Raw genomic sequence first — 57,671 nt, 5'->3', positions numbered from 1 at the left:
ACGTGGCCGTTCTTCACCGCGTCCAGGCTCTGGAACAGCTGGTCGCCCGCGAGCTCCTCACGGGTGGGCCCGAAGACGACGATCGCGTCCTTGTCGATCTCGGAGATCCGCTCCGGGCTCAGCGGCGTCGAGTCGCCCTTGCCGCCCACGTCGAGACCGAGGCCGGTGAACACCTGCGTCCGCAGGTCGTCGGTGCCGAGCTTGTAGATCTGGCCGTCGACCACGAAGTCGATGCCGAGGGTCTTGCCGGCGAACTGCGGGTTCTCGGCGCGGGCCGCGGCGAACCTGGCCTCGACGTCGGCGATCGCCTGCTCGGCCTGTGCGCTGCGGCCCAGGACCTTGCCGGTCAGCCGGGTCTGGTCCTGCCAGCCCATGGCCGCGTTGTCGGCGGTGGGCTGGGCGACGACCGGGGCGATCCGCGACAGCGTGTCGTAGTCGCTCTGGGTCATGAACGAGTAGATGCCGAGGATGAGGTCCGGCTGCAGCGCGGCGACGCGTTCGATGTCGATCTCGTTGCCGCCGACCTGCGGCGGGGTGGCGCCGTTCAGCGCGGCCTGGGCCCAAGGGCGCTTCGACTCGTCGTACTCGCCGATGTTGTCGCGGACCCCGACGGGTACGACCCCGAGCGCGAGGGCGAAGTCGACGTCGTTGAACCCGACGGTGACGACGCGTTCCGGCTCGGCCGGGATCGTCGTCTCGCCGAAGGCGTGCTGCACGGTGACGGGGAACGTGGCGGCGCCGGGCGGTGCGGAGCCGGGTGGTGCGGTGCTGGGCTGTTCGCTGCTGGAGCATGCGGCGAGCGCGACGGCCAGGACGGCGGTGAGCGCGGCCGCCAGCAGGCGGGCGGGGGAGCGGGTCATGGGGCCTCCCATCGACGGTGAGCGGTGGTGATTCGTCCCTTCCTGCCGCTGAAGTTAGCCTGCCCTTATGGTCGGGGCAGCGTCGAGGTCGCCCGAACCGTCCCGGCCTCGGCGCACAGCCGTTCCCACAGGGCCTCGACGTGGGTCGCCTCCGTCGCGACGCCGCCGACCGCGACCCTGATCACGTACCGTCCGTCGAGGACCGTGTGGGTGACGAACGCGGCACCGGAGGAGTTGACGCGCTCCAGGACGGCCCGGGTCACGGCGTCGTCGGGGCCCCCGTCCGCTCCCACGTACCGCAGGCACACGAGCCCGAGCGTCGGCGGCGCGGCCAGGACGACACCCGGCTCGGCGCGCACCCGGCCCGCGAGCGCGACCGCGGCGGCGACGTGCCCACGCAGGTGCGCCCGCAACCCCTCCAGACCCAGGGCGTGCACGACCGCCCACAGCTTGAGCGCCCGGAACCGGCGGCCCAGCGGCACCTGCCAGTCCCGGTAGTCGACGACCGCGCCCGACTCCGACGCGGCGTTGCGCAGGTACTCCGGCGTCACCGACAGCGCCGCGGGCAGCGCCGCCGCGTCCCGCACCCACAGCAGGGACGCGTCGAACGCCGTGAACAGCCACTTGTGGGCGTCGGTGCAGAACGAGTCGGCGAGCCCGACACCGTCGATCACGTGCCGCAGCTCGGGACACAGCCCGGCCACCCCCGCCCACGCGGCGTCGACGTGCAGCCACGCCCCGTGGGCCGCCGCGACCGGCGCGATGTCGCGGACGGGGTCGACCGCACCCGTGCCCGTCGTCCCGACGGTCGCGCACACCAGCACCGGCGCCAGCCCGGCAGCGACGTCGGCGGCCATGGCCCCGGCGAGCGCCGCGGCCGACATGGCCTGCGTACCCGGGACGGGGTCGACGACGCGCAACGCCCGCGCGCCGAGCCCGGCGACCCGCACCGCCTTGGCCAGCGACGAGTGCGTCTCGGCGGTGACGTAGACGCGTTCGCGGCCGTCGACGCCCGTCTCGCGCCAGCCGGGGCGCACCCGGTGCAGCGCGGCGAGCAACGCCACCAGCGCCGCCGACGACGCCGAGTCCTGGATGACGCCGCCGCCCCCGCCGGAGAACGTGAACGCCTCGCCGAGCCCGAGCGCGCGGGCGAACCCGTCGAGCAGCACCTGCTCGGCCTCGGTGGCCGCCGGGGAGGTGGACCAGAGCATCCCCTGGGCACCGAGCGCGCCCGAGAGCAGGTCACCGAGCAGCGAGGTCAGGGACGAGTTGGCGGGGAAGTAGCCGAAGAACGCGGGATGCTGCCAGAGCGTGCTGCCCGGGACGACGACGCGGTCGACGGCGTCGAGCAGCGTGTCCAGGGGTTGCGGCGCCTCGGGGAGCCGGCCGTCCGGGAACGCCGCGCCGGGCTGCGACAGCGCCGTCGCGACCTCCCCCGGACCGACCGGCGGGACCACGGGCAGGCCCGGTAGGCCGGCGCGGTGGTCGGCGACCCAGTCGACGTACGCGTGCCCGAGTCGGCGGAACTCCTCGGTCGTCAGGTCCGGCTCGGGCACGGCGATCCCTCCGGGGCTCGATGATTAGGGTTGCCAAGTGTCCGACACGTCCGGAGGGTCCGTCGATCCGGACGTCCCCGACGGTGCAGCACGGCTGCGCCTGCTCCAGCTCTCCGCGCTCACCAGCACCGTCGACCGGTTCGCCATCGCGCCCCTGCTCGTCGAGATCGCCCGCGGGTTCGACGCCTCGCTCGTCGCCGTCGCGGCCGTCGCCAGCGGATACTTCCTCGCCTACGGGCTGATGCAGCTCGTGTGGGGCCTGCTCAGCGACCGGCTGGGCCGCGTCCGCGTCATGCGCATCGCGCTGGCCGGGCTCGCCGTCGCCGCGCTCGCGTCCGTCCTCGCGCCGAACCTGGCGATCCTCGCCGTGGCCCGGGTCGTCGCGGGCGCGACCGCGGCCGCCCTGATCCCCACGACGCTCGTCTACATCGGCGACACCTGGCCGATCGCGGTCCGGCAACGGGCCCTGTCGGACCTGCTCGCCGCCTCGGCCGTCGGCACCGCGGTGGCGACGATCGGGGCCGGCCTCGTCGCCGAGCTCGTCGGCTGGCGGGCGGTCTTCGGGCTGACCGGCGCCGCGGCCGTCGTCCTGTGGTGGGCGCTGCGCAGGCTGCCCGAGCCCGGCCGCGACGAGCCGGGCCCGCTGCTGCGCCCGCTGCGGCTGGTGGTGCGCCGCGGCTGGGCCTGGGTCGTGCTGACGCTCGCGCTCGTCGAGGGTGCCGTCGCCCTCGGCGCCCTCACCTACCTGGCGCCGTCGCTGCAGGCCCAGGGCTGGTCGTCGGGTGTCGCCGGGCTGGTCGCCGCCGGCTACGGCATCGGCGCGCTGCTGACCTCACGGGTCGTGCGGCGCCTCGTCGGCCGGGTGCCCCCGGCCGGACTCGCCGCCGTCGGTGGCGCCGTCCTGGCCGTCACGTGGATCCCCACGACGGTCTCGGTGACCGTCGTGACCGTGCTCGCGTCCGGCCTGCTGCTGGGCATCGCCTGGGCGTTCCTGCACACCACGCTGCAGACTTGGGCGACCGAGGTCGTGCCCCAGGCCCGTGCGGCGGCCGTCGCCCTCTTCGCGACGGTGCTGTTCCTCGGCAGCTCCGTCGGCACCGCACTCGTCGCCCCGCTGGCCGACGCGGGCGCGTTCGACACGGTCTTCGCGATCGCGCTGGCGGTGTCGGTGCCCCTCGCGGTCGTGGCGGTCGCGGCGCGGGCCCGCTACGCGCGGGTGACCTGACGCTCGGGTGGGGCTTTTCACGGTCCGGCGGGGCCACCGCTCCGGCAGAGTGACCCCATGATCGCAACAGACCGCGAGCGCAGGGTCGCGCTCGTCACCGGCGGCTCCCGCGGGATCGGCCTCGACATCGCCCTGCGCCTGGCCGGGGAGGGATTCGCCGTCACCGTCGCCGCCCGCAAGGAGGCCGGCGTCGCCGCGGCCGTCGCGCGCATCGAGGAGCAGACCGGCGCCCCGGCGTTCGGTGTCGCCGCCGACATGGCCGACGAAACCGCCCTCGGCACGCTCGCCACGGCGCACGCGGACCGGTTCGGCCGCCTCGACGTCCTCGTCCTCGCCGCGGGCCTCGGTGCCGAGGAGCCCGTCGGCGCGATCCGCACGACGGCCTACGACCTCCAGATGAACGTGAACCTGCGCGCCCCCGTGCTCCTCGTGCGCGAACTGCTGCCGCTGCTGCGCACCACCGCCACCGCGCACCCGGAGCACGGCAGCCGCGTCGTGGCCCTCTCGTCGATCACGGGTGTCGCCGCCGAAGCGGGACTCTCCGTCTACGGCGCCACGAAGGCCGCGTTGCTGTCGTTCTGCGAGACGTTGTCGCTCGAGGAATCCGGGAACGGTGTGAACGCGACTGCCGTCGCCCCCGGATACGTCGACACGGACATGACGGCACATCTGCACGGACGGCTCGAACGCGAGTCGATGCTCGGTGTCACCGACGTCACCGAAATGGTGCTCGGACTGACGCGCCTCTCGGCCCGTGCGGTGGTGCCGAGCATCGTGATCAGTAGAGCCGGTTCACAGCTCTGGCGCGCCTGAGAACGTACCCGGGGTGACACTCGGGAGCCGCGGATCGGTATTTGCTCGATGAATGAGGTGCCCAGTGTGCACCGATGTGCGCCGGGCCGGTTCAGTGGTTCTTGCGGTAGGCCTCGAGAACATTGGTGGGGATGCGGCCGCGCTCGGAGATCTTCATGCCCTGCCCGACGGCCCATTCCCGGACGGCCTGGTTCTGCTCGCGGTCGGAGGCGGCCCGGACCGGACCCGACCCCGTACGGCGCGAAGGTGCCCGACGTGCCGCATTGATGAACGGGTCGAGGGCGGAGCGCAGACGCTTCACATTCGCGGACGACAGGTCGATCTCGTACGACTTCCCGTCGAGCGCGAACTCGACCTGTTCGTCGGCCTCGGAGCCGTCGAGGTCGTCCACCAGCGTCACCGTCGTCTGCTTCGCCACGGGTAACCCTTCACGATGTAACCGGCATGCGGACAACTCCGAACGGAACGGGGGTTTCCAGCGGAGTGCTGTGCATGCACATGATTTCTTCCTCCGGTAATCGTAATGGAGTCCGCCGCCGAATGTCGAATGGGGGTCGGCACGAGTAGCCGAGTCCAGCAGTTCACCCGGTGCGCGGCACAGAACACCCCACGTACGGGAGGTGCGCGGCGTCACGCGCACGCGGCGCATCCGGGTAATCCGGGCGAATGGCGGCGCGCACCCGAGGAAAGGGACAGCCGATGACCGACCACGGGCACGAGTAACGCCGTTCATGTGGATGAGTGGGTCGCGCGATCAGCGTGCGGACGCAACGGCTGTGGCCCGCCGCGGTCAGCGCCCCGCGACGGTCACCGCGATCTCGCCGCCGAGCCGGAACCCGCCGGTCAGCGGGAGGCGGTCGCCCGACCAGAACCGGCCCGGGTCGTACCAGTTCGGACGGTGCACGGTGTCGAGCAGACCCATCTCCTCGTAGGTCACCGCGACGACCTCCGCGCAGTACGCCGTCTCGAGGCCGGGCTCGGCGAGGGCCACCCCGGGCGCGGCGTCGGAGCCGGTCCCGGCATCCGTGCGGCGCAGCACGTCGAGCACCCGGCCCTCCAGGAGGTCGCGCAGCGTGGCCGTCGCCCCGTCGCGCGCCCGCACCGCCGCCCGCACCGCGCCGGGCATCCGTCCCCGCGCCCAGCGCGACGCGAGCCGCGCCGTCGATGGGAACGGGGTGCCGTCGAGGCGCGCGACCGTGCGCAGGGCCGCGTCCTCGTGCTCGCGGCCGACCGTCGGCTCCAGCTGGCGCAGCCACGCCCGCTGGCCGTACCGCTCGTGCCAGGTGACGACGGCGTCGCTCAGGTCGTGCAGCTGCACGCCCCGCTGGTGGCGGCCCGTCCACACGTCGGGAAGGGACCTGCCCAGCTCGGCGTGCCACATCAACGGCGGCAGGTCGTCCACGACGATCGCCATCCCGACGTGGTTGACCGGCGAGTTCGTGAGGTTCTGGATCGCGCGGTCGGCACCGCTGCGGCCCCGGAACAGCCACACGTCCCCGGTGCGGGTCAGGTCGACGGCGCGGTCGAGGGAGATCGTGGTGCCGGTCACGGCCGCATACCCTAGGCGGGTGCGCTGGTGGAAATGGGCAGGACTGGCCGGGCTCGCCGGGGTCGCCGCGACGGGTGTCGTCGCCGCCCGTGACGAGCGGCGCCGCCGCGCTTACACCCCCGACGAGATCCGGGAGCGGCTGCAGGCCCGGGTCGCCGAGGCAGTGGAGCGGGATCCGTCGGGGGCACCGCCGGAGCGGTGAGGCTCACATCGGGCAACGGCCCCCGGTTCTGGCAGTGTCCGGAGGATGCAGCCCGACCTCTCGTTCGAGCCGTTGACACCGGTGTCCTACCTCGACCGGGCCGCCGCCGCGCACGGTGACCGCGTCGCCGTCGTCGACGGGGACCTGCGGCTGACCTACCGCCAACTGCACGACCGCTGCCGCCGCCTCGCGGGCGGGCTCGCCCCGCTGGCGGGTGGGCGGCCCGTCGCGTTCCTCGCCCCGAACACGCACGTGCTGCTGGAGTCGAACTTCGGGGTGCCGTGGGCGGGGTCGCCGCTGGTCGCGATCAACACCCGGCTCTCGGCCGGGGAGGTCGCCTACATCCTGGAGCACTCCCGCGCGGCGGTACTGGTGCACGACCCGGTCTTCGACGCGCTCGTCGACGACGCGTTCTCGCGCGTGTCCGGGGAGCCGCCGGTGCGGATCCGGGCGGGGCAGGAGTACGAGGCCCTGCTCGCGGGGGCCGAGCCGCTCGCGGTCACCCCCGACGACGAACGCTCGCTGCTGTCGGTCAACTACACCTCCGGCACCACCGGCAAGCCCAAGGGCGTCATGTACCACCACCGCGGCGCCTACCTGCAGGCACTGGCCATGGTCGGACACACCGGGCTGTCGCCGTCGGCGGTGCACCTGTGGACGTTGCCGATGTTCCACTGCAACGGCTGGTGCTTCCCGTGGGCGGTCACCGCCGCCGCGGGCACCCACGTGTGCCTGGACAAGGTCGACCCGGCGCGGGTGTGGCAGCTCATCCGCGAGGAGGGCGTCACCCATCTCAACGGCGCCCCCACCGTGCTGTCGATGCTCGCCTACGCCGACGAGGCCGGCGACGGCGTACCCGGTGACCGGGTCGTGAAGGTCGCCACCGGCGGGGCGCCGCCGTCCCCGGCGATCCTGCGGCGGATGGCCGAGCTCGGTTTCGACGTCACCCACCTCTACGGCCTCACCGAGACCTTCGGGCCCGCCATGATCTGCGACTGGCGGCCCGAGTGGAACGGCCTCGACGGCGGCGAACAGGCCCGGCTCAAGGCCCGCCAGGGCGTCGGCAACATGATCGCGTGCGCGATCCGCGTCGTCGACGAGAACGGCGCCGACCTCCCCGCGGACGGGGCGTCGGTGGGGCAGATCGCGTTGCGCGGCAACAACGTCATGCTCGGCTACCTCGACGACCCCGAGGCCACCGCCGCCGCGGCCCCCGACGGCTGGTTCCGCACCGGCGACCTGGGCGTCATGCATCCCGACGGCTACGTCGAGCTGCGCGACCGCTCCAAGGACGTGATCATCTCCGGTGGCGAGAACATCGCCAGCGTGGAGGTGGAGCAGGCCATCGCCGACCATCCCGCGGTGCTGGAGGTCGCGGTCATCGCGGTGCCCGACGAGCGCTGGGGCGAGGTCCCCGCCGCCTACGTCACCCTCCACTCCGGGGCGTCGGTCACGCAGGAGGAGATCGTCGAGCACGTTCGCGGGCGGCTGGCCCGGTTCAAGGCCCCCAAGACCGTCGTGTTCGGGGAGCTGCCCAAGACCTCCACCGGCAAGATCCAGAAGTTCGTGCTCCGCGACAAGGCCTGGGCGGGCGTGGAGCGCCGCATCCAGTAGCCGCTGTGAGCGGCAATAGTCGCTGTAGCGACTATTGCCGCTCACGAGGGTCGAGCGCTCGACCCCGGCGCATCGCGGCCCGCGCCGTTGCGCTGATCGGAACGGGTGTTCCGCGGATCCGGGCCCGCGGTGAGAAGGTGGGGCGCATGACCCTGCAGGACAGTGGGCAGCGGGAGACCGGGCCGCGGGAGTCCGTGGACTTCTCCCTGACCGACCGCTACCGCCCCGGCACCGGCCCCGTGCTGCTCACCGGCGTGCAGGCCATCGCGCGCCTGCTCGTCGAACAGCACGCCGCCGACGCCCGCGCCGGGCTGCGCACCGCGTCGTTCGTCTCCGGCTACCAGGGCTCGCCGCTGGGCGGACTCGACAAGACCCTCGCCGCCGCGCCCGAGCTCGTCGAGACCGCCGGGCTCACCTTCGTGCCAGGGGTCAACGAGGAGCTCGCCGCCACCGCGATCTGGGGCAGCCAGGTCGAGGTGCCCGGCCACGGCCGGACCGTCGACGGCGCCGTCGGCGTCTGGTACGGCAAGGCCCCCGGCGTCGACCGGGCGGGCGACCCCCTGCGGCACGGCAACATGTGTGGCGCCCACCCGTCCGGCGGCGTCCTCGTGCTCGCGGGCGACGACCCGAGCTGCAAGTCGTCGACCATCCCCTGCATCTCCGAACGGACCCTCCACGGCTACGGACTGCCCGTGCTCTACCCGTCGAGCGCCGCGGACATCGTCCGGCTCGGCCGCTACGGGGTGGCGTTGTCGCGGGCGTCGGGAATGTGGGTCGGCATGAAGATCACCGCCGACGTCGCCGACGGCGTGTGGACCCTCGACGCCGACTGCGGCGACGTCGACATCACCGTGCCCGACCTGGAATGGGAGGGGCGACCCTGGGAGTACCGGCAGGTCCCGACGCTCGTCCCGCCCGGCTCGCTCGACGCCGAGGCGCAGCTCTACGGGCCGCGGCGCGCCATGGTCGAGGCGTTCCTCGAGGCCAACCCGGTCAACGCCGTCGAGCTCGACACCCCCGGCGCGTGGCTGGGGATCGTCGCCGCGGGCAAGGCGTTCACCGACACCCGCCAGGCGCTGCGCGACCTGGGACTCGACGACGACGGCTGCCGCCGCGCCGGAATCCGGCTGCTGCGCATGGGCATGGTCTCGCCGGTGCAGCGCAGCGTCCTGCGTGAGTTCGCCGAAGGCCTCGACACCGTGCTCGTCGTCGAGGAGAAGACACCGTTCCTCGAGACGGGGGTGCGGGACGCGCTGTACGGGCTCGCGTCGGCGCCGGTCGTCGTCGGGTCTGCCTCCGGTGACGGGCGCCCGCTGGTGCCGGTCGCGGGGGAGCTGACCGCGGGGGTGCTGACGGGGCCGTTGCGGCGGGTGCTCGCGGGCCGGGTGTCCCTGCCTGCCGAGGCGCGGCCGCTTCCGTCTCTGGAGCTGCTACCGGTCGCTCGGACTCCCTACTTCTGCTCCGGGTGCCCGCACAACCGGTCGACGGTCGTCCCCGACGGCGCGGTCGCCGGCGGCGGCATCGGCTGCCACGCGATGGTCGCGCTCACCCACCGGCCGGTCAGCGAGGTCTCGTCGATCACGCAGATGGGCGGCGAGGGCGCGCAGTGGATCGGGCAGTCGCCCTTCACCGACGCCCGGCACATGTACCAGAACATGGGCGACGGCACCTTCGCCCACTCCGGGCAGCTCGCCGTGCAGGCCTGCGTCGCCGCCGGGGTGTCGATCACCTACAAGCTCCTCTACAACCGGGCCGTCGCCATGACCGGCGGGCAGGACGCCGAGGGCGGGCTCGAGGTCCCGGCGCTCGCGGCGAAGCTGCTGGCCGAAGGCGTCACCCGGGTGCTCGTGTGTGCCGACGAACCCTCCCGCTACCGATCCCTGCCGCCGCTGCCCCGCGGCGTCGACCTCTGGCACCGCGACCGTTTCGACGAGGCCCAACGCGTGCTGGGGGAGACCTCCGGCGTCACCGTCCTGATCTACGACCAGCGTTGCGCCGCCGAGTCGCGACGGCTGCGCAAGCGCGGCGAGCTCGCCGTCCGGCCGATGCGCGTCGTCATCAACGAGGAGGTGTGCGAGGGCTGCGGCGACTGCGGGGTGAAGAGCAACTGCCTGTCCGTGCAACCGGTCGAGACCCCGCTCGGGCGCAAGACCCGCATCGACCAGTCCTCCTGCAACACCGACTACTCGTGTCTCGACGGGGACTGCCCGTCGTTCGTGACCGTTCTTTCGTCCGAGACCCGGGCCACTGCCGGCGAACGCCCCGCACCGCCCTCGGTACCGGCTGCCGTCGTCGCCCCGGCCGGGGACGTCTTGCTCGCCGGGATCGGTGGAACCGGGATCGTGACCGTCAACCAGGTGCTCGCCTCGGCCGCGGTCCACCAGGGGCTGGCCGTGCACGGCGTCGACCAGACCGGGCTCTCGCAGAAGGCCGGGCCCGTCGTCTCGCACCTGCGGATCGCCGCGTCGGAGGCCGCGCTCGGGCCCGCCAACCGGGTCGGGCCCGCCCAGGCGCGCTGCTACCTGGCCTTCGACGCGCTCGTCGGCGCCGACGCGCGCAACCTCGGCTACGCCTCGCCCGACGACACGACGGCCGTGGTGTCGGTCTCGCCGATGCCGACGGGGGCCATGGTCCGCGACGCGTCGGTCACCGCACCTTCTCCTGAGGCGCTCGTCGCGCGGATCGCCGGACGGTGTGCCGACGTCGTGGCGCTCGACGCCTCGGGGGCCGCGGTCGCCCTCTTCGGCGACGCGATGCCCGCCAACATGCTGCTGCTCGGCGCCGCCTGCCAGGCCGGTGCACTGCCCATCAGCGCAGAGGCGATCGAGTGGGCGATCGGGCTCAACGGCGTCGCCGTCGCCGTCAACACCTCCGCGTTCGGCTGGGGCCGGGTGGCCGTGGCGGACCCCGCCGCGTTCGCCGCCGCCGTCGGCGCACCCACCGCCGCGCCCGCTCCTCGCGTGCCGCCCGCAGGCCTGGGCCTCGACGTGCTTCCCGACGCCGTGCGTGAGGTCGCCGAGGACCGGGCCGCGCGGCTCGTCGGGTTCCAGTCGGCGCGGACCGCCCGCGAGTACGCCGCGGTCGTCCGCGAGGCCTGGTCGGCCGAGTCCGCGGCCGGGGGGCAGGGCGAGTTCACCGACGCCGTCGCGCGCGGTCTCTACAGGCTCACCGCCTACAAGGACGAGTACGAGGTCGCCCGGCTGCTCACCGACCCGGTCTTCGAGGCTGCGCTCGCCGCCGAGGTCCCGGGCGGTGCCGGTATGCGCTACCGCCTGCACCCGCCCGTCCTGCGGGCCGCCGGCCGTTCGACGAAGATCGCGCTCGGGCCCTGGATGCGGCCTGTGCTGCGCACGCTCGCCCGCGGCAAAGCGCTGCGCGCGACGCCGCTGGACCCCTTCGGCCGGACCGCTGTGCGCAGGCTCGAACGCGCCCTGCGCGACGAGTACCGCGCGACGGTCCGGGGCCTCGCCGCCACGCTCGACCCGGACTCGCTGCCGACGGCCGTGGAGGTCGCCCGCACGGCCGATCTCGTCCGCGGGTACGAGGACGTCAAGCTCGCCGCCGTCGAGCGCTACCGGGTGCGACGGGCCGAGCTCGGCCACCCCGTCTCCCCACTTGACGGGACAGACCCCGCTCGTTCCTGATCTCCCGCAGGTCACGCGTCCGACCGGTCCCCGGACGACGACCGGTCGGGCGGTGTGGCGCCCGTCCCGTCCGCGCTGCAGAGGGCGACTGGTCGTCACCGTACGTGTCTGTGAATCGGCGCCATGCACGTCTCGGAACGGTGAACGGCCGGTGAATGCGACGGCGTTTCTGTGCGACGCGCCGGGTCGGCCGCTCACCGCGTCACTCGATCCGGTTGCCTCAGCAACGTCCCGGATCTGCAACCCGCCCCGTCTGCCCGGGCTAGCGTCCCTCTCGGATCGCATCACGGCGCGGTCACGGAACGGACACGGATCGAACCCCCGATCGATCCACCCGCCCCCACGGGACGTCCGGCCGCGGCGCAGGATCCGGAAGGAAAGTCGTGTCACGGCATCGCTCCCCCAGTGGCCGTCGCGCGCACCCGAAGTCCTCGTGGCCCGTCCTCGCGACGGGCCCGGGGACGGGCGGTGCGCACCGCGCCACACCCCTGTCAGGCGCGCTCCCCGCGCGCATCATCGCGACCGTCCTCGCCGGCGGCGCCGTCGCCGTCACGGCCCAGGCCGTGTACAGCGGCGCCCTGTCGCCGCCCGACGTCACCGCCCTGCTGAGCACCGGCACCTCCGTCGGCGGCCCGTCGGGCGCGCCGGGCGCCGACGTCACCGGTCCCGTCACGGGCGCCGACGTCGCGGCGCTCGCGTCGGACGACGCCCCCGCGATCTCGCCCGACGTCCTGCAGGTCGTCTCCGACCGCGGTGCCGACCTCGTCGCCTCCACGCAACAGCAGGTCGACGCCGCCCTCGCCCGGCAGGCCGCCGCACAGCAGGCCGCCGCCGCGAAGGCCGCCGAGGAGGCCCAGGCCAAGGCGGAGGAGGCCAAGCGCGCCGTCCAGATCGTCACCGGCCGCGTCAGCTCCGGCTTCGGCATGCGCGGCGGCGTGATGCACGCCGGACTCGACATCGCGGCGCCCATCGGCACCCCCATCCGCGTCCCGATCGACGGTGTCGTCATCAGCTCCGGGCCCGCCAGCGGCTTCGGGCTGTGGGTCCGCGTGCAGCACGCCGACGGCACGATCACCGTGTACGGCCACATCAACCGGTCGATGGTGCAGGTCGGGCAGAAGGTGACCGCCGGGCAGCAGATCGCCGAGGTCGGCAACCGCGGCCAGTCCACCGGCCCGCACCTGCACATCGAGGTCCAGACCCCCGGCGGGCAGAAGATCGACCCCCGCGGCTGGCTCAACTCGCACGGCTTCCGCTACCAGTGATGCGGTAGCCGTTCCGGCGCCGGGTTCGCGGCCGGCCATCGCGAGCCGGGCGCACGTCCCCCTCGCAGCCAAGCAGGGCGCCCCGACAGGACTGGTGCGAACGGCCGCGGGTGTTCCGGTTCATCCACATCGTGCGTCCCGCAAGGGGTCCGCGGCGGGGTTGTCCACAGGGGTCGGGCGGGCGCGCCCGGGCGTCGGCCCGGGCCCGCACGATGGCGCCCATGACCTCCGCAGGACCCTCCCGCTCGGCCCGCCACCCCGCCGGCCGCCGCACGCCCACCTCGGTACGCGGGCCGGGCGAGCTCGTCGCCGCCGTCCCCGTCCTGCTCGGGTTCCATCCCGAACGCTCGCTGGTCGTGGTGTCCACCCACGGCCCGGGCCTGCGCACCGTCGGAGTGACGCTGCGTGCCGACCTACCGGGCCCGGACAACCCCGACGACGTCGACGAGCTGTGCGACATGGTGGCGCGCTGCCTCGTCGATGCCGCCGGCCCGGGGCCGCTCGGCGCGGCCGTCGTCGTCGTGGACGGCCCGGTCGACGGCGGACCCGCCCCGGGGGTACCGGACCTCGTCGACGCCGCGGCCGCGGCCCTGCTCGCCGCGGGCGTGAGCGTGGTCGGTACCCGGGTGTGGACAGCGGCGACGACGGCCGGCGCCGCCTGGGCGTGCACGGACCCCTGCGGGTGCTCCGGGACGGTCGCCGACGCGCACGCGCTGCCGCTCACCGCCGCGGCCGTCGTCGCGGGGGCGGTCGTGCGGGCGTCCCGGACCGAGATCGTCGCGTCGCTGCAGGCTCCCGACGTCGAGCGGCTGCGTCGCCGCGCCGCGCTGTTCGACCGCGAGCTGGACCTGCACGCCGCGTCCCTCGACATGACCTCGGCGCAGGCCGCACTGGAATCCGCCCTCGGCGCCACCGCGGCCGCCACCCTCGTCCTCGACGACGCGCGCGTCCTCGACCTGGCCGTCGCGCTGCAGACACCGGAGGTGCGCGACGCGGCCCTGCGCGAGTGCATCGGCCCCCGCGCGGCGACGGCCGAGCAGCTGTGGGCCGCGCTCGTCCGCGAGACTCCCGAACCGGAGTCGGCCGAAGCGGCGGCGCTGCTCGCCGTCGCCGCGCTCGCCCGCGGCGACGGGGCGCTGGCCAACATCGCGGTCGACCGGGCCCGGCAGGCCTGGCCCGGACACCGGCTCGCCGAGGCGCTGGCCGAGGCCCTCGCGAACGGGTTCGGCCCGGCCCAGGTACGGGCGTGGCTGGCCGACGGCCAGTGGTGACCGCCCTGGTCGGGCGTCTCGCCGCCGGGAGCCGCGCGAGGTCAGCTCTGCTGTCGCTGCTGCGTGAAGCGCCACGCGTCGCCGACCATGTCGGCCAGCGTGGTCCGGGTGGGCGCCCAGCCCAGCTCCGTGCGCGCCCGCTCGCTGGAGGCGACGAGGACAGCCGGGTCGCCCGCCCGGCGCGGGGCCACCTCGGCCGGGATCGGGTGACCGGTGACCTCCCGGCACGCCTCCACGACCTCGCGGACCGAGAAACCGTGACCGTTGCCCAGGTTGTAGATCGCGTGCACCCCCGGCGTCGCCCGGTCCAGGGCGCGCAGGTGGGCGTCGGCCAGGTCGTCGACGTGGATGTAGTCGCGCACGCACGTGCCGTCCGGGGTGTCCCAGTCGTCGCCGAACATCTGCACCGACTCACGGGTGCCCGCGGCGACCTGCAGCACGATCGGGATCAGGTGGGTCTCGACGGTGTGCCGCTCGCCGAAGCGGTCGTGGGCGCCGGCGACGTTGAAGTACCGCAGGCTCGTCGCGGCCAGGCCGTGCGCGGCCGCGTACGAGGTGATCATGTGGTCGATCGCGAGCTTGCTCGCGCCGTACGGGTTGGTCGGGCGGGTGGGGGAGTCCTCCCGGATCGGCACGCTCTCGGGCTCGCCGTAGGTCGCCGCGGTCGAGGAGAACACCAGCCTCGGGGTGGCGTGGGTGCGGATCGCCTCCAGCAGCCGCAGCGTCGTCACGACGTTGGCCTGCCAGTAGATCTCCGGCTTCTGCACCGACTCGCCGACCAGCGACCGCGCCGCGAAGTGGAGCACGCCGTCGAAGCCCTCGCCGAGCAGGTCGCCCGCGGCCTCGGCCAGATCGGCCTCCACGAAGCGGGCCCCGCCCGGGACGGCGTCGCGGTGCCCGGTCGACAGGTCGTCGAGGACGACGACGTCGTGGCCGGCCTCCAGCAGATGGGCGGCACACACGCTGCCCACGTAGCCCGCCCCACCCGTGACCAGCAGCTTCACGCGATCCTCCTCGCACGGCGACACCCGGGCGCCGCAGCCCGCGGACGCGGGACACCGACGGCGCACGCAGACGCTCTCACGTCACCGGGACGGCGTGGTGGTGGGGGACGGCCGTGGGCCGCCCCGGCGACGGTGAGCGACGATGTGGGGGTACGCGGAACGCGGCAGGGGTCAGCGGGCGCGGACGAGGACCGCGTGCGCGATCAGCGGCGCGACCGGCGACTCCTCGTCGTCGGCGACCACGGGCACCGAGTCGCCGAAGCGGGAGATCGAGCGCACCTGGACCTCGCGGCCGGGCACGATACCCGCCAGCTTCAGCTCGCCCATCAGGTCGGCGTCGACCTGGACGTGCTCGGCGATCCGGCGCACCTCGACCTTGCCGCCGCCGCGGCGGGCGAACTCGTCGAGCCGCTGCAGGCCCACCTCCAACGGAGGCGGCGCCGCCGCGTTCGACGGACCCGTCAGGTCCTGCGGCTCCGACAGCTTCCCCAGCCCGGGGATCGGGTTGCCGTACGGCGAGATGGTCGGGTTGTCGAGCAGTGCGATGAGCTTGCGCTCCACGGCGTCGCTCATCACGTGCTCCCAGCGGCACGCCTCGGCGTGCACGAGCTCCCACTCCAGACCGATGACGTCGGTGAGCAGGCGCTCCGCCAGGCGGTGCTTGCGCATCACGGAGATCGCGCGCGACCGTCCGGACTCGGTCAGCTCGAGGTGGCGGTCGCCCGCCACGACGACGAGACCGTCGCGCTCCATCCGCGCCACGGTCTGGCTGACGGTCGGACCGCTCTGCCCGAGGCGCTCGGCGATCCGCGCGCGCAGCGGGACGACACCTTCCTCCTCGAGCTCGTAGATCGTTCGCAGGTACATCTCGGTGGTATCGATAAGATCGTTCACGGGCCGGCCCCTTCGTGTCCGGTGGCCATACTATCCGTGCAACGTCATCTGCAGCGTCAGTGCATCCCGGCCGGTCAGCCGGGACTTCCGGCGCGTGGGCCCAGCCGCGACCGCCCCGCTGGCATACGGTCGGCAACCATGAGCGCCAGCAGCGCGGCAGTCGTGTGGACCCCGGGGTTCCTCGACTACCAACTCTCCGAGGACCATCCGCTCAATCCCGTCCGTCTCGACCTCACGATGCGCCTCGCGCGCGGCCTCGGGGTGCTTGACGACGTGGACCTCCTGGAGCCCGAACCGGCCACCGACGACGAGCTCGAGCGCGTCCACTCGCCGTCGTACCTGACCGCGGTCCGGTCGGCGCCCGAGCTGCCCTCCGGGGTCGGCCACGGCCTCGGGACCAGCGACAACCCGATCTTCTTCGGCATGCACGAGTCCAGCGCGCTCATCGCGGGCGGCTCGCTGCTCGCCGCGCGGCGCATCGCCGAGGGGGCCGACCGGGCCGTCAACATCGCGGGCGGCCTGCACCACGCCATGCGCGACCGGGCCGCGGGATTCTGCGTCTACAACGACTGTGCCGTGGCCATCCAATGGCTGCTCGACCAGGGCTACGAGCGGATCGCCTACGTCGACGTCGACGTCCACCACGGCGACGGCGTCCAGGCCGCGTTCTACGACGACCCTCGCGTCCTGACCGTCTCGATGCACCAGCACCCCCTGACGCTGTGGCCCGGTACGGGCTGGGCGAGCGAGCTCGGTAGCGGCGACGGCGCGGGATACGCGGTCAACGTGCCGCTCGCCCCCGGCACGGACGACGCGGGCTGGCTGCGGGCGTTCGAGGCGATCGTGCCGTCGCTGCTGACGTCCTTCCGGCCGCAGGTGCTGGTCAGCGAGTGCGGCGCCGACACCCACTCCGACGACCCGCTGGCCAACCTGGAGCTGTCCGTCGACGGGCAGCGGGCGATCTACCGCCGGATGCGCGAGCTCGCCGACACCACGGCGGGCGGCAAGTGGCTCGTCCTCGGGGGCGGCGGGTACTCGCTGTTCCGGGTCGTGCCGCGCTCGTGGACGCACCTGCTGGGGGTCGTGCTCGACCGCGACGTCGAACCCGGCCGGCCGCTGCCCGCCGACTGGATTGCCCACGCCGCGAGCCTCACCGGCCGCCCGCTGCCCACCGACATGAGCGACGGTGCCGACCCGTCGTTCGAACCGTGGGGCGGTGACTTCGCCGCGGTCGACCCGACGATCGTCGAGGTCCGCCGCGCCGTGTTCCCGCTGCACGGCCTCGACCCGGACGACCCCCGTGACTGAGCCGACCCCGTCCGCGTCGGGTTCGCGGGCCGCCACCGACCCGGCGGCGACGCCCCCGTTCGGCACCCCCGTGACCGATCCCGGCTACCCGCGCCACCGGGAGGCCGACGTCGTCGCCTCCGACGGCGGCATCCTGCACCTGCGCCCGATCGTGCCCGCCGACGCCGACGCACTGCTGGACTTCCACTCCCGGCTGTCCGAGCGCACCCGCTACCTGCGCTACTTCGGCCCCTACCCGCGCATCCCCGCACGCGACCTCGAACGGTTCACCACCGTCGACCACCACCGCCGCGTGGCGTTCGTCTGCGTGCTCGGCGACGAGATCGTCGCCGTCGGGCGCTACGAGGGCCTCGGCGACGCCCCCGGCGGGTCCGCCGAGGTCGCGTTCGTCGTCCGCGACGACCACCAGGGCCGCGGCCTCGGGTCGATCCTGCTGGAGCACCTGGCCGCGGCGGCCCGCGAGAGCGGGCTGCGCCGGTTCGAGGCGGAAGTGCTCGTCGAGAACCACACGATGGTCCGCGTCTTCCGCGACGCCGGATACCAGGTCAGCCGCGCCTACGACGGCGGCGTGCTGCACCTCGAGTTCGACATCGACCCCACCGAGCGGTCGCTGGCCGTCCGCGACGCGCGCGAGCAGGCGGCCGAGGCCCGCAGCGTGCACAACGTGCTGCACCCCCGCTCCGTCGCCGTCATCGGCGCCTCGACGGACCCGTCGAAGATCGGGCACGCGGTCCTGCTGAACCTGCTGCGCGGCAACTTCGGGGGTGCGGTCTACCCCGTCAACCCCGACGCCCGGTCGGTGCGCGGGGTGCGGGCCTACGCGTCGGTCACCGAGATCCCCGACGAGGTCGACCTCGCCGTCGTGGCCGTCCCCGCGGCCGGCATCGACGAGGTCATGGACTCCTGTCTCGCGAAGGGGGTCAAAGCGCTCATCGTCGTCAGCTCCGGGTTCGCCGACGCGGGCACCCGCGGCCTCGTCGCGGAGCGGCGCATGGTGCAGGCGGCGCGGGCACACGGGATGCGGGTCGTCGGGCCCAACGCGTTGGGCGTCGCGAACACCGCGGCGAGCGTGCGGCTCAACGCGACCCTCGCCCCGGCGCTGCCCGGCGCCGGCCGGGTCGGGTTCTTCGCGCAGTCCGGCGCGCTGGGCATCGCGCTGCTGCAGACGGCCACCCGCCGCGGCCTCGGCTTCTCGACGTTCGTCTCCGCCGGCAACCGCGCCGACGTCTCCGGCAACGACCTGCTGCAGTACTGGCAGAGCGACCCCGACACCGACGTGGTCCTGCTGTACCTGGAGACCTTCGGCAACCCGCGCAAGTTCGGCAGGCTCGCCCGCCGGCTGGCCCGCACCACCCCCGTCGTGGCGGTGAAGAGCGGCCGGCGGGTGCCGCTGCCGCTGCGGTCCTCGCGCGCGGTGCCGATCGACGACTCCAGCGTCCAGGCGTTGTTCGAGCAGTCCGGCGTGATCCGGGTCGAGACGGTCGCGCAGCTCTTCGACACCGGGTTGCTCCTCGCGCACCAGCCGTTGCCCGCCGGGCCACGGGTCGCGGTCGTCGGCAACTCGACGGCGCTGGGTGTGCTCGTCGCCGACGGTATCGCCGACGAGGGGCTCGACCTCGTCGGCGACCCGGTCGACGTCGGTGCCGCGGCCGGGCCGGAGGAGTTCGCGGCGGCGGTGTCCGCGGCGATCGGCTCCGACGACGTCGACGCCCTGGTCGCGGTCTTCGTCCCGCCGGTCGCGACCGACGGCGGCCCGCACGCGCGGGCGCTGCGGGAGGCCGTCGCGGGATCGGGCAAACCGGTGGTGACGACGTTCCTCGCCGGCGACGAGATCCCCGACGAGCTCGCCGAGCGGGGCATCGACGGCGCCCCCGGGCGGGGCTCGGTACCGAGCTTCTCGAGCCCGGAACGCGCGGTCGCGGCACTGTCGCGGGTGGTGCGCTACGCCCGCTGGCGGGCGACGCCGCTGGGCGAGTTCGTGACTCCAGAGGGCACACGCACCGACGAGGCCCGCGAGCTGGTGGCCCGGTTGTGCGCCGCGACCGGCTCGGGGCCGGTGTCCGGCGCCGCCGGAGCCGGCACCGAGCTCACCGACGCCGATGGGACAGACGCCGGCGGGGCCGGCGCCGAGCTCGCCGACGCCGAGGTCATCGCGATCCTCGACTGCTACGGGATCGGCGTCGCGCCGTTCCGGCTCGCGTCATCGGCCGACGAGGCGGTCGCGGCGGCGGCCGAGCTCGGCCATCCGGTGGCGATCAAGTCGGCGGCGCCGCGCTGGCGGCACCGCTCGGACCTGGTCGGGGTGCGGCTCGACCTCGACGGGCCGGACGCCGTCGGTGCCGCCTACGCGGCGCTGGTCGCCGAGACGGCCGAGCACGAGGTCTACGTCCAGGTGATGGCCCCGCGGGGCATGTCGTGCGTGCTGGAGGTGGTCGACGACCCGTCGTTCGGGTCGCTGCTGTCGTTCGGGCTGTCCGGGCTCGCGACGGAGCTGCTGGGCGACCGCGCGTTCCGGGTGCTCCCGGTCTCGACGGCCGACGCCGCCGCCCTCGTCCGGGCGCCGCGGGCCGCGCCGTTGCTGGCCGGGTACCGGGGCGACCCGCCGGTGCGGCTCGACGCGTTGGAGGACCTCGTCCTGCGGCTGGGGACACTGGCCGAGCAGCTGCCGGAGGTCCGCTCGGTGGTGCTCGACCCGGCGATCGCGAGCCCCGACGGGGTCGTGGTCACGAGCGCCCGGATGGTGCTCGGCCCGCCCCCGACGCGTGACGACGGAGGTGGGCCCCGCCGTCTGCGCTGACCGCTGACGCGCACCCTGTGTGCTCGGGCGCGCACGGGTCGTCGACGAACCGGGCTGGTTGGTTCGTCCGTTCCTGGTGAACCTGTCCGTTTCCTAAGAATCGTTCGCGTCGAGCAATCAATCGGGTGACACGCACGTTCTCCGGGCATGGCGACCCGTCGGCCCCTCGCGCTGCCCCTCGTGCTGGTGGCCGTCGCGGCGTCGATCGTCATGGGCGAAGCGCTCGACTCCCGGTCGGCGGCGGGCCGGGCCGCCGCCGCGGCGGCAGTCAGCGTCGCCGGCCCCGGCACGCCACCGGCGGACCCCGGCACGCCACCGGCGGACCCCGGCACGCCACCGGCGGACCCCGGCACGCCACCGGCGGATCCCGGCACGCCACCGGCGGACGCCGGGACGACGGCGCTGTCGGCCGCGGCGGTGCAGGCAGCGACCCGTGCCGTCGACGAGTACGCGACCACCACCCGTGCCACGATCGCGGTCGCGGTGCGCGACACCGGCCACGGGCAGACGTCGGTGGGCGCGGCGGGAGCCGAGCCGATCTACTCCGCGTCGATCTCGAAGCTGTACACGGTCGTCTCGATCCTGCACCGCGCCGACACGGGCGAGGTCACGCTCAGCGACGACGACCGTGACGACATCGAGGCGGCCATGACCACCAGCGACGACAACGCCATGAACGCGTTGTGGGAGCGGTTCGGTGGGCCGGCGTCGATCGAGCAGACGATCGAGCTGGCGGGCCTGACCGACTCGGCCCCACCGGACGACCCGTCGCAGTGGGGCGAGACGCTGATCTCGGCGCGCGACGTCGTCGCCGTCTACGACTACGTGCTGACCGGGCTGTCGGCGGCGAGCCGGGCCGTGGTCCTGGACGCGCTGGGTGCGGCGACCCCGGAGGGCGCGGACGGTGTCGACCAGGCCTTCGGGCTGCTCGACCCGGAGCGCGACGACGGCGCCGACGCGAAGCAGGGCTGGATGTACTACGGCTCGCGGCTGTACCTGCACAGCACGGGCCTGGTCGGCACGGGGAACCGGTTCCTCGTGGCGGTGCTGACGGTCGGCCCGACGTCGGCGGGCGCCGACGCGGGGCGGGCGGTCGTCGACCAGGCGGTCGCGGCCGCCCTCGCACCCCTGACCGCGGAATGACCCACCCCGTGCCGGGTTCGACCCGACGCTGACCCCGGCAGCGCACACGGACCGCCTGCGGCCGGTTGTCCCCCCGGCCGGCCGCAGGCACCTCCATGCCGGGACGCCGTCAGCGGCGGAAACCCACCTGCAGCGTGGGCTGCGAGGTCGAGGCGAAGAAGTCGGTTCCCTTGTCGTCGACGACGACGAAGGCGGGGAAGTCCTCGACCTCGATCTTCCAGACGGCCTCCATGCCCAGCTCCGGGTACTCGAGGACGTCGACCTTGCGGATGCAGTCCTGCGCGAGCCGGGCGGCGGGACCGCCGATGGAGCCCAGGTAGAACCCGCCGTGCGTGGCGCAGGCGTCGGTGACCTGCGTGGAACGGTTGCCCTTGGCCAGCATGACCAGCGACCCGCCGGCGGCCTGGAACTGCGCGACGTAGGAGTCCATCCGGCCGGCGGTGGTGGGCCCGAAGGAGCCGGAGGCGTAGCCGTCGGGCGTCTTGGCGGGGCCGGCGTAGTAGACGGGGTGGTCGCGCAGGTACTGCGGCATGGGCTCGCCGGCGTCGAGACGTTCGGCGATCTTGGCGTGCGCGATGTCGCGGGCGACGACGAGCGGTCCGGTCAGCGACACCCGGGTCTTGACGGGCAGCGTCGACAGCTGGGCACGGATCTCGTCCATGGGCCGGTTGAGGTCGACGCGGACGACCTCGTCGGACAGGTCGTCGGCCTCGGTGTCGGGCAGGTACCGGGCGGGGTCGCGTTCGAGCTGCTCGAGGAACACGCCGTCGGCGGTGATCTTGGCCTTGGCCTGGCGGTCGGCGGAGCAGGACACGGCGATGCCGACGGGCAGCGAGGCGCCGTGGCGGGGGAGCCGGATGACGCGGACGTCGTGGCAGAAGTACTTGCCGCCGAACTGGGCGCCGATGCCGAAGTTGCGGGTGAGCTCGAGGACCTGCTGTTCGAGGTCTCGGTCGCGGAAGGCGGACCCGTCGCCGGAACCCACGTCGGGGAGGGTGTCGAGGTAGCGGGCCGACGCCAGCTTCGCGACCTTCAGCGTGAACTCCGCCGACGTGCCGCCGACGACGATCGCCAGGTGGTAGGGCGGGCAGGCGGCGGTGCCGAGGGAGCGGAGCTTCTCGTCGAGGAACCGCGCCAGCTTCGCGGGGTTCAGCAGCGCCTTGGTCTCCTGGTAGAGGAAGGTCTTGTTGGCCGAGCCGCCGCCCTTGGCCATCACCAGGAACTCGTACTTCGGCTTCTCGCCCGGCGCGGAGTACAGCTCGACCTGCGCGGGGAGGTTGGTGCCGGTGTTGCGTTCGTCCCAGAACGACGTGGGCGCCATCTGCGAGTAGCGCAGGTTCAGCTCGTCGTAGGCCTCGTAGATGCCGCGGGAGATGGCGCGCTCGTCGTCACCGCCGGTGAGCACGGTCTCGGTGCGTTTGGCGACGACGATCGCGGTGCCCGTGTCCTGGCACATCGGCAGGACGCCACCGGCGGAGACGCAGGCGTTGCGGAGCAGGTCGGTGGCGACGAAGCGGTCGTTGGCCGACGCCCCGGGGTCGTCGACGATCGCGCGCAGCTGGGCCAGGTGTGAGGGGCGCAGCAGGTGCTGGATGTCGGTGACGGCCTGCTTGACCAGCGAGGTGATCGTCGTGGGATCAACCTGGAGGAAGGTGCGGCCGCCCAGCTCGGGCGCGGTGACGACGGTCCCCGGGTCGAGGTCGAGCCGTCGGTACTCGGTGTCGTCCGGGCCGAGCGGGAGCACGTCGATGTGGTGGAACTCGGGCATGTGAGGACCGTACTCACGGAGGCGGCCGTGCGACGTGGTCGGGAGGTCGGACCGGCCCCCGACCGGTCCGACCTCCCAGGGGAAGCGACCACCGGGGTGGGCCGGAGTCGCGAGGCCGACGGGCGGATCGCCCTGCGCCCCACCCTCCCTGACCTGGTCCGAGCCGTCAACCCGCCTGGTGTGGTGGAACCGGCACGACCGTGACGGGGATCCGGTCGTAATGTGCGACACATGGCTGGATCCCTGCTGGGCACCGCGGTCCGACGGGTCGAGGACCCGGAACTGCTCACCGGTCGCGGGACGTACGTGGGCAACCTTCCGATCGAGGGGTTGCTGCACGTCGCTTTCGTCCGTTCCCCACTCGCTCACGCCGTCGTGACCGGGATCGACACGTCGGAGGCCGCCGCGGCCCCGGGTGTCGTCGCGGTCTATACGGCGTCCGATCTCGATCTTCCGGCCCATCACGGGCTGATGCCGGTCAATCCGGAGATTCCGCGCCCACCGCTGGCGGTGGACCGGGTCAGGTTCGTCGGCGAGGTCGTCGCGATGATCGTCGCCGAGTCGAAGGCTGCGGCGGTCGACGCGGTCGAGCTCGTGGAGGTCGACTACGACCCGTTGGACGCGGTCGTCGACCCCGAGGAGGCGCTGGAGTCCGGTGCGCCGCTTGCGTTCCCGGAGCGCGGCACCAACCTGACGACGGGGCTGCGTTCGGGCGGGACGGACCCGCTCGAGGGTGCCGACGTCGTCGTCCGGGCCCGGATGGTCAACCAGCGTCTGGCCGTGGTTCCCATGGAGGGCAACGCGATCGTCGTCGACCCGCGCGGCGACGACGGCCACGATCTCGTCGTCCACGTGTCGACGCAGATGCCGCACGGTTTCCACGCTCAGCTGTGCGGGCTGTTCGGCCTGGACAAGGCGCGGACCCGGGTGGTCGCACCGCACGTCGGTGGCGGGTTCGGCGGCAAGGCGGGCATGATCGCCGAGCACACGGCGGCGGTCGGGGCGGCGCTCGCGCTGGGCCGCCCGGTGTCGTGGGTGGAGACGCGGTCGGAGAACCTCGTGTCGATGCCGCACGGGCGCGACCAGATCGGCTACTACGAGCTCGGGCTGACGCGCGAGGGCAGGTTCACGGGGATGCGGGCGCGGGTCGTCGGCAACGGGGGCGCCTACGCGTGGTTCGGCGGGGCGCTGCCGATGAACATGACCTACGTGATGGCGCCCGGCGTCTACGACGTCCCGACGGTCGGCTACGACTCGGTCGTCGCCATGACGAACACGACGCCGATGGGGGCGTTCCGCGGCGCTGGGCGGCCGGAGGCGGCGGCGCACCTGGAGCGCATCGTCGACATCGCGGCCGCCGAGCTGGGCATGGACCCGGCGGAGCTGCGGCGGCGCAACTTCCTCGACCCGGGCGCGTTCCCGCTGACGACGGTCGTCGGCGCGGCCTACGACGTCGGCGACTACGACCTGCCGCTGCGGGAGGCGTTGCGGCTGGTCGACTACGACGCGTTGCGCGAGGAACAGGAGCGCCGGCGCAAGTCGGGCGACCCGGTGCAGCTGGGCATCGGGATGAGCGTGTACGTCGAGATCACGGCGGGTGGCGGCGGCTCCGAGTTCGGCTCGGTGCGGGTGCATCCCGACGGGAGCGCGACGGTGTCGGCCGGCACGTCGGGTCACGGGCAGGGGCACGCGACGGCGTTCGCGATGATCGTCTCGGACACGCTCGGGATCCCGATGGAGCGCATCAGCTTCGTGCAGTCCGACACCGCGCTGGTGCCGCGCGGCGGCGGCACGGGCGGGTCGCGGTCGCTGCAGATGGGCGGTTCCGCGGTCTCGGCGGCGGCCGACGACGTGCTCGTCCAGGCCCGGCGCCGGGCCGCCGATCTGCTGGAGGCGGCTCCCGACGACGTGGACCTCGTCGACGGCGACGGCAGCGGCACCGGGGGCGCGGTGTTCGGCGTCGCCGGCGTCCCGACGGCGACGGTGTCGTGGGACCAGGTCGCGGCCGCGGCCTCGGATGCGGGGGAGGAGCTCTTCGCGGGTCTCGACGCCCGTCAGGAGGGGGCGACGTTCCCGTTCGGGGCGCACGTGTCGGTGGTCGAGGTCGACACCGACACCGGGCGCGTCACGATGCGTCGCCACGTCGCCGTCGACGACTGTGGTCGCATCCTCAACCCGCTGCTCGTGGAGGGTCAGCAGCACGGCGGGCTGGCCCAGGGCATCGCGCAGGCGTTGTACGAGGAGATCCGCTACGACGCCGAGGGACAGCCGATCACGGCGACGCTCGCCGACTACCGGATGCCGTCGGCGGCCGACCTGATCAGCTGGGAGACGGCGACGACGGAGACCCCGACGCCGATGAACGTGCTGGGCGCCAAGGGGATCGGCGAGTCGGCGACGGTCGGGTCGACGCCCGCGGTGCAGAACGCCGTCGTCGACGCGGTGAGCCACCTCGGGGTCCGCCACATCGACCTGCCGTGCACCCCGGAGCGGGTGTGGCGGGCGGTGCAGGAGGCGAAGGCAGGGGCTGCGGCCGATCCGTGGCGCGAGCCGCCCGCGGTGTTCGCCGACCTGCCGGTGCGCGGCGGGGAGGCGGAGGAGACCGGCGCGATCTGAGCGGTCCGCGGCCGCCGGGCGAGCTGGGTCGATCAAGGCGGCGCGAATCACACCGGCCGCCCGCCGGCCTCCCGCGGCGGCGGCCGCGAAGCCGTCCGCGTGTCCTACCAGGACGTCGCCGGTCGGGACCACGTCCCGACCGGCGGTCCGGCGCGTCCCGCACACGCGGACGAAGATCGTCGTCGCCCACCCCTCCTCGGCAGGAGGGCGCCCGGAGGGGGAGACTGCCGGGCGTCCCGCACCGAGGAGGAACGATGAGACTGGCCACCATCCGCACCGCGACGGGGACCCGAGCGGTTCGCGTCGACGAGAGCGTTGCGGTGGAGACCGGGGACGCCGACGTGCGCGCCCTGCTCGAGCACCAGGACTGGTCCCGGCGCGCCGCCACCGCGGCCGGCCCGTCGCACCCGGTCGCCGAGCTCGACTACGCGCCGCTCGTCCCGAGCCCGGAGAAGATCATCTGCGCCGGCCTCAACTACCGCGACCACGTCCTGGAGATGGGCAACGAGCTGCCCGAGTACCCGACGCTGTTCGCCAAGTACGCGCCCGCGCTCGTCGGCGCGCACGACGACGTCGTGCTGCCCGCGGTGTCGGACAACGCCGACTGGGAGTGCGAGCTCACCGTCGTCATCGGGTCGTCGGTCCGTCACGCCGACGCCGCCGCCGCGGAGGCCGCGATCGCGGGCTACACCGTGATGAACGACGTCAGCATCCGCGACTACCAGCGTCGCACCTCGCAGTTCCTGCAGGGCAAGACGTTCGAGAAGAGCACCCCGCTGGGGCCGTGGCTCGTCACCCCCGACGAGCTGCCCGCGGGCGGGTGGCGGATCACCACCGAGCTCGACGGCGAGACCGTCCAGTCGTCCACCACCGACCAGCTCGTCTTCTCCGCGGTCGATCTCGTCAAGTACGTGTCGTCGATCATCACGCTCAACCCGGGCGACGTCATCGCGACCGGCACCCCCGGCGGGGTCGGCGCGGCGCGCACCCCGCAGCGCTGGCTCGTCGACGGCACGGTGATGGTGACGACGGTCGAGGGCGTCGGACAGCTGCGCAACGTATGTCGCAAGGAGACGATTCCGTCGTGACCCCGCCGGTCGAGGTGTCGCTCGCGTGGGCCGGCGACGGTGCGGCACACCTGCGTGGCCTGATGAACCGGCTCGGTGACGACGCGTTCGCCGCGCCGTCGGCGCTGCCCGGCTGGACCCGCGCGCACGTGCTCACCCACGTCGCCCGCAACGCCGACGCCATGATCAACCTGCTGACGTGGGCGAAGACGGGGGTGGTGACGCCGGCGTACGCGAGCAACGCCCAGCGCGACGCCGACATCGCCGCCGGTGCCACGCGCACCCCGGCGGAGATCCGCGCCGACGTGGAGGAGACGTCGGACCGGTTGTCGCACGTCGTGAAGAAGATGCCGGAGGAGGCCTGGTCGGCGACGGTGCGCCACCGCGACGGCAGTGAGCTCCCGGCGTCGCGGGTCCCGTGGATGCGGGCCCGGGAGATGTGGATCCACGCGGTCGACCTCGACGCGGGCGCCTCGTTCGCCGACATGCCGGTGCCGATGGCCGTCGAGCTCGTCGACGACGTCGCCGCGGACCTGTCGGCGCGTCCCGGCATCCCGGCGATCCGGCTGGTCACCGCCGAGGGCGACCGGGAGTGGACGGTCGGGGACATGTCGGGGCCGGTGGTGCGCGTGGTCGGGCCGCTGGCCGACCTGGCCGCGTGGCTGGCCGGGCGTGGTCGCAGCCGCGCCGTGCGCCGTGACGACGGCACCGCGCCACCGGACCTGCCCGGCTGGCTCTGAGCACCGGACGCACGACGCGGCCCGTCCCCGCGCCCGGCGACCGGTCGGGCGCGGCGACGGGCCGCGTCGAACGTGTCGAGCCGTGCCGTCGGGCCCGGCTCGCGTCGTGCTCGGCTTTCTGCTCGGCCTTTCTGCTCAGCCTTCCTGTTCGTCGGACTCGCGGGTGCGGGTCAGGTCGTCGAGGCGCTGCTGCACCTCGTCGAGCCTGGCCTGCAGCAGCGCGAGCTCCGCGCCGAGGACGGCGACCGCCCCCGGCGACTCGGCGCCCACGAGCGACTCCGTGCCGGCCAGGCCTGGCAGCGGGGCGACCGGTCCCGCCGCGGTGGGCGCTGCCGTCACGGTGATCGTGCCTCCGCTGAGCCTGCCGAAACCGTCCGCCGTGAGGACGGGCCGGTCACCGACGCAGGTCGAGCAGATCGGGAGCAGCTTGCGCCAGCCGAGGCTCCCCGTTCCCGAGTCGGACAGGACCGAGGCGGATCGCCCGCACTCGCACCTGCCGAGCTCGACCGTCCGCACCCGCTGCCGCGAGTAGCGCAGGCCGCGCTCGTACCGGCGGTACCGGCCGGAGACGGCGACCTCGAGCAGGACGGCTCCGCGGTAGTCCGGTTCGCACGCCAGGTCCCGGGCGGCCCCGGCGTCGCTGAAACAGTAGAACCCGCAGTCACACCAGCGGGACGGGCAGCTGTGCCGGGATCCGTGCACGCAGATGGCGTCGTCGATCGCGCGGTAGACGTGTGCGCGGCCGAGTGTCACCCCGCTGAAGCCGGTCGCGGTGCCGTCTGCCGACAGCATCGGGTAGGCCAGCTTGAATCCCGGGAGCGGCTTGTCCGACTGTTCGCGTGGGACGCGAGCGGCCGGCCACACCATGTGGATCAGACCCCGGCGTGCCGCTCGACGCGAACCTCGGACCGCTTCTCTGCGGTGACGGGGGCCTCGGCGCGGGTGTTCTCGGGCTCGGTGGGGGCCTCGGCGGACGCGGTCCTGGGCTCGGCATCGAGGTCGACGGCGACACCCTCGGCGATCTTGCGACCCAGCTTCATGATTCCTCCTGAGACCAGAACGATATTGCTTCGTGACCTCAATGTGGACCCGTGCCGGGCAGTTGTCCAGTCGGGCGCGACGCCGTCCGGCGCGCACCCGGACAGGGCGCCCACCTGGGGACCTTCGGTCGTGACGGTGCCCGGCCGACGTCCCCTCGGTACCCTGGTCCGCCGCCGGGCCCGTGATGATCTCCTCACCGTTGCGCCGCAGCACGACCCGTCGCACGTCGTCGGCCCGCGCAGGCGCCGACACCGGCGACGCGGCACAGGGCGACCGGGCGCGGCGGCGTGTCCGACGGTGTGGTGATCCGCGACACGCAGCCCGACACGCAGGGCCCGAACCGCCGCTCCCGGGCGTGTCGCAGACGGTCGGCGACACGCCGGGTCACCGGTGGGCGAGGGGCGTGTCGCGCGACGGCCGATCGTGACACCCTCGCGCCCGTGCCCGACGAGCCCGCCGCCGCGACCGTCCAACCCGACTTCGATGCCGTGCGGACGGAGTTCGCGCTGCCCGCCGAGTTCCCCGCCGACGTCCTCGCCGAGGCCGCCCGAGCCGCCGCCGACGACACGCCCACGGCCGGGCCGGGCCGCCGCGACGCCACCGACGTCGAGCTCGTGACGATCGACCCGCCCGGCTCCAAGGACCTCGACCAGGCCGTCGGCATCGTCGCGCACGGTGACGGGTTCCGGGTGTACTACGCGATCGCCGACGTGGCGGCCGTCGTCGCCCCGGGCGGTGTGCTCGATGACGAGGTCCGCCGCCGCGGGCAGACCGTCTACCTGCCCGACGGCGCGGTTCCGCTGCACCCGCCCGTGCTCTCGGAGGGCGCGGCCAGCCTGCTCCCCGACGGCCCGCGCCCCGCGGTGCTGTGGACCATCGACCTCGACGCCGGCGGCGAACGGACCGCCGTCACCGTGGAGCGGGCCCTCGTGCGGTCCCGGGCCCAGCTGGACTACGGCGGCGTGCAGGCGGAGCTGTCTGCCGGACGCCCGCTCCCGGCGGCGATCGCGTTGCTGCCCACGGTCGGACGGCTGCGCCGGGAGCTGGCCGTGGCGCGCGGCGCGATCGAGCTGGAGCTGCCCGAGCAGGAGGTCGTCCCCGACGGCGCCGGGGGCTGGACGGTCCGCGCCCGCGAGCGCGTCGACGTCGACACCTGGAACGCCGAGATCTCGCTGCTCACCGGCACCGCGGCCGCGTCGCTCATGCTCGACGCGGGGACCGGCGTGCTGCGCACCCTGCCGGCCCCGGACGCGGACGCCGTGGAGGCGTTGCGCGCCACCGCGGCCGCGCTCGGTGTCGACTGGCCCGCCGACGTCACCCCGGCATGCTTCCTGGCCGGGCTCCCGCTCGACACCCCGCACGCGCTGGCGCTGCGCCGGGCCGCGACGACCCTGTTGCGCGGCGCCGGCTACGCGGCCTTCGACGGCCTCGACGCGCCCCCGCCCGACGACCCCGGCCACGGCGGCATCGGGGCTGCCTACGCGCACGTGACGGCGCCGCTGCGCAGGCTCGTCGACCGCTACGGCACCGAGGTGTGTCTCGCGGTCGCAGCGGGGGAGCCGGTGCCGGGATGGGTGCGCGCGGCCCTGCCCGGCCTGCCCGCAATGATGGCGGCGTCGGACACGGTGGCGGGCAAGGTCGACCGGGCCTGCGTCGACCGCACCGAGGCTGCGCTGCTCGTCGACCGGCTGGACGAGCGTGTCGAGGTGATCGTGCTGCGCGAGGAGCCCGGGGAGGTCTACCTGCTCGACCCGCCCGTCGTCGCGCGCTGCCACGGGGAGCTGCGGCTGGGGGAGCGGATCACCGCGCGGCTGACGGTGGCCGAGCCGGCGACGGGCCGGGTCGAGTTCACGGCGGAGTGACCCGGCGTGTGCCGGGCGCGGGCACGGTCAGGTCAGCCAGGTGATCGCGGGCTCCACGACGCGCCGCGGCGCCGGCCGGGTGGTCGGGGTGCCCAGGTAGATCCAGCCGGTGACGTCCTCGTGGTCGGCCAGCCCGAGGTGGGCCCGGACCTTCGCGGCCTCGCCGAACCACCCGGTGCGCCAGATCGCGCCGTAGCCGAGCTCGTCGGCCGCCAGGACGACACCGTGGGCGACGCACACCGCGGTGGCGCGCTGCTCCCAGGCGGGGACCGTCGGGTGCGGCTGCGGAGCGGCCACGACGACGACGATCGTCGGCGCCCGGTAGGCCTTGGCGCGCACGCGGTCGAGCTCCGCGGCGGTGGCCGTGGGCTCGCGCTCGGCGTGGGCGTCGGCGAGTGCGTCGCCCAGCGCGGCGCGGGCCGCGGCGTCGACGACGATGAAGCGGTACGGCGTGAGCCGGCAGTGGTCGGGGGCCGACATCGCGGCCGACATCATCGCGCGCAGCTCATGGGGGGCGGGCGCCGGTTCGGCGAGGCCGGCGCAGGATCGGCGTTCGCGCAGCCCGGTCAGCACCGTGTCGGCGGGCCCGGAGACGGGCTCGTCGAGTCCTGCGGCTCCCGGTCCGGTGTCGGCTCCCGGTCCGGTGCCGGCGCTCGGTCCGGTGCCGGCTCTGGGTTCTGTGTCGGCTCTCGTCACGTGTCGTGCTCCGGTCGGTCGGACGAACTCGTGTGCCGCGGGGGTGCGGCAGGGCATCGCGTGTGGTGTCGCGGCTGGTCGCGCCGCGCCCCGGTGCGGTGTCCGGCCTGTGGGCCGAACGAGGCGCCGACCGGGGATGGTGGCCCGGACCGGCACGCGTGTCCGGCTGGGTCCCGCCGGATTGCGTAAGGCTACCCTTAATTCTCGCGGAGTGCGTCACTCCTGCGCGTGGTCACCGGCCGGGCGCGTTCTGTGACCACGTTCGTCCCATCAGTCCCATTGGTCCCACCGGTTTCTCGCCGGTGGCTGTTGCACGAGGAGTTCCGGGTGGTCCGACACCCGTCCGAACGTTCCTTCCGTTACGGGATCGAACACGAGTGCGCGCTCCTGAGCGCCGACGGACACTTCGCAGATTTCACCCGACTGGGTTTCGCCGAGGCGCAGGCCCTCGTCGACGCCCTGCCGGAGGACCCCGGAGATCTCGCCGACCTTCGCGTCGGTGACCAGGGCATCAAACGCAAGCGCTGGTACGTCGAGGGTTTCGAACGCTTCGACGACGACGGCGGCTTCGTCCGCTGCGACCCCAAGGGGATCGAGATCCGCACGCGCATCCACGACACCGTCGACGGTGCCGTCGACGCCCTGCGTGCCGACCAGCGGGCGCTCGACGACGTCGCCGCCCCCGCCGGGTTCACGACGGTCGCGATCGGGTTCAACCCGTTGCGCTCCAGCTATCCCGTCGTCCCGCCCTACAACGACTGGGAGGTCCGCCACCGCACCGGCTCGCCGGAGGAGCGCACCGCGCACCTGCACATGGTCACCTACGGCCCCGACCTCAACCTGTCGTGCGCCGGCATCGGTGTCGACGAGCTGGTCGACGTCGGCGCCAAGCTCACCCACTACAGCCCGTGGCTGGTGCCGCTGTCGTTCTCCTCGCCGTTCCGCGACGGCGTCGTGTGGGGCGGGCTGTCGGCGCGCACCGCGGTCCGGACGGGCGCGCGGCCCGCGGCGATGGTGTTCCTCGACGGCGTGGCCGACCGCGACCGGATGCTCGACACCGACCCGTCGCTGACCCAGCCCGCGCGGCTGCCCGCCGAGGTGGGCCGCATCGAGTTCAAGGCCTTCGACGCCTGCCCCGACCCGCAGCTCTACGGCGAGCTGCTCAGCCTGCTCACCGGCCTGGTCATGGACACCACGCTCGACGGCCGCGCCCTCGTGCCCGACGCGGTGGCCCACCAGCGGGCCGCCGTCGCGGGTCTCGCCGACCCGTGGGTGGCCGAGGGCACGACGGACCTGCTCGCGGCCGCGAGGGCGGCGCTCGCCGGCCGCGACGACGACCTCGCCCGTCTCGACCGTCTCGCCGAACGGGTGGCCGCCCAGCACTGCCCTGCCGTCGACATGCTGGCCTGCTACGCCGCCGGCCACCCCGTGGCGGGCCTGCGCCCCTGACGCCCTCCGACACGAACGAACGGCACAGTCACGCAACTGAGTTGCGCGACTGTGCCGTTCGTTCGGAAAGGACTTGCGCGGCGGGGCCGTTCGTTCGGGAACGGCCGGCGGGGTCAGCTGTAGGAGTGGTCCGCGTCCGGGTACTCGCCGCCGCGCACGTCCGCCGCGTACGCACGAGCCGCGTCGAGCAGGACCGAGCCCATGTCGGCGTAGGGCTTCACGAAGCGCGGCTTGTGCCCGCGGTTCATCCCCGCCATGTCCGACCACACCAGGACCTGCGCGTCGCAGTCGGGCCCGGCGCCGATGCCGATCGTCGGGATCGCGAGCTCGGCGGTCACCCGCTTGGCGACGTCGGCGGGCACCATCTCCAGCACGACGGCGAACGCGCCGGCCTGCTGCAGCGCGAGCGCGTCCTCGATCAGGCGTTCGCCCGCGTCGCCGCGGCCCTGGATGCGGAAGCCGCCCAGCGCGTGCTCGCTCTGCGGGGTGAAGCCGAGGTGGGCCATCACCGGGATGCCGGAGCCGGCGAGTGCGTCGACCTGCGGGGCGAACCGGGCCCCGCCCTCGAGCTTGACCGCGTGCGCGCCGCCCTCCTTCATGAACCGGATGCCCGTCTCCATCGCCTGCGCGGCGGAGACCTGGTAGCTGCCGAAGGGCAGGTCGGCGACGACCAGCGCGTGGGGCGCCCCGCGGACCACCGCCTTCACGAGCGGCATGAGCTCGTCGACGGTGACCGGGATGGTGTTGTCGTAGCCGTAGACGTTGTTGCCGGCGGAGTCGCCGACGAGCAGTACCGGGATACCGGCCTCGTCGAAGATCTCCGCGGAGTAGCGGTCGTAGGCGGTGAGCATCGGCCACCGCTCGCCCCGCTGCTTCATCTCGGCGAGATGGTGCAGGCGCGTGCGCTTGGGCCGGGCCGTGGTGCGGTAGGGCGACTCCTCGGCGGGCTCGCCCGCTCGACCGGTCGCAGGGGTGTGCTCGGCAGCAGACATCGTCGTCCGTCCTCCCTCGAGGCCCGCGTCGCGGGTCCCCGGGTCGTCAGGGGCTGGTGAGCGAAGCGTGACACCGAGGACGTCCCGGGCGCTGCGCCGGGCGACCCAGGTCACAGAGTGACCTGCACCCCGCCGGCGCCGGCGCGTCGTCCGTGCCGCGCGTCCCCTAACCGGGGGACCCGACGGGGCAGTTCGCCCGGGTGGTCACGGCGCGCACCCGCTCGCTGGCATGCTGACACGGTGTCCCCGGTACCCCGTCGCACACTTCGCACGCCCCTCGGGATCCTCGCCGTCCTGCTCGCGGCGGTCCTGACCGCGGCGTGCACCACGTCGACGAGCGGTGCGTCGGCGGAGGCGGCGGCGGGTAGCGACCCGGCGCTGAAGTCGTTCTACGACCAGACGTTGTCGTGGGGCTCGTGCGCCCAGTTCTCCTCCTCGGCCGACGAGGAGAAGACCTTCACCACCCCGGGCCTCGACTGCGCGATGTTGCGCGTCCCGCTCGACTACGCCGACCCGGACGGCAGGACCGCCGACATCGCGGTGTTGCGGCACAAGGCCACCGACCAGGCGAACCGGATCGGCTCGCTGCTGGTGAACCCGGGTGGCCCGGGCGGCTCCGGCATCGAGTTCGCCGCGTCGCTGGGCACCAGCTCGAAGACGCCGGCGGCGGTGCTGGCCCGGTTCGACCTCGTCGGGTTCGACCCGCGCGGCGTCGGCGCGAGCACACCCGCGATCGACTGTCTCGACGACCGGCAGAACGACGCCGAGCGCGCCGACGACGACACCGACCCGTCACCGGCCGGGGTCGCCGGGACGGAGGCGGAGAACAAGCGGTTCGTGCAGGGCTGCGTGTCCAAGACCGGTGTCGACGTGCTGGCCAACGTCGGCACGCGTGACGTCGTGAAGGACATGGACGTGCTGCGCGCGGTACTGGGCGACCGGAAGCTCACCTACGCGGGCTTCTCCTACGGCACCCGGATCGGCTCGACCTACGCCGAGGCGTTCCCGCAGAACGTGCGGGCCCTCGTGCTCGACGGCGCGCTCGACCCGCAGCAGACGACGATCGACCGCACGATCGACCAGAACGCGGGCTTCCAGGGCGCGTTCGACGCTTTCGCGACGTGGTGCGCCGCGCAGACCACGCCGTGCCCGCTGGGCCAGGACCCGGCGAAGGCGACGACGGTGTGGCTGTCGCTGGTCCGTCCGCTGATCGACGACCCGCTGCCCGCCCTCGCCGGCCGCACCCTGGGCTGGAACGACGCGCAGACGGGCATCTCGCAGGCGCTGTACGTGTCGGCGGCCTACCCGATCCTGTCCCGCGGCATCGCCGACCTGGCGCGGGGCAACGGGACGATCCTGCTGCGCCTGGCCGACCTGTACTACGACCGCGACGCCAAGGGGCACTACTCGAACATGCTCGAGGCGTTCACGGCCATCAGCTGCGTCGACGAGCAGCAGATCACCGACCGCGCCCAGATCGACGAGCAGAACCGCAAGGTCGACGAGGTGGCGCCGTTCCGCAGCACGGGCAAGGGCCCGGTCGACGCGCTCGACCCGTGCGCGTTCTGGCCGGTCGAGCCGACGAGCCGGCCGCACGTGCCGCAGGTCGACGGGCTGCCGCCGACGGTCGTCGTCTCCGTCACGGGCGACCCGGCCACCCCGTACCAGGCCGGCGTCGACCTCGCGACGGCGCTGGGCGGGCGGCTGATCAAGGTCGACGGCGAGCAGCACACGGCGTCGTTGCAGGGCAACGCGTGCGTCGACGACGCGGTCACGGCGTACCTGACCGACCTGACGTTGCCCGCCGAAGGGCTGGAGTGCAGGCTGTCGTGACCGTCCGCCGATGCTGTCGGCGTGATGTCGCCGGGACCCACCGGCGTCGAAACATTCCCGTAACAGCCCGTTCCTAGGCTCGGTGACCATGGATCGTCAGCAGGAGTTCGTGCTCCGCACGCTCGAGGAACGCGACATCCGCTTCGTGCGGCTGTGGTTCACCGACGTGCTCGGCTACCTCAAGTCGGTGGCGGTCGCACCGGCCGAGCTCGAGGGCGCGTTCGCCGAGGGCATCGGCTTCGACGGCTCCGCGATCGAGGGCTTCGCCCGGATCTACGAGTCCGACATGGTGGCCCGCCCCGATCCCTCGACGTTCCAGGTCCTGCCGTGGGAGACCGCGAGCGGCGAGCACTACTCGGCGCGCATGTTCTGCGACATCGCGATGCCCGACGGCTCGCCGTCGTGGGCCGATCCGCGGCACGTGCTGCGCCGGGCGCTGTCGAAGGCGGGCGAGGCCGGGTTCACCTGCTACGTCCACCCGGAGATCGAGTTCTACCTGCTGCGCGACCTGCCGTCGGACGGGTCGCCCCCCGTCGCCGCCGACAACGGCGGCTACTTCGACCAGGCCTCCCACGACGTGGCGCCGCACTTCCGGCGCAACGCGATCGAGACGCTGGAGTCGATGGGCATCTCCGTCGAGTTCAGCCACCACGAGGGCGGGCCCGGCCAGCAGGAGATCGACCTGCGCTACGCCGACGCGCTGACGATGGCCGACAACATCATGACGTTCCGCTACGTCGTGAAGGAGGTCGCGCTCATGCAGGGCGTGCGGGCGTCGTTCATGCCCAAGCCGTTCTCCGACCATCCGGGCTCGGCGATGCACACCCACTTCTCGCTGTTCGAGGGCGACCGCAACGCCTTCCACGACCCGGACGACCCCTACGAGCTGTCCGCGACCGGCAAGGCGTTCGTCGCCGGGGTGCTGCGGCACGCCCGCGAGATGAGCGCGGTGACCAACCAGTTCGTGAACTCCTACAAGCGGCTCATCACCGGTGGCGAGGCGCCGACGGCCGTGTCGTGGGGCCACGCGAACCGGTCGGCGCTGGTGCGGGTGCCGATGTACTCGCCGGGCAAGCAGTCGACGCGGCGGGTGGAGATCCGCAGCCTCGACAGTGCGTGCAACCCGTACCTGGCGTTCGCGGTGATCCTCGGGGCCGGGCTGCGGGGTGTGCAGAAGGGCTACGAGCTGCCCCCGCCCACCGAGGACGACGTCTGGTCGCTGACGGAGACCGAGCGCCGCGCGATGGGCTACGAGATGTTGCCGCAGAACCTCACCGAGGCGCTGTCGGCGATGGAGCACTCGGAGCTGGTCGCGGAGGTCCTGGGCGAGCACGTGTTCGACTTCTTCCTGCGCAACAAGCGTCAGGAGTGGGACGGGTACCGCCGCCAGGTCACGCCCTACGAGCTGGCGACGTACCTGCCGATCCTCTGACGCAATTCGATGGCCCCGGCCGCTGCGGCCGGGCACCATCGCGTCGTGGACGTCCGGCTCTACGACACCGATGACCGCGGGACCGAGCGGTGGGGCCGCCTCGCGCTGCCCCTGCTCTCGGCGGACCCGCATGCCAACACCGTCGCCCTCACGGCGCTGGCCGAGGTCGCGGGCGGCGGCCTCGGCGTCGACACGCTGCTGACCGTGCACGACGGCGGCGACCGCGTCGTCGGTGCCGCGCTGCGGTTCGCCGGGTTCGCGCTGCTCGTGTCGGGCCTGCCGCCGGAGGCGGCCGCGGCGGTCGCCGACGCGCTCGGCGACATCCCGATGGCAGACCGCGGCCTGTTCGGCGCCGCACCCGCCGCCGACGCCTTGGCCGCGGCCCGCAGCGCCCGCACGGGCGAGGTCCCGATGACCGACGTCGACATGCGGCTGTGGGTCCTCGGCGGTCTCGTCGGGCCCGGTGGCGTCCCCGGTGCGGCGCGGGCCGCCGTCGAGGACGACGGGCCGATGCTCGCGCAGTGGCTGCGCGCCTTCGCCGCCGACGTCGCCGTCGACCACCCCGGGCGCCCCGACCCCGACGGCGACGGGGCGCCCGCGACCGGCCCGGACCCGGCGACGCTCGTCGCGGAGCACCGGGCGGTGGGACGCGACGTCGTGGTGTGGGAGGACGCGGGGACGCCGGTGGCGTTCGCCGTCGGCAGGAGAGCGGCGGCGGGTGCCGCGCGGATCGGCCCCGTCTACACCCCGCCCGAGCACCGTGGCCACGGCTACGCGTCGGCGGTCACCGCGGCGGCGACCGCCCGGGCACTCGCCGCGGGCGCGCGCGACGTCGTCCTGTTCACCGACGTCGCCGCCGACGTCCCCAACCGGATCTACGCCCGCATCGGCTACCAGCCCGCCGGGCTGCACCGTGAGGTACGGCTGGTCCCGGCGCACGCGCAGGCGCGATAGGGCAGGATCGGCGATCGTGGCGGATCGCAGCGGCGGCACCTCGCCGGCCCGGCTCGGGCTCGTCGAGCCCTGGACGACCCCGACGCTGGAGAAGCTCGGCTGGTGGTCCGACGACGGACCCGTCGCCGGGGCCGAGGAGATCATGTGGGCGTTGGCCCGCAGCCCCGATCCGCACCTCGCGCTGCGGACCGTCGAACGCCTCGCCGAGGCCGCGACCGACTGGCCGACCATCGACGCCGAGCTGCGCACCGACGTGGGGCTGCGGGCGCGGCTGTTCGCGTTGACGGGGTCGTCGACGGCGCTGGGGGACCACCTCGTCGCCCATCCCGACCGGTGGCTGCTGCTCGCCGACACCCCGGACCGGCACGACCCGCCACCGGACCTGGCGCGGCGCACCGCGAACCTGTTGCGTGCCGTGGGCGCCGACCCGGGCGCGGCGCCCGCCGGCGCCCCCGGCGGGTCGGCCGCCACCCTGACCGGGGGCGAGGCCGTCACCGCGCTGCGCACCGCCTACCGCGACGAGCTGCTCGGACTGGCCGCCGCGGACCTGGCCGCGGTCGGGGACGCGTCGCTGCCCGTCATGGAGGTCGACGACGTCGCGGCCCAGCTCGCCGACCTCGCGCTCGCGGCCCTGCACGCCGCGCTCGCGGTCGCCGTCGCCGAGAACGCCCCCGAACCGGACGCGCGGCTCGCCGTCATCGCGATGGGCAAGACGGGCGGCTACGAGCTGAACTACGTCTCCGACGTCGACGTCCTGTTCGTCGCCGAACCCGCGGACGCCACGGCGACCCGCATCGCGAGCCGGATGATGCGCGTCGCCGGTGAGGCCTGCTTCGAGATCGACGCCAACCTGCGCCCTGAGGGCAAGCAGGGCGCGCTCGTGCGCACCCTGGACGGCCACGCCTCCTACTACCGGCGCTGGGCCAAGACGTGGGAGTTCCAGGCGCTGCTCAAGGCCCGCCCCGCGGCGGGTGATCCCGAGCTGGGCCAGGCCTACCTCGACACCGTCTCGCCCATGGTCTGGAAGGCCGCCGAGCGGGAGGACTTCGTCGGCGACGTGCAGGCGATGCGCCGCCGCGTCGAGGAGCACGTGCGCCCCGACCACGCCGAGCGCGAGCTGAAGCTGGGCCGCGGCGGGCTGCGCGACGTCGAGTTCGCGGTGCAGCTGCTGCAGCTCGTGCACGGCCGCACCGACCCCGAGATCCGGTCACCCTCGACGTTGAAGGCCCTGGACGCGTTGGCGGGCAACGGCTACATCGGCCGTGACGACGGCGCGAACCTCGCCGCCTCCTACCGGTTCCTGCGGCTGCTGGAGCACCGGCTGCAGATGCAGCGCATGCGCCGCACCCACCTGCTGCCCGCCGAGGACGACACCGAGGCGCTGCGCTGGCTCGCCCGCGCGGCGCGGCTGCGCCACGATGGGCGCCGCGACGTCGTCGGCGTCCTGCTCGACGAGTGGCACCGCAACGCGCGCCGGGTGCGGCGGCTGCACGAGAAGCTGTTCTACCGCCCGCTGCTCGACTCGGTGTCGCGGCTGCCCGCCGACGCCGTCACGATGTCGGCCGACGCCGCCAAGGCCCGGCTGCAGGCACTCGGCTGGGCCTCGCCCGAGGGCGCGCTCAACCACCTGCGCGCGTTGACCGGCGGGGTGTCGCGGGCCGCGCAGATCCAGCACACGCTGCTGCCGGTGCTGCTGGAGGACCTCGCCGACAGCCCCGATCCCGACCGCGGGCTGCTGTCCTACCGCAAGGTCTCCGAGGCGCTCGCGCTCACGCCCTGGTACCTGCGGCTGCTGCGCGACGAAGGTGCCGTCGCGCAACGGCTCATGCGGTTGCTGGGCACGTCGCTGCTGGTGCCCGACCTGCTGGTGCGGGCGCCGGAGGTGCTGCGGCTGCTGGCGCTGCCGGGCGCCGGACGTCCCGACGAGCTCACCCGCGACCCCGCCGACGTCGCCGCCTCCCTGCTGACGACGGTCGGCCGGCAGAACGCGCTCGACCAGGCCGTCGCGTCGGCGCGGTCGCTGCGCCGCCACGAGATGCTGCGCGTGGCCTGCGCCGACCTGCTCGGCCTGCTGCCGGTCGGGGACGTGTGCGACGCGTTGTCGTCGGTGTGGTGCGCCGTGCTCTCCGCGACGGTCGACGCCGCGGTCAAGCAGCACACCGCCCAGGCCCCCGCGCCCGCCCGGATCGCCGTGATCGGCATGGGCCGCCTCGGCGGCGCCGAGCTGGGCTACGGCAGCGACGCCGACGTGTTGTTCGTGTGCGAGGCCCTCGACCCCGGACCCGATGCCGACGCCGCCGCGGTGAAGTGGGCGACGCAGGTCGCCGAGACCGTGCGGCGCAGCCTCGGTTCGGCCAGCCCCGACCCGGCGCTCGTCGTCGACGCCGACCTGCGCCCCGAGGGCCGCCAGGGCGCCCTGGTGCGGACGCTGCGCTCCTACCGCGAGTACTACGCCCGCTGGGCCGAGGTGTGGGAGGCGCAGGCCCTGCTGCGCGCCCGGCCCATCGCCGGCGACCGCGACCTGGGGGAGCGGTTCGTCGACATGATCGACCCCATCCGCTACCCGGCCGACGGCCTGCCCACCGCCGCCGTCACGGAGATCCGGCGGATCAAGGCCCGGGTCGACGACGAGCGGCTGCCCCGGGGCGCCGACCGCAGCACGCACACCAAGCTCGGCCACGGCGGCCTCGCCGACGTCGAGTGGACGGTGCAGCTGCTGCAGCTCCAGCACGCCGGGGACGTCCCCGAGCTGCGGACCACGTCGACGCTCGGTGGGCTGCGTGAGGCCGCCGCCGCGGGCCTGCTCTCCGCCGACGACGCCGCCGAGCTCACCAGCGGCTGGACCATGGCCACCCGGGCCCGTAACGCCGTCATGCTGGTCAAGGGCAAGCCGGGCGACCAGCTGCCCCGGTCCGGGCGGGAGCTCGCCGCCGTCGCCAGCGCACTGGGCTACCCGCCCGGCGGTGACCCCGGTGTGTTCCTCGACGACTACCGCCGGACCACCCGTCGCGCCCGCGCCGTCGTCGAACGGGTCTTCTACGGCTGGTGACGCGGCTCCGCTGCCGGCCGGCCGCGCCCGGTCGGGCCGCCGCCGGCCGGCCGACGAACCGCGCGCAACCTCACTGCTGGTCCAGCGCCGCCGACGAACAGTGAGGTTGCGCGCGACGTCGCGGCGCCGCGGTCAGCAGTTGCAGTCGCAGCAGTCGCAACAGTCACACGAGCAGTCCCCGCAGTCGGAGCACCCGTCGCAACAGTCGCAACAGTCGCAGTTGTGGCACAGGCCCTGCCGCGGCCGGCCGGACCACGGACCGGGGAACTCGTCGGCACAGCACACCTGGCAGGTGCAGAACAGCCCGATCGCGGCGGCGCAGCCCGCGAGCAGGCCGCGACGGTTGCCGAACCTGCTGCGGTCGCCGGGCTCGTCGGGGCCGTCGCGGTGCTTGGTGAGGTCGACCTTGTCGGGGTCGGTGCCCGGCCCGCCGCCCGCGTGCGCGAACGCGTGCCCGACCGCCCGGTCGAGCTCGTGGACCAGCAGGCGGTGGGTGAGCCGCGGCCGCCGCGCCCACTCGACGTCGTCGAGGGCGAGCCGCACACCCAGCACGGCGTCGTCGGCCAGCCGCCGCGCCGTCACCAGATCGGTCCCGGTGGCGGTCAACGGGTTCCAGGCGCCGACGGCGTCGTCGTCGGCCTTGTCGGACACCGCGTCGAGCAGGTGCGCGAGCCGGCCGAACAGGCGCCCCGCCTCCGCGAGCGGCGCGACGTTGCCCGGCCGGTCGGCCAGGATCGCGGTGTGCGCGAACGCCGCACCCGTCGCCGTCTCGGTCGGCTCCGTCGCGGCCAGCAGCCCCGCCGCACCCCGACCGGCCGACAGCTCCGCGGCGGGCTGGCGGGCGACCGCGTCGAGCAGCACCCCCGCGTCGAACCCGAGCGCGACCGACCCGCTGCGCGCCTGACCCGCCCAGCGCCGCGACAGCGCCGTGGCCGCCCGCGCCACCGGGCGCCGGGCCATCGCACCGTCGCCGTCGGCCGCGTGGTCGGCGAGCTTCGCCGACGCCAGCACCAGCGACACCGCGGCCGCGAGCCGGGCGCCGTCACCGTTCGCGACCCCCGCGGTGCGGAACCCCCGCAGCGGACACGGCCCGGCCGTGCGCCGCCGCGGCTCGGCCGGCGTCTGCGCGTCGACCAGGACCGAGATGATCAGCCCGTCGTAGTTGGTGACGGTGCGCGCCAGCTGCCCGTGCTCGTCGCGCAGGGCGAGGCACAGCCCGCACAGATGACCCGTCCAGTCCGCCTTCAGCCCACCGGGGAGGCTGTGCCGGCACGGCCGCAAGATCCCGAACACCGGCGCAGCATAAGCAGCGGCGGTCTCGCACGACCGACGGTGCGCCGACCGGTACGAGCGTCGCGCCGGGCCGGGGTTACCGTGCGGGACGTGCCGACCCTCGGGAACTCCCTCGCCTTCATGCTCGGTGCGCTCGTGCTCGTGGTCATCCCCGGGCCCAGCGTGCTGTTCATCGTCGGCCGCGCGCTCGCGCACGGACGCCGCGCCGCACTGCTCTCCGTGGCCGGCAACGGCACCGGGGTCGCCGTCCTCGTGGTGGCGGTGGCGTTCGGGGCGGGCGAGATCGCCGAACGGTCCGTCGTCGCCTACACCGTCCTCAAGCTGGCCGGGGCGGCCTACCTGATCTACCTCGGTGTGAAGACGTGGCGCTCCCGTGGCGACGTCATGGCCGCGATGACCGGCACCGGCGGGGGAGCGGAGGCCGCCGCGCACCGACGTGTGTTCCTGCAGGGCGTGATCGTCGGGATCACCAACCCGAAGGCGATCGTCCTGCTCGCCGCGGTGCTGCCGCAGTTCACCGATCCCGCCGCGGGCAGCCCCGCGACGCAGATGCTGGTCCTGGGCCTGGGGTTCGTGCTGCTGGCGGCCGTCTGCGACAGCGTCTGGGGCCTGGTCGCCGGCGCCGCCCGGACCTGGCTCGCGACCTCACCCGCCAGGATGCGCCGGCTCGGCGGAACCGGCGGCGTCCTGATGATCCTGATGGGCGCCGGGCTCGCGATCAGCGGCCGCAAGGACTGAGCCCCTCGGCGCCGGGTTCGACGTCAGGCCGGGTCTCGCGGCGTCGGTGGTCGTCCTGCGGGCCGTCCGGCTCAGGCCCCGCCGATCGCGCCGCCGCCGCCCTGGGCCTGCGCGGCCGCGACCTCGCCTTCGGCGCGGGCCTTTTCCCCGGGGTCGATGTCGCCACCACGCGGGGAGCGCCGGCTCCGACGCTCGAGCAGGTACGCGACCCCCGACAGGATCAGGCACAGGATGATGTAGATGACCGCGATGACCATGGCGACCTGCAGGATCGGCGCGCCGAGCTGGCCCTGGCTGCCCAGGAAGCGTGCCTGGTAGAGCAGCTCCGGGTACAGGATGATGAAGCCCAGCGCGGTGTCCTTGAGGACGACGACGAGCTGGCTGACGATCGTCGGCAGCATCGCGCGCAGCGACTGCGGGAGCAGCACGTTCGTCATGACCTGCGTCTTGCGCAGGCCCAGCGCGTACGCGGCCTCGCTCTGCCCGCGGGGCAGCGCCCGCACACCGGCCCGGAAGATCTCGGCGAGCACCGAGCCGTTGTAGAGCATCAGGCCGAGCACCAGCGACCAGTACGTCGACAGGTTCAGGCCGAGGGTCTGCGAGACGCCGAAGTACAGGATGAAGATCAGGATCAGCAGCGGGACCGCGCGGAAGAACTCGACGATCGCCGTCGACGGGCCACGCAGCCAGGCATGTTCGGAGAGCCGGCCGGCGGCGAACAGCGCGCCGAACGCGAGCGACAGCACGGCGGCGGCCGCGAACGCGCTCAGCGTGTTCAGCAGGGCCTCGACGAGCAGGACCTGGATCGCCTTGAACTGGATCCATTCCCACAGCCGCGGGTCGAACTGGCCCGTCGCCGCGAGCCGGTAGACCACGAACGCGAGGATGCCGAGCACGACGAGCGTGCCGACGACGCCGATGATGCCGTTGCGGACCCGGGCGCGGGGGCCGGGGACGTCGTAGAGGACCGAGGTCACTTCGCCACGCTCCAACGGCGGTCGAGGTTGCGCTGCAGCAACGTCAGCGGGACGACGAGGATCAGGAAGCCCAGGGCGATCCACAGCAGGCCGACGAGGACGTTGTAGCCGTTCTCCGACAGCTCCTGGTAGATGCCGCCCGCCTGGAACACCGAGAAGCCCGAGGCGATCGTGGTGTTCTTCAGCAGCGCGATCTGGACGTTGGTCAGCGGGGGGACGACGGCGCGGACGGCCTGGGGCATGACGATCGTCGTCAGGGTCTGGCCGAAGCCGAACCCGAGCGCCCGTGACGCCTCGGCCTGGCCGACGGGGACGGTGTTGATGCCCGACCGGATCACCTCGCACACGAACGCGGCCGTGTAGAGGATCAGGCCGATGCAGGCCCGGGTGAAGAACGAGAGGTCGACGATCTCGAGGCGCGGGTAGGCGAACGCGAAGAAGAAGAGGATCAGCGTGAGCGGGGTGTTCCGGATCAGGTTCACGTAGATCGTGCCGAAGGCCCGCAGGATCGGCACCGGGCTGACCCGCATCCCGGCCACGACCGCGCCCAGGACCAGCGAGCCGACCGCGGCGATCAGGAACAGCTCGATCGTGCCGAGGAAGGCGCGGCCGTACAGGTCCAGGTTGTCGAGCAGGACGTTCATCGACGCATCGGCTCCTCACGCCGGAGGTGGGGCCGGACCGCGTGTGCGGTCCGGCCCCACCGGTGTCCGATCAGTAGCGCTGCAGCGGCGGCGGCGAGCCGGCGGAACCGGACTTGCCGAGCGTGGAGTCGTAGATCTTCTGCCACGTGCCGTCGTCGTAGGACGCCTGCAGGATGTCGTTGATCTTGCCGCGCAGGGCGGCATCGTCCTTGTTGAGGCCGATGCCGTAGGGCTCGGTCGAGAACGTGTCGCCGACGACCTTCAGCTTGTCGGGCTGCTGCGAGGCGTAGCCCTTGAGGATCGCGTCGTCGGTGGTGACCGCGTCGACCTGGTTGGCCAGCAGCTGGTCGACGCACTGGGTGTAGGTCTGGAACTCGACGATGTTGCCGGGCTCGGTCAGACCCTGGTCGCGCACCCGCTGGATCGGCGTCGAGCCGGTCACGGAGCAGACCTTCTTGCCCTTGAGGGTGTCCTTGCCGGTGATCGCGGTCTCGTCGGAGCGGACGAGGATGCCCTGGCCGGCGATGAAGTACGGGCCGGCGAACGACACGCGCTGCTTGCGGTTGTCGTTGATCGTGTAGGTGCCGACGTAGTAGTCGACCTCGCCGCGGGAGATCGTGTCCTCACGGGCGGCCGACGGGACCGTCTTGTAGTCGATCTTGTCGGCGCCGAACCCGAGCTGGGCGGCGACGAGCCGGGCGATCTCGATGTCGAAGCCGGAGTACTGGCCGGTCGTCGCGTCCTTGAACCCGAGGCCGGGCTGGTCGTCCTTGACGCCGATGACGACGCGGCCACGCTGCTGCATGGCGGCGAAGGTCGTCGAACCGGGCACCTGGACGTCGGCGACGGCTTCCTGGGTGACGCCGGAGCCCTCGCTGCCGGGTGACCCCTCCTTCCCACATGCTGTCAGTGCCAGGGCGGTGGCCATCAGGCCGACCACCAGGGTGCGCAACTTCATCGGATCTCCGTCTCGGTCGGGACGTCGGGCTGTCGTACGGTGCGGCGCTCTCGCCGCGGCGCTGGTGGGGCGGCGCTGGTGGGGCAGCCGCTCAGTGGGTGAGGATCTTGCCGAGGAAGTCCTTGGCCCGGTCCGACTTCGGTGCGGTGAAGAAGGTGTCGGGTGTGGCGTCCTCGACGATCTCGCCGTCGGCCATGAACACGACACGGTTGGCGGCGCGGCGGGCGAAGCCCATCTCGTGGGTGACCACGAGCATGGTCATGCCCTCCTTGGCCAGCCCGGTCATGACGTCGAGGACCTCGTTGACCATCTCCGGGTCGAGCGCGGAGGTCGGCTCGTCGAACAGCATGACCTTCGGCTTCATCGCGAGGGCCCGGGCGATCGCGGCGCGCTGCTGCTGGCCGCCGGAGAGCTGGGCGGGGTACTTGTCGCGCTGGTTGGCGATGCCGACCCGCTCGAGCAGCGCGATCCCGTTCTTCTCGGCCTCGGCCTTACCCGTCCTGCGCACCTTCAGCGGCGCGAGCGTGACGTTCTCGAGGATCGTCTTGTGCGCGAACAGGTTGAAACTCTGGAAGACCATGCCGACGTCGGCGCGCAGCCGCGCGAGCTCCTTGCCCTCCGCGGGCAGGGTCTTCCCGTCGATCTCGATGACGCCGCTGTCGATCGGCTCGAGCCGGTTGATCGTGCGGCACAACGTCGACTTGCCCGAGCCCGACGGGCCGAGCACCACGACGACCTGCCCCTGGGGCACCTCGAGATTGATGTCGCGCAGGACGTGCAGCTCGCCGAAGTGCTTGTCGACGCCCGCCATCCGGACCATCGGCGTGGTTTCGCTCACAGGTGAACCTCCGGGCATGGCGGGACGCTAGGGCGATCCGGACACCCGAGTCCACCACCTTGGGCAACCTTTAGGGTTGCAGGCTCATAACGCTCTCGGTTTCGGAGCGCTCCCGGGGAAGGCTCGCGGCGTGCACATCCTGCTGGTCGAGGACGACGACCGCGTCGCTGCCGCGCTGCGACCGGCGCTGCACCGACACGGAATGACCACCACACGCCTCGCGCGGGGGCGCGGCGCGGTCGACCACCTTCCCGGTGTCGACGTCGTGCTGCTCGACCTCGGGCTGCCCGACGTCGACGGCGTCGACGTCTGCCGGGCCATCCGGCAGGTGTCGGACGTGCCGGTGATCGTGGTGTCGGCCCGCGGCGAGGTCGACGACCGCATTCTCGGCCTGCACTCCGGCGCCGACGACTACCTCGTGAAGCCCTACGACATCGGCGAGCTCGTCGCCCGCGTGCACGCCGTCTGCCGGCGCCGCGGCGCCACCGCCACCGCGGGGCCGGCCGGGGGCGAGGTCGTCGTCGAGGGCGTACGCGTCGACCTCGACCGGCACGTCGTCACCGTCGACGACACCGAGGTGTCGTTGACGCGCAAGGAGTTCCAGGTGCTGGCGCTGCTCGCGGCGGCCGGCGGCACCGTGTGCACGCGCAGCCGGATCGTCGCCGAGGTGTGGGGCCGCAGCTGGCCCGGCGCCAACCGCACGCTCGACGTGCACGTCGCCACCCTGCGCACGAAGCTCGGACGGGCCGATCTCGTCCAGACCGTCCGCGGCGTCGGCTACCGGCTCGGCGTCCCCGCCCCGACCGCCGAGTAGCCGCGGTGCGCAGCAGGCTGCTGGTCACGGTCCTGGTCCTGATGGGACTGCTCGCCGCGGGCCTCGGCGTGCCCCTCGCGCTGGCCGACACCCGCTCGGCCCAGCAGGAGCTGTTCACCGACCGGCTCACCGACACGATCTTCTTCGCCTCCATCGCGCAGCGCCCCATCACCGAGGCCGACGCCTCCGGGCTGGCCGCGGAGCTGGCCCGCTACCAGGAGGTCTACGGCGTCCAGGTGGCCGTGCTCGACCGCACCCGGCGGCTGCTGGCCTCGTCGGGCGGCGCCCTCGACCTCGACGAGAACGGCCGCGAACGCGTCGGGCTCGCGCTGGCCAACCGCCGCTCCGAGCCCTACCCGTACCTGCTGCCGTGGGACGAGCGGCCCGTCGTGCTCGCCGAACCCGTCCTCGTCGACGGAGAGGTGCGCGGGGCGGCCGTGACGGTCTCGCCGACCGGGGCGCTGCGGGCGCAGGAGCTGCGGGTCTGGGGCATCGTCGCCGGCGCGTTCCTGCTGGCGCTGGTCGCCGGGACGCTGGTGGCGCTGCCCGTCGTCCGCTGGATCCTGCGGCCGGTCCGGCGCCTCGACGAGGGCACCCACCGCGTCGCCGGGGCGGTACTGGCGGGCAAGCCCGCCGACCCCGTCGCCGACGGGTCCGGCCCCCCCGAGCTGCGCCGGCTCACCACGTCGTTCGACGAGATGGCCGAGACCGTCATCCAGGCCCTGTCGGCGCAGCGGGCGTTCGTCGCCGACGCGAGCCACCAGCTGCGCAACCCCCTGACGGCGCTGCGGCTGCGGCTGTCCAACCTCGACGGGCACGTCGCCGGCCCGGCCGCCGAGGACCACGTCGCGGCCATGGAGGAGACCGAGCGGCTCTCCGCGGTGCTCGACGGGCTGCTCGCCCTCGCCCGGGCGGAGCGGGTGTCGGTCAGCGAGACCGTCGACGTCGACACCGCCGTCGACGACCGGGTCGACGCCTGGCGCCCGCTCGCCGAACACACCGGCCTCGCGTTGCGCCGCACCGGCTCCCGCGGTCTGGCCGCACGCGCCCCGGTCGGCGGCATCGAGACCGTCCTCGACGCGCTGCTCGACAACGCCGTCAAGTTCACCCCGCCCGGAGGGCGGATCGACGTGGCCGTCCTCGGGATCGACGGGGCCGTCGAGATCGGGGTGCGCGACACCGGCCCCGGCATCGCCGCCGACGACCTCGACCGCGCCACCGACCGCTTCTGGCGGGCCCCGGACCAGAGCAACGTCGAGGGCTCCGGGCTCGGCCTCGCGATCGCGGCGCGGACCGCGGAGCTGGCCGGGGGCACGCTGCGGCTGGAGTCGCCGTCCGACGGGGGTCTGCGGGTCGTGGCGAGCCTCCCGGGCCCGGAACCCGCCCCGTCCGCGCAGGCTCCGTCCTGAACGAACGGCACAGTCGCGCAACTCAGTTGCGCGACTGTGCCGTTCGTTCGCGTGTGCGGCGGCCGCCGGCGGAGAGCCGCGCTCAGAGGGCCTTCGTCGAGCGGTAGAAGCGTTCCGCGCCCGGATGCAGCGGGACGGGCTGGGTGCCGATGGCGGCGCGGGCGTCGATCGTCAACGCTGCCGCGCTCGCCGCCGCCAGCCGCGGCTGCTCGGCGAACAGGCCGTCGACCAGCGCGGCGGCGACGTCGTCGGGCATCGCCGCCGGCACCACCAGCACGTTGCGCACCAACAGGGTCGTGATCGGGTCGGGGATGCCGTAGGTCTGCGCGGGGACGGTCCCCGTCGAGTAGACGGGGTAGGCGCCGCGAACCCGGGGCAGCACGTCGTGCAGGTCCAGCAGCCGTACCGGGACGGTCGTGGCGAGCGTGGCCACCCCGACCGTCGGCACCCCGCCCGACCAGAAGAACGCGTCGATCCCGTCGTCGCGCATCGCGGCGACGGAGTCGTTGATGCCCAGCGTCGCGGGCTGCACGTCGCGGTCCGGGTCGAGGCCCGCGCCGCGCAGCAGACGTTGCGCGATCGGCGTGACGCCCGAGTTCTCGGCGCCGATCGACACCCGCGCACCTCGCAGGTCGGCGAGCGCCCGGTACGGCGAGTCGGCCCGGACCACGACCTGCGTCGCGTCGTCGTAGATCCGGGCCAGCGCCCGGGGTGAGCGTGGCCCGGTCGGCGTGGCGGCCAGTGCGTCGGCGGCCGTGTCGATCTGGGAGAACGCGACGTCGGCGCGGCCGCCCGCGAGCAGCGCCAGGTTCTGCCCCGACCCCTCGGTGGAGAGCACCTCGGGCCGTACGGCCAGGCTCAGGTGGTCGCGCCACACGTCGGCCAGCGCCCCGCCGAGTGTGTAGTAGACGCCTTGCGTCGCACCGGCGGCGACGGTCAGCCGCACGTCCGCCCAGGCGGAGGTGCAGGCCGAGAGCACCGCCGCGAGCCCCAGCGCCCCCGAGACACGCAGGAACCCCCGGCGGTCGACGGTGTCCGCAGTGTCCGCCACCGGCGCATCCTCTCCCGACCCGGTGCCGCGGGTCGACCCCTGCCGGTGCGCCGCGTCCGCCGCGGACGGCATACCCTCGGGCCGTGACCCGCAGCTACACCATTCGCACCTACGGGTGCCAGATGAACGTGCACGACTCCGAGCGGATGGCGGGTCTGCTGGAGTCGGCCGGGTACGTGCGCGCCGACGAGTCCGACGAGGCCGACGTCGTCGTGTTCAACACCTGCGCCGTCCGCGAGAACGCCGACAACAAGCTCTACGGCAACCTCGGCCACCTCGCGCCGCGCAAGGCCGCGAAGCCCGGCATGCAGATCGCCGTCGGCGGCTGCCTGGCGCAGAAGGACCGCGACACGATCGTCGCCAAGGCGCCGTGGGTCGACGTGGTGTTCGGCACCCACAACGTCGGCGCCCTGCCCACCCTGCTGGAGCGGGCGCGGCACAACGAGCGCGCCGAGGTCGAGATCCGCGAGTCCCTCGAGGTCTTCCCGTCGACGCTCCCGGCGCGCCGCGAGTCCGCCTACGCCGGCTGGGTGTCGATCTCGGTGGGCTGCAACAACACCTGCACGTTCTGCATCGTGCCGTCGTTGCGCGGCAAGGAACGCGACCGCCGCCCCGGCGACGTCCTCGCCGAGGTCTCCGCCCTGGCCGCCGACGGCGTGCTCGAGGTGACCCTGCTGGGCCAGAACGTCAACGCCTACGGCGTCGAGTTCGGCGACCGCGAGGCGTTCTCGAAGCTGTTGCGCGCCTGTGGCGACGTCGACGGCCTCGAACGCGTCCGGTTCACCTCGCCGCACCCGCGCGAGTTCTCCTCCGACGTCATCGCCGCGATGGCCGAGACGCCCAACGTGTGCCCGCAGCTGCACATGCCGCTGCAGTCCGGCTCCGACCGCGTCCTGCGCGAGATGCGCCGCTCCTACCGGTCCTCGCGGTTCCTCTCCATCATCGACGAGGTGCGCGCGTCCATCCCCGACGCCGCCATCAGCACCGACATCATCGTCGGATTCCCGGGCGAGACCGAGGAGGACTTCCAGGCGACCCTCGACGTCGTCGAGCGCGCCCGGTTCGCCCAGGCCTTCACCTTCCAGTACTCGCAGCGCCCCGGGACCCCCGCCGCCACGCTGCCCGACCAGCTGCCCAAGAAGGTCGTCCAGGAGCGCTACATGCGCCTGGTCGAGCTGCAGGAACGGATCTCCTGGGAACAGAACCGGGCCGTCGAGGGCCGCGAGGTCGAGGTGCTCGTGTCCACCGGCGAGGGCCGCAAGGACGCCGAGACCCGCCGGATGTCCGGCCGGGCCCGTGACGGGCGGCTCGTACACTTCGCCCCCGGCGACGCCCCGGTCCGCCCGGGCGACGTCGTCACCGTGACCATCGGTTACGGCGCCCCGCACCACCTCGTCGCCGACGACGGGCTGCTCTCGCACCGGCGCACCCGCGCGGGCGACGCGTTCGAGGCCGGCACCCGTCCCGGCGGCGCCCCGACGGGTCTCGGCCTGCCCGGCTTCGGCGCGCCCGCCCCGGTGCCGGCGGCCGCAGGATGCGACGGGAACTGATGGCCGACGAGCGTGAGGAGAACGGCATGACCGAGGGGCTCTCCGAGCTCGACCGCGAGCTGCGCGACGTCGCGCGCCGCGTGGAACGCCGCATCGACCCGGGGGCCACGGCGATGGTCGTCGCCGTCGCGGTCCTCGTGCTCATCGCAGCGTTCCTGCTGCCCTGGATCGGCGACGAACGCGGCTGGGACCTGCTCGTCGGCGAGGGCGCCGGCTACGGCATCCTCCCGCGGCTGTTCACCTTCGCCGCGCTGATCTTCGGCGTCGCCGCCTCGGGGGTCGCCCTCGCGACGCGGATCTGGGCGCTCGCCTGGGTGTGCGCCGCCGGCTGCGGCATCTCGACGATCACCGGCGTCTGGGCCGTCTGGTCACGCCAGATCTCGGTGCCGCAGGGTGGGCTCGGCCCGGAGTTCGGCCTGGTCCTGGCCCTCGTCGCGATCGTGGTGCTGGCCGCCACGTGGGCACGCATCGCCCTGCGCCGCTGAGGTTCCGCAGGCGGTTCGCAGGATTGTCGTAGGCCGTCGATAGGGTCGTGCGGACCCGCATCCCGGGTCGCTGAAATCGTGGGAGGACCGTGGCCGAGGAACCCGTGGGCGAGTCGACCGTAGGCCGTGTCGTCGGCACCGAGGACTCCACACCGCTCGAGTTCGCCGTCGCCCTCGCGCCCGGTGCCTACCTGCAGCTCGACGACGTCGTGGCCACCGAACGCGACGTCCCCGGCGTCGGGACGGTCGTCACCAGCGGGGTCGTCACCGAGGTCCGCGCCCGCCACGAAGGCGCCTCCTTCGGCTCCGACGTGTTCCTCATCGCCGACGGCGTCCTGCCCGCGCAGGTGCAGGAGATCGCCGAGGTCATGACCACGCGGGTCGAGCCCGAGTTCTACGTGCCGCCGCGCCCCGGTGAGCTCGTCCGCCGCGCCACCGGCGACGAACGCGCCCGCGCCCTCTACTTCGACCGGATGGAACACCAGGTCGCCGCCGGCGTCGGGCGCGACGGCGAACCCGTCTACGTCAACCTCGAGTTCCTCGACGGCACCCGCGGCGGCCACGTCTCCATCTCCGGCATCTCCGGCGTCGCCACCAAGACCAGCTTCGCGCTGTTCCTGCTGTACTCGCTGTTCACCGGCGGGGCCCTCGGGCGGCGCGCGCTCAACTCCAAGGCGCTCGTGTTCAGCGTCAAGGGCGAGGACCTGCTCTTCCTCGACCGGCCCAACCTCCGCCTCGACGACGACCTGCGCGCCGACTACGCCCGCCTCGGCCTCACCGCCGCCCCCTTCGGCTCCGTCGGGTTCTTCGCCCCACCCATGCCCGACGACCCGTCCGGCCGGCCCCACGTCGTCGGCCGCACCCACGGCATCGCCGCGTTCTGGTGGACCCTCGGCGAGTTCTGCGCCCGCGAACTGCTGCCCTACGTCTTCGCCGACGCCGAGGACGAGCGCAACCAGTACACGATGGTCATCCACCAGGTCGCGTCCCGGCTCAGGCGTGAGGTGTCCGCCGTCGGCGACTCCGGCTCGGTCATGATCGAGGGCCAGGTCCTGCGCACCTACGACGACCTCGTCGAGTTCGTCTCCGACCGGCTCACCGACGAGGACTCCCGCCGCGACTGGGCCGGGCCCGTCACCGGCGTCGGCACCGTCAACGCCTTCCTGCGGCGGCTGCGGTCGAGCCTGAAACCGTTGCGCGGCATCGTCCGCGGCGACCTCGCCGACACCAACGCGCGCCGCGTCACCACCGAGCACAGCCAGCTCACGGTCATCGACCTGCACAACCTGCCCGAACGTGCCCAACGCTTCGTCGTCGGTGTGGTGCTGGCCGCCGAGACCGCCCGCAAGGAACAGGCCGGCCCCGGCGGGCTGCTGTTCACCATGATCGACGAGCTCAACAAGTACGCCCCCCGCGAAGGGTCGAGCCCCATCAAGGAGGTCCTGCTCGACATCGCCGAACGCGGCCGATCGCTCGGGATCATCCTCGTCGGCGCGCAGCAGACGGCCAGCGAGGTGGAGCGGCGGATCGTCTCCAACTCGTCGGTGAAGATCGTCGGACGGCTCGACCCGGCCGAGGCCGGCCGCCCCGAGTACGGCTTCCTGCCGCCCACCCAGCGCGCCCGCGCCGTCCTCGCCAAACCCGGCACGATGTTCGTCTCCCAGCCCGAGATCCCGGTGCCGATCGCCGTCGAGTTCCCCTTCCCGGCCTGGGCGACGCGCGAGTCCGAGTGCGCCGCGCCCGTCGCCGCCCCGCCGGGAGGGTCGGGCAGCAACGGCGGCCGCCCCCGCGACCCCTTCGCCGGCCTCCCCGGCAGCGACGACCCGCCCCCCTTCTGAGCCTCACCGGAGCAGCCATGACCGAGATCGACGGGCTCACCGCCGTCACGTCTCCGCACACCGTCGCCGAGACGGTCGACCGGCTCGCCGCCGCCGTCGAGAAGGCCGGGCTCGCCGTGCTCGCGCGGATCGACCACGCCGCCGCCGCGGCGAAGGTCGGCATGGACCTGCGTCCGACGACGGTGCTGCTCTTCGGCCGCCCCGAGGGCGGCACGCCGCTGATGCAGGAGCGCCAGACCGCGGGCATCGACCTCCCGCTCACGGCGCTGGGCTGGGAGGACGAGGCCGGTCAGGTGTGGCTCGGCTGGAACGAGCCCTCCTGGATCGCCGCGCGCCACGACCTCACGGAGTCGGCGACCGCCGTCGAGGCCCTGGCCCGCGCCCTCGCGACGTTCGCTGCCGCGGCAACCGCTCCCTGACAGACCCCGCTGAGCTCGACGTGGTGTCGGTTCCGCTAGAGCGGCCACCCCACGGACGCGCTGTCGCCCGGCGTTGCGGTCGCGCACAACCGGTGGCGACACACCGAGCCATGTCACGACGACCCGGTGTCTGACACACTGACGATGTGACACACCCTGACGACATGAGCCCGCATGCCGAGGTTGCGGTCAACAACCAGGGCCGGGTGACGATCCCGGCGCAGGTGCGTCGGGCCGCAGGGATCGAGCCCGGCGACTCCGTGGTCGTCCACGTCGAAGACGGCCGCGTCGTGATCGAGACCCGCGCTCGGCTGGCCGCACGAGTCCGCCGCGACATCGCCCGGGACTGGGAGGGCGTCGGGTCGGTGGTCGACGAGCTCGCGACCGAGCGTCGCGCTGCGGCCAGGGCCGAGGCCGCCGGTGACGTCGGGGACGTCGGTGACGTCGGGGACGTCGGTGACGTTGGGGAGGTCGGGGACGTCGGGGAGGTCGGGGACGTCGACGGCGACCCCGAGAACACGCCGGCGGACGAAGCCGAGGACGAAGTCCGGTGACCGAGCTTCCCCCCGCCGGGACGGCAGGTCGGGTGGTCCTGGACGCGTCGGCATTGCTGGCGTGGCTGCGTGACGAGCCGGGCGCCGACATCGTCGGGCCCACCATGGCCGGCGCGGCGGTGAGCGCGGTGAACTGGTCGGAGGTGTGGCAGAAACTGGCCCAGCACGGCATCGACGCCGCCCGCACCCTGCGCCGGGTCCAGGTCCTCGGCGTGATCGTCGAGCCGTTCACCCTCGACGACGCTGCGACCGCAGCCGACTTCTGGGAACGCGGGCGCGAGGCGGGCCTGTCGCTGGGCGACCGCTGCTGTCTCGCTCTCGCCGCGCGGCTCGACCTGCCCGCACTGACCGCCGACGCGGCGTGGACCCGCGTCGACGACGTCGAGGCGTTCGGCGTACCGATCCACCTCATCCGGTAGCTGGCAGACCCCGCCCGCCGCCGCCCGCGCCGTGGTCCTCGAACGGACGCGGCGCCGGACCCGGGAACCGCCTCGACGGCCGCGCGGGGTCCGCCCGGCGGCGATCTTGTCGGGGGTGGCGAATACCGTTCCCGGCGATGCGAATCCTGCACACCGCCGACTGGCACGTCGGCAAGACGTTGAAGGGGCACAGCCGGCTCGACGAGCAGCGGGCGGTGCTGGGCGAGATCATCGGCGTGGCCCGCGAGCAGGAGGTCGACCTGGTCGTCGTGGCGGGCGACCTCTACGACACCGCGGCCCCCAACGCCGCGGCGCAGCAGCTCGTCGTCCAGGCGCTGACGGCGCTGGCCGGGACGGGGGCGAAGGTCGTCGTCATCGGCGGCAACCACGACCACGGCGCCACCCTCGACGCCTACCGGCAGTTCGCGGCCGCGGCGGGGGTGACGATCGTCGGCACGGTGCGCACCAAGGAGCACGGCGGCGTCGTCGAGATGGTGACGCGCGGCGGGGAGAAGGCGAACATCGCGGCGCTGCCGTTCCTGTCGCAGCGCTACGCGGTCCGGGCGGCGGAGCTGGTGGCCAAACTGCCGGCCGAGCACAACGCCGACTACGACCAGCAGCTGCGCGGCATCGTCGGGTCGTTGACCGACGGGTTCGCCACCGACTCGGTCAACCTCGTCGCGGCGCACCTCACGGTGCTGGGCGGCGAGTTCGGCGGGGGTGAGCGGATGGCGCAGTCGATCTTCGAGTACGCCGTCCCGGCGGCGATCTTCCCGGCCGACACGCACTACGTCGCCCTCGGGCACCTCCACCGTCGGCAGAAGCTGGCCGCACCCGCGCCGGTGCACTACTCGGGGTCGCCGCTGGCGGTCGACTTCGGGGAGCAGGCCAACACGAGCGTCGTGTGCCTGGTGGAGGCCACGGCGACGACGCCGGCCCGGGTCACCGACATCCCGATCACGTCGGGCCGGGGGCTGCGCACGGTCACCGGCACCGTCGACGAGCTGGCGGCGCTGCGCGACGCGGTGGGCGAGGACTACCTGCGCGTCACGGTCCGGGAGCCGGCCCGGGCGGGCCTGCGCGAGGACGTCACGGCGCTGCTGCCCAACGCACTGGAGGTGCGGATCGACCCGGAGTTCGCCGCGCAGGTCACGGCGTCGCGGCCGGAGGGCGGGGGGACCGACCGGAACCCGTCGGAGCTGTTCGGGGAGTACTGCCGCGACCGCGCGGTGGCCGATCCGCGGCTCGACGCGCTGTTCGCGCGCCTGCACGACAAGGTCACCAGCGCCGACGCCGGGGGTGCGGGATGAGGCCGGTCCGGCTGGAGCTGAACGGGTTCGCCGCCTTCCGGGAGCCCGCCGTCGTCGACTTCACGGGTGCCGACTACTTCGCGCTCGTCGGCCCGACCGGCGCCGGGAAGTCGACTGTCGTCGACGCGCTGTGCTTCGCGCTCTACGGCTCGGTGCCGCGCTGGGACGACCGGCGCGCCGTCCGGCTGGGCCTGGCGCCGCACGTGTCGCGCGGGGTCGTGCGGCTGGTGTTCGACGTCGGGGGCGAGCGCTACGTCGCGGCGCGGGAGCTGCGGCGGTCGGCGCAGGACAAGGTGACGGTGCGCAGCGCCCGGCTGGAGCTGCTCGCCGATCCGGCGGAGCTCGACGGCGACAGCCGCGTCCTGGCCGCCGACTCGGGGGTGACCCCGGAGGTCGAGCGCCTGCTGGGGCTGCCGTTCGACCAGTTCTGCCAGTGCGTGGTGCTGCCGCAGGGCGCGTTTGCGGAGTTCCTGCACGCCAGGCCGGCCGATCGGCAGAAGATGCTCGTCCGGCTGCTGGGTCTCGACGTCTACGAGGCCATCGCGCGGGAGGCCAACCGGGAGGCGGCGGCCGCGGGGGAGCGGGCCGACGTGCTCGCGGGCCAGCTCGGTGCCTACGACGACGCGACCGCCGACGCCGTGGCCGGTGCGACCGCCCGCGTCGACGCGCTGGGCGCGCTGGCCGACCGGGTCACCGACGCCGCCGAGCGGCTGGGCGAGGCGGCGGCCGCGGTCGTGGCGGCCGAGGCCGCGGTGGCCACGACCGAGCGCGAACGCGTGGTGCTGGCCGCGATCTCCGTCCCGGTGGGGGCCGCGGACGTCGATGCGCGCCGGAAGTCGGCGGCCGAGGCGTCCGCCGCGGCGGCGCGCGTGGTGGCCGACGCCGTCGCCGCCGATGCGGACGCCCGCACGGCCCGCGACGCCGCGCCGGCCCGCGGTCCGCTCGAGCAGGCCCGCCGCGACCATGCCGAGCTCGCCGCCGCCCGCGACGCCAGGCCCGGTGCGGCCGCCGCGCACGACGCCGCGGCCGCCGAGGAGAAGGACGCCGCACGGGCCGCCGCCGACGCCGCCGCCGTGCTGGAGACGGCGCGGGCCGCCCGCGACAGCGCCGCCGCGCGCCTGGACGGGGCCGACCGCGAGCTGGCCCGCCTCGACTCGGAGCGGTCCCAGCTCGCCGCGCTGCGCGTCCCCGACGGGCTCGACCGCCTCGACGGCCGCCGCCGCGCCGCCGACGACGACCTGGCCGCCGCCGCGAAGGCGCTGGAGGAGGCCGAGGCCGCCGACGCCGCGGCGCGCGAGGCCCGGGCCGGGGCACCCGCCCGCGCCGCGCTCGACAAGGCGCTGGCCGACCACACCGCCCTCGATGCCGCGCTCGTCCGGCGGCCCGACCTGGCCGCACGGCACGAGTCCGCCGTTGCGGCCCGTGCCTCGGCGGCGACGGCCCTCGACGCCGCCCGCGACGCTGTCGACGCGGCCCGTGCGACCCGCGACGCGGCCGCCCACGCCGACCGTGCGGGCGCGCTGCGACCGGCACTGCACGTCGGCGACGCGTGCCCGGTGTGCGAGCAGACCGTCACGACCCTGCCGCCCGCCGCCGACGGGACGGCCCTCGCCGCGGCCGACGCCGCCGTGGCGGCCGCCGACGCCGACCTCGACCGGGCCCGCGCCGCCGCCGCCGACGCCGCGGCGGGCGCCGACCGGGCCGCGACCGAGCTGGCCCGGCTCGACACC

47 protein-coding genes (1 of these 47 running past the window's edge) are annotated in these 57,671 nt (G+C 73.9%); 30 read left to right on the top strand and 17 right to left on the bottom strand.

Features of this window, described 5'->3' with window-relative positions:
- Both PSU4_RS16900 and PSU4_RS16895 read right to left on the bottom strand, forming a co-directional pair.
- On the bottom strand, nt 1–860 hold the 5' portion of the coding sequence (locus PSU4_RS16900; RefSeq protein ID WP_147109307.1) for an ABC transporter substrate-binding protein. Its footprint begins 124 nt before the window's first position; only the first 860 of its 984 coding nucleotides appear in the window; the start codon lies at nt 858–860; the stop codon falls past the left edge of the window.
- Between the two features lie 65 nt (nt 861–925).
- Nucleotides 926–2,401 (bottom strand): pyridoxal-dependent decarboxylase, encoded by a 1,476-nt coding sequence (locus tag PSU4_RS16895; RefSeq protein WP_222596298.1) that lies wholly within the window; start codon nt 2,399–2,401, stop codon nt 926–928.
- Between the two features lie 52 nt (nt 2,402–2,453).
- On the opposite strand from PSU4_RS16895, the gene PSU4_RS16890 reads away from it, so the two are divergent.
- Both PSU4_RS16890 and PSU4_RS16885 read left to right on the top strand, forming a co-directional pair.
- Nucleotides 2,454–3,641 carry an MFS transporter gene (locus PSU4_RS16890; protein WP_147109301.1) on the top strand — a complete coding sequence of 396 codons (1,188 nt, stop codon included), beginning with the start codon at nt 2,454–2,456 and terminating at the stop codon, nt 3,639–3,641.
- A 57-nt stretch (nt 3,642–3,698) separates the two neighbouring features.
- Nucleotides 3,699–4,454 carry an SDR family NAD(P)-dependent oxidoreductase gene (locus PSU4_RS16885; RefSeq protein WP_147109298.1) on the top strand — a complete coding sequence of 252 codons (756 nt, stop codon included), beginning with the start codon at nt 3,699–3,701 and terminating at the stop codon, nt 4,452–4,454.
- Between the two features lie 91 nt (nt 4,455–4,545).
- Here PSU4_RS16885 and PSU4_RS16880 read toward each other — a convergent pair whose 3' ends face one another.
- The gene (locus PSU4_RS16880) at nt 4,546–4,872 is read right to left on the bottom strand and encodes a histone-like nucleoid-structuring protein Lsr2 (protein WP_147109296.1); all 327 of its coding nucleotides are present in this window, start codon (nt 4,870–4,872) and stop codon (nt 4,546–4,548) included.
- Between the two features lie 372 nt (nt 4,873–5,244).
- On the bottom strand, nt 5,245–6,003 hold the full coding sequence (locus PSU4_RS16875; RefSeq protein ID WP_147109293.1) for a hypothetical protein: 759 nt from the start codon (nt 6,001–6,003) through the stop codon (nt 5,245–5,247).
- A 19-nt stretch (nt 6,004–6,022) separates the two neighbouring features.
- Between PSU4_RS16875 and PSU4_RS16870 the strand changes: the two genes are divergently transcribed.
- The 5 genes from PSU4_RS16870 (at nt 6,023) to PSU4_RS16850 (ending at nt 13,999) form a co-directional block, all read left to right on the top strand.
- Entirely contained in the window at nt 6,023–6,205 is a 183-nt protein-coding gene (locus tag PSU4_RS16870; protein ID WP_147109290.1) for a hypothetical protein, read from the top strand.
- A 45-nt stretch (nt 6,206–6,250) separates the two neighbouring features.
- Entirely contained in the window at nt 6,251–7,819 is a 1,569-nt protein-coding gene (locus PSU4_RS16865) for an acyl--CoA ligase family protein (RefSeq protein WP_147109287.1), read from the top strand.
- Between the two features lie 146 nt (nt 7,820–7,965).
- A complete protein-coding gene (locus PSU4_RS16860) occupies nt 7,966–11,463 on the top strand; it encodes an indolepyruvate ferredoxin oxidoreductase family protein (RefSeq protein ID WP_147109284.1) in 3,498 nt (1,165 codons plus the stop codon).
- A 383-nt stretch (nt 11,464–11,846) separates the two neighbouring features.
- A complete protein-coding gene (locus tag PSU4_RS16855; protein WP_246115164.1) occupies nt 11,847–12,728 on the top strand; it encodes a M23 family metallopeptidase in 882 nt (293 codons plus the stop codon).
- 221 nt (nt 12,729–12,949) lie between these two features.
- Nucleotides 12,950–13,999, top strand: coding sequence for a DUF4192 domain-containing protein (locus tag PSU4_RS16850; RefSeq protein WP_186817008.1), 1,050 nt, complete (start codon nt 12,950–12,952; stop codon nt 13,997–13,999).
- Nucleotides 14,000–14,040: 41 nt separating this feature from the next.
- Here the strand turns inward: PSU4_RS16850 and galE are convergent, their stop codons facing one another.
- Entirely contained in the window at nt 14,041–15,003 is a 963-nt protein-coding gene (gene galE / locus PSU4_RS16845) for a UDP-glucose 4-epimerase GalE (protein WP_147109275.1), read from the bottom strand.
- 171 nt (nt 15,004–15,174) lie between these two features.
- The gene (locus PSU4_RS16840; RefSeq protein ID WP_147109272.1) at nt 15,175–15,897 is read right to left on the bottom strand and encodes an iron-dependent transcriptional repressor DtxR; all 723 of its coding nucleotides are present in this window, start codon (nt 15,895–15,897) and stop codon (nt 15,175–15,177) included.
- Between the two features lie 138 nt (nt 15,898–16,035).
- Here PSU4_RS16840 and PSU4_RS16835 point away from each other — a divergent pair, with 138 nt between their 5' ends.
- The 3 genes from PSU4_RS16835 (at nt 16,036) to PSU4_RS16825 (ending at nt 21,145) form a co-directional block, all read left to right on the top strand.
- Nucleotides 16,036–17,205: an acetoin utilization protein AcuC gene (locus tag PSU4_RS16835; RefSeq protein ID WP_186817007.1), complete on the top strand. Its 1,170-nt coding sequence runs from the start codon at nt 16,036–16,038 to the stop codon at nt 17,203–17,205.
- 70 nt (nt 17,206–17,275) lie between these two features.
- On the top strand, nt 17,276–20,002 hold the full coding sequence (locus PSU4_RS16830; RefSeq protein WP_147109334.1) for a bifunctional acetate--CoA ligase family protein/GNAT family N-acetyltransferase: 2,727 nt from the start codon (nt 17,276–17,278) through the stop codon (nt 20,000–20,002).
- Between the two features lie 147 nt (nt 20,003–20,149).
- Nucleotides 20,150–21,145 (top strand): serine hydrolase, encoded by a 996-nt coding sequence (locus PSU4_RS16825; protein WP_147109270.1) that lies wholly within the window; start codon nt 20,150–20,152, stop codon nt 21,143–21,145.
- A gap of 109 nt (nt 21,146–21,254) precedes the next feature.
- Here PSU4_RS16825 and PSU4_RS16820 read toward each other — a convergent pair whose 3' ends face one another.
- Nucleotides 21,255–22,913: a fumarate hydratase gene (locus PSU4_RS16820; protein WP_147109267.1), complete on the bottom strand. Its 1,659-nt coding sequence runs from the start codon at nt 22,911–22,913 to the stop codon at nt 21,255–21,257.
- A gap of 231 nt (nt 22,914–23,144) precedes the next feature.
- Between PSU4_RS16820 and PSU4_RS16815 the strand changes: the two genes are divergently transcribed.
- From PSU4_RS16815 to PSU4_RS16805, 3 genes are all read left to right on the top strand, one after another.
- Nucleotides 23,145–25,529 (top strand): xanthine dehydrogenase family protein molybdopterin-binding subunit, encoded by a 2,385-nt coding sequence (locus PSU4_RS16815; RefSeq protein WP_147109264.1) that lies wholly within the window; start codon nt 23,145–23,147, stop codon nt 25,527–25,529.
- Between the two features lie 254 nt (nt 25,530–25,783).
- The gene (locus PSU4_RS16810) at nt 25,784–26,617 is read left to right on the top strand and encodes a fumarylacetoacetate hydrolase family protein (protein ID WP_147109262.1); all 834 of its coding nucleotides are present in this window, start codon (nt 25,784–25,786) and stop codon (nt 26,615–26,617) included.
- Entirely contained in the window at nt 26,614–27,336 is a 723-nt protein-coding gene (locus PSU4_RS16805; protein WP_147109259.1) for a maleylpyruvate isomerase family mycothiol-dependent enzyme, read from the top strand. The genes PSU4_RS16810 and PSU4_RS16805 overlap by 4 nt, the downstream gene beginning before the upstream one ends.
- Nucleotides 27,337–27,471: 135 nt before the next feature.
- Here the strand turns inward: PSU4_RS16805 and PSU4_RS16800 are convergent, their stop codons facing one another.
- Nucleotides 27,472–28,203, bottom strand: a complete 732-nt coding sequence (locus tag PSU4_RS16800) for a hypothetical protein (RefSeq protein ID WP_147109257.1) — start codon at nt 28,201–28,203, stop codon at nt 27,472–27,474.
- 5 nt (nt 28,204–28,208) lie between these two features.
- On the bottom strand, nt 28,209–28,376 hold the full coding sequence (locus tag PSU4_RS31370) for a hypothetical protein (protein ID WP_186817005.1): 168 nt from the start codon (nt 28,374–28,376) through the stop codon (nt 28,209–28,211).
- Nucleotides 28,377–28,817: 441 nt separating this feature from the next.
- Between PSU4_RS31370 and PSU4_RS16795 the strand changes: the two genes are divergently transcribed.
- Nucleotides 28,818–30,239 (top strand): RNB domain-containing ribonuclease, encoded by a 1,422-nt coding sequence (locus PSU4_RS16795; RefSeq protein WP_147109254.1) that lies wholly within the window; start codon nt 28,818–28,820, stop codon nt 30,237–30,239.
- A gap of 27 nt (nt 30,240–30,266) precedes the next feature.
- Here the strand turns inward: PSU4_RS16795 and PSU4_RS16790 are convergent, their stop codons facing one another.
- Nucleotides 30,267–30,935 carry a nitroreductase family protein gene (locus PSU4_RS16790; protein ID WP_147109250.1) on the bottom strand — a complete coding sequence of 223 codons (669 nt, stop codon included), beginning with the start codon at nt 30,933–30,935 and terminating at the stop codon, nt 30,267–30,269.
- Nucleotides 30,936–31,262: 327 nt separating this feature from the next.
- On the opposite strand from PSU4_RS16790, the gene PSU4_RS16785 reads away from it, so the two are divergent.
- Nucleotides 31,263–32,384, top strand: a complete 1,122-nt coding sequence (locus PSU4_RS16785) for a glutamate-cysteine ligase family protein (protein ID WP_147109247.1) — start codon at nt 31,263–31,265, stop codon at nt 32,382–32,384.
- 113 nt (nt 32,385–32,497) lie between these two features.
- On the opposite strand, the gene panB is transcribed toward PSU4_RS16785, so the two are convergent.
- The gene (gene panB / locus PSU4_RS16780) at nt 32,498–33,376 is read right to left on the bottom strand and encodes a 3-methyl-2-oxobutanoate hydroxymethyltransferase (protein ID WP_147109244.1); all 879 of its coding nucleotides are present in this window, start codon (nt 33,374–33,376) and stop codon (nt 32,498–32,500) included.
- Between the two features lie 240 nt (nt 33,377–33,616).
- On the opposite strand from panB, the gene PSU4_RS16775 reads away from it, so the two are divergent.
- From PSU4_RS16775 to PSU4_RS16760, 4 genes are all read left to right on the top strand, one after another.
- A complete protein-coding gene (locus PSU4_RS16775) occupies nt 33,617–35,209 on the top strand; it encodes an alpha/beta hydrolase (RefSeq protein ID WP_147109241.1) in 1,593 nt (530 codons plus the stop codon).
- Nucleotides 35,210–35,297: 88 nt separating this feature from the next.
- Nucleotides 35,298–36,641, top strand: a complete 1,344-nt coding sequence (gene glnA, locus PSU4_RS16770; RefSeq protein ID WP_147109238.1) for a type I glutamate--ammonia ligase — start codon at nt 35,298–35,300, stop codon at nt 36,639–36,641.
- 45 nt (nt 36,642–36,686) lie between these two features.
- On the top strand, nt 36,687–37,595 hold the full coding sequence (locus PSU4_RS16765) for a GNAT family N-acetyltransferase (protein ID WP_186817004.1): 909 nt from the start codon (nt 36,687–36,689) through the stop codon (nt 37,593–37,595).
- A 16-nt stretch (nt 37,596–37,611) separates the two neighbouring features.
- Complete coding sequence (locus PSU4_RS16760) at nt 37,612–40,644, top strand: bifunctional [glutamine synthetase] adenylyltransferase/[glutamine synthetase]-adenylyl-L-tyrosine phosphorylase (RefSeq protein WP_147109232.1); 3,033 nt, start codon at nt 37,612–37,614, stop codon at nt 40,642–40,644.
- Nucleotides 40,645–40,776: 132 nt separating this feature from the next.
- Here PSU4_RS16760 and PSU4_RS16755 read toward each other — a convergent pair whose 3' ends face one another.
- A complete protein-coding gene (locus PSU4_RS16755; RefSeq protein ID WP_147109229.1) occupies nt 40,777–41,937 on the bottom strand; it encodes a DUF5685 family protein in 1,161 nt (386 codons plus the stop codon).
- A 90-nt stretch (nt 41,938–42,027) separates the two neighbouring features.
- Here PSU4_RS16755 and PSU4_RS16750 point away from each other — a divergent pair, with 90 nt between their 5' ends.
- Complete coding sequence (locus PSU4_RS16750; RefSeq protein ID WP_246115163.1) at nt 42,028–42,675, top strand: LysE family translocator; 648 nt, start codon at nt 42,028–42,030, stop codon at nt 42,673–42,675.
- Between the two features lie 71 nt (nt 42,676–42,746).
- Here PSU4_RS16750 and PSU4_RS16745 read toward each other — a convergent pair whose 3' ends face one another.
- The 4 genes from PSU4_RS16745 to PSU4_RS16730 all read right to left on the bottom strand — a co-directional run bounded on the left by PSU4_RS16745 (nt 42,747) and on the right by PSU4_RS16730 (nt 46,074).
- Nucleotides 42,747–43,652, bottom strand: a complete 906-nt coding sequence (locus PSU4_RS16745) for an amino acid ABC transporter permease (protein ID WP_147109226.1) — start codon at nt 43,650–43,652, stop codon at nt 42,747–42,749.
- On the bottom strand, nt 43,649–44,296 hold the full coding sequence (locus tag PSU4_RS16740) for an amino acid ABC transporter permease (protein ID WP_147109224.1): 648 nt from the start codon (nt 44,294–44,296) through the stop codon (nt 43,649–43,651). Before PSU4_RS16740 ends, PSU4_RS16745 begins: the two co-directional genes overlap by 4 nt.
- A gap of 70 nt (nt 44,297–44,366) precedes the next feature.
- The gene (locus PSU4_RS16735; RefSeq protein ID WP_147109221.1) at nt 44,367–45,254 is read right to left on the bottom strand and encodes a glutamate ABC transporter substrate-binding protein; all 888 of its coding nucleotides are present in this window, start codon (nt 45,252–45,254) and stop codon (nt 44,367–44,369) included.
- A 91-nt stretch (nt 45,255–45,345) separates the two neighbouring features.
- The gene (locus tag PSU4_RS16730; RefSeq protein WP_147109328.1) at nt 45,346–46,074 is read right to left on the bottom strand and encodes an amino acid ABC transporter ATP-binding protein; all 729 of its coding nucleotides are present in this window, start codon (nt 46,072–46,074) and stop codon (nt 45,346–45,348) included.
- A gap of 148 nt (nt 46,075–46,222) precedes the next feature.
- On the opposite strand from PSU4_RS16730, the gene PSU4_RS16725 reads away from it, so the two are divergent.
- Together PSU4_RS16725 and PSU4_RS16720 are read left to right on the top strand one after the other, a co-directional pair.
- Nucleotides 46,223–46,906 carry a response regulator transcription factor gene (locus tag PSU4_RS16725; protein ID WP_147109218.1) on the top strand — a complete coding sequence of 228 codons (684 nt, stop codon included), beginning with the start codon at nt 46,223–46,225 and terminating at the stop codon, nt 46,904–46,906.
- A gap of 5 nt (nt 46,907–46,911) precedes the next feature.
- Entirely contained in the window at nt 46,912–48,315 is a 1,404-nt protein-coding gene (locus PSU4_RS16720; protein ID WP_147109215.1) for a sensor histidine kinase, read from the top strand.
- A gap of 82 nt (nt 48,316–48,397) precedes the next feature.
- Here PSU4_RS16720 and PSU4_RS16715 read toward each other — a convergent pair whose 3' ends face one another.
- Entirely contained in the window at nt 48,398–49,366 is a 969-nt protein-coding gene (locus PSU4_RS16715; RefSeq protein WP_246115162.1) for a TAXI family TRAP transporter solute-binding subunit, read from the bottom strand.
- An 83-nt stretch (nt 49,367–49,449) separates the two neighbouring features.
- Here PSU4_RS16715 and miaB point away from each other — a divergent pair, with 83 nt between their 5' ends.
- The 8 genes from miaB to PSU4_RS16675 form a co-directional block, all read left to right on the top strand.
- Nucleotides 49,450–50,916 carry a tRNA (N6-isopentenyl adenosine(37)-C2)-methylthiotransferase MiaB gene (gene miaB, locus PSU4_RS16710; RefSeq protein WP_147109210.1) on the top strand — a complete coding sequence of 489 codons (1,467 nt, stop codon included), beginning with the start codon at nt 49,450–49,452 and terminating at the stop codon, nt 50,914–50,916.
- Nucleotides 50,916–51,401, top strand: coding sequence for an Rv2732c family membrane protein (locus tag PSU4_RS16705; protein WP_147109207.1), 486 nt, complete (start codon nt 50,916–50,918; stop codon nt 51,399–51,401). Before miaB ends, PSU4_RS16705 begins: the two co-directional genes overlap by 1 nt.
- Before the next feature lie 104 nt (nt 51,402–51,505).
- On the top strand, nt 51,506–53,239 hold the full coding sequence (locus tag PSU4_RS16700; protein WP_186817003.1) for an ATP-binding protein: 1,734 nt from the start codon (nt 51,506–51,508) through the stop codon (nt 53,237–53,239).
- Between the two features lie 17 nt (nt 53,240–53,256).
- Nucleotides 53,257–53,658: a DUF302 domain-containing protein gene (locus PSU4_RS16695; protein WP_147109201.1), complete on the top strand. Its 402-nt coding sequence runs from the start codon at nt 53,257–53,259 to the stop codon at nt 53,656–53,658.
- 164 nt (nt 53,659–53,822) lie between these two features.
- Nucleotides 53,823–54,212, top strand: coding sequence for an AbrB/MazE/SpoVT family DNA-binding domain-containing protein (locus PSU4_RS31890; RefSeq protein ID WP_147109198.1), 390 nt, complete (start codon nt 53,823–53,825; stop codon nt 54,210–54,212).
- The gene (locus PSU4_RS16685; protein ID WP_222596295.1) at nt 54,209–54,631 is read left to right on the top strand and encodes a type II toxin-antitoxin system VapC family toxin; all 423 of its coding nucleotides are present in this window, start codon (nt 54,209–54,211) and stop codon (nt 54,629–54,631) included. The genes PSU4_RS31890 and PSU4_RS16685 overlap by 4 nt, the downstream gene beginning before the upstream one ends.
- 137 nt (nt 54,632–54,768) lie before the next feature.
- Nucleotides 54,769–55,941 carry an exonuclease SbcCD subunit D gene (locus PSU4_RS16680; protein WP_147109195.1) on the top strand — a complete coding sequence of 391 codons (1,173 nt, stop codon included), beginning with the start codon at nt 54,769–54,771 and terminating at the stop codon, nt 55,939–55,941.
- The coding region (locus tag PSU4_RS16675; protein WP_147109192.1) for an AAA family ATPase at nt 55,938–57,671 on the top strand (1,734 nt) is incomplete at its 3' end. The genes PSU4_RS16680 and PSU4_RS16675, both read left to right, overlap by 4 nt.

This window comes from Pseudonocardia sulfidoxydans NBRC 16205, from assembly GCF_007989085.1.
In the GTDB taxonomy this organism is placed as follows: Bacteria; Actinomycetota; Actinomycetes; order Mycobacteriales; family Pseudonocardiaceae; genus Pseudonocardia; species Pseudonocardia sulfidoxydans.
The sequence above is the reverse complement of the archived record's forward strand: the minus strand, read 5'-3'. Positions and strand labels throughout refer to the sequence as shown.

What these genes read in the sequence shown, in the direction of transcription:
- PSU4_RS16735 (WP_147109221.1), bottom strand. Translation starts at nt 45,254, where the DNA reads ATGAAGTTGCGCACCCTGGTGGTCGGCCTGATGGCCACCGCCCTGGCA.
- PSU4_RS16705 (WP_147109207.1), top strand. Translation starts at nt 50,916, where the DNA reads ATGGCCGACGAGCGTGAGGAGAACGGCATGACCGAGGGGCTCTCCGAG.
- PSU4_RS16865 (WP_147109287.1), top strand. Translation starts at nt 6,251, where the DNA reads ATGCAGCCCGACCTCTCGTTCGAGCCGTTGACACCGGTGTCCTACCTC.
- PSU4_RS31890 (WP_147109198.1), top strand. Translation starts at nt 53,823, where the DNA reads ATGAGCCCGCATGCCGAGGTTGCGGTCAACAACCAGGGCCGGGTGACG.
- PSU4_RS31370 (WP_186817005.1), bottom strand. Translation starts at nt 28,376, where the DNA reads ATGAAGCTGGGTCGCAAGATCGCCGAGGGTGTCGCCGTCGACCTCGAT.
- PSU4_RS16885 (WP_147109298.1), top strand. Translation starts at nt 3,699, where the DNA reads ATGATCGCAACAGACCGCGAGCGCAGGGTCGCGCTCGTCACCGGCGGC.
- PSU4_RS16810 (WP_147109262.1), top strand. Translation starts at nt 25,784, where the DNA reads ATGAGACTGGCCACCATCCGCACCGCGACGGGGACCCGAGCGGTTCGC.
- PSU4_RS16730 (WP_147109328.1), bottom strand. Translation starts at nt 46,074, where the DNA reads ATGGTCCGGATGGCGGGCGTCGACAAGCACTTCGGCGAGCTGCACGTC.
- PSU4_RS16695 (WP_147109201.1), top strand. Translation starts at nt 53,257, where the DNA reads ATGACCGAGATCGACGGGCTCACCGCCGTCACGTCTCCGCACACCGTC.
- PSU4_RS16680 (WP_147109195.1), top strand. Translation starts at nt 54,769, where the DNA reads ATGCGAATCCTGCACACCGCCGACTGGCACGTCGGCAAGACGTTGAAG.
- glnA (WP_147109238.1), top strand. Translation starts at nt 35,298, where the DNA reads ATGGATCGTCAGCAGGAGTTCGTGCTCCGCACGCTCGAGGAACGCGAC.
- PSU4_RS16815 (WP_147109264.1), top strand. Translation starts at nt 23,145, where the DNA reads ATGGCTGGATCCCTGCTGGGCACCGCGGTCCGACGGGTCGAGGACCCG.
- PSU4_RS16800 (WP_147109257.1), bottom strand. Translation starts at nt 28,203, where the DNA reads ATGGTGTGGCCGGCCGCTCGCGTCCCACGCGAACAGTCGGACAAGCCG.
- PSU4_RS16860 (WP_147109284.1), top strand. Translation starts at nt 7,966, where the DNA reads ATGACCCTGCAGGACAGTGGGCAGCGGGAGACCGGGCCGCGGGAGTCC.
- PSU4_RS16850 (WP_186817008.1), top strand. Translation starts at nt 12,950, where the DNA reads ATGACCTCCGCAGGACCCTCCCGCTCGGCCCGCCACCCCGCCGGCCGC.
- PSU4_RS16825 (WP_147109270.1), top strand. Translation starts at nt 20,150, where the DNA reads ATGGCGACCCGTCGGCCCCTCGCGCTGCCCCTCGTGCTGGTGGCCGTC.
- panB (WP_147109244.1), bottom strand. Translation starts at nt 33,376, where the DNA reads ATGTCTGCTGCCGAGCACACCCCTGCGACCGGTCGAGCGGGCGAGCCC.
- PSU4_RS16835 (WP_186817007.1), top strand. Translation starts at nt 16,036, where the DNA reads ATGAGCGCCAGCAGCGCGGCAGTCGTGTGGACCCCGGGGTTCCTCGAC.
- PSU4_RS16820 (WP_147109267.1), bottom strand. Translation starts at nt 22,913, where the DNA reads ATGCCCGAGTTCCACCACATCGACGTGCTCCCGCTCGGCCCGGACGAC.
- PSU4_RS16740 (WP_147109224.1), bottom strand. Translation starts at nt 44,296, where the DNA reads ATGAACGTCCTGCTCGACAACCTGGACCTGTACGGCCGCGCCTTCCTC.